General features: G+C 50.7%; 60 protein-coding genes, 1 tRNA gene and 1 other RNA gene (2 of these 62 cut by a window edge). 36 read left to right on the forward strand and 26 right to left on the reverse strand.

The window, feature by feature from the left end:
- From OGY33_RS18680 to agp, 4 genes are all read left to right on the forward strand, one after another.
- Nucleotides 1–274, forward strand: partial view of a protein disulfide oxidoreductase gene (locus tag OGY33_RS18680; RefSeq protein ID WP_048214488.1) — the 3' portion only. 233 nt of this gene lie to the left of the window's left edge; 274 of the gene's 507 nt are visible here — the last part of the coding sequence; its start codon lies off the left edge, out of view; it ends in the stop codon at nt 272–274.
- 134 nt (nt 275–408) lie between these two features.
- A complete protein-coding gene (locus OGY33_RS18685; protein ID WP_191238641.1) occupies nt 409–1164 on the forward strand; it encodes a sulfite exporter TauE/SafE family protein in 756 nt (251 codons plus the stop codon).
- A gap of 69 nt (nt 1165–1233) precedes the next feature.
- A complete protein-coding gene (locus OGY33_RS18690; protein ID WP_071444950.1) occupies nt 1234–1941 on the forward strand; it encodes an ArsR/SmtB family transcription factor in 708 nt (235 codons plus the stop codon).
- Between the two features lie 87 nt (nt 1942–2028).
- Nucleotides 2029–3270, forward strand: a complete 1242-nt coding sequence (gene agp, locus OGY33_RS18695; protein ID WP_191238640.1) for a bifunctional glucose-1-phosphatase/inositol phosphatase — start codon at nt 2029–2031, stop codon at nt 3268–3270.
- A 37-nt stretch (nt 3271–3307) separates the two neighbouring features.
- On the opposite strand, the gene OGY33_RS18700 is transcribed toward agp, so the two are convergent.
- The gene (locus OGY33_RS18700; protein ID WP_003036015.1) at nt 3308–3535 is read right to left on the reverse strand and encodes a YccJ family protein; all 228 of its coding nucleotides are present in this window, start codon (nt 3533–3535) and stop codon (nt 3308–3310) included.
- Nucleotides 3536–3555: 20 nt separating this feature from the next.
- Entirely contained in the window at nt 3556–4152 is a 597-nt protein-coding gene (wrbA, locus tag OGY33_RS18705) for an NAD(P)H:quinone oxidoreductase (RefSeq protein ID WP_003832057.1), read from the reverse strand.
- A 385-nt stretch (nt 4153–4537) separates the two neighbouring features.
- Here wrbA and OGY33_RS18710 point away from each other — a divergent pair, with 385 nt between their 5' ends.
- The 3 genes from OGY33_RS18710 to rutR all read left to right on the forward strand — a co-directional run bounded on the left by OGY33_RS18710 (nt 4538) and on the right by rutR (nt 6484).
- Nucleotides 4538–4711 carry a con-10 family general stress protein gene (locus tag OGY33_RS18710; protein WP_003036022.1) on the forward strand — a complete coding sequence of 58 codons (174 nt, stop codon included), beginning with the start codon at nt 4538–4540 and terminating at the stop codon, nt 4709–4711.
- A 161-nt stretch (nt 4712–4872) separates the two neighbouring features.
- Complete coding sequence (locus tag OGY33_RS18715; RefSeq protein WP_008784322.1) at nt 4873–5787, forward strand: DMT family transporter; 915 nt, start codon at nt 4873–4875, stop codon at nt 5785–5787.
- Between the two features lie 58 nt (nt 5788–5845).
- Nucleotides 5846–6484 carry an HTH-type transcriptional regulator RutR gene (gene rutR, locus OGY33_RS18720; protein WP_003036026.1) on the forward strand — a complete coding sequence of 213 codons (639 nt, stop codon included), beginning with the start codon at nt 5846–5848 and terminating at the stop codon, nt 6482–6484.
- Here the strand turns inward: rutR and OGY33_RS18725 are convergent.
- A complete protein-coding gene (locus OGY33_RS18725; protein ID WP_008784323.1) occupies nt 6481–6876 on the reverse strand; it encodes a lysozyme inhibitor LprI family protein in 396 nt (131 codons plus the stop codon). The genes rutR and OGY33_RS18725 overlap by 4 nt on opposite strands.
- Nucleotides 6877–6935: 59 nt before the next feature.
- On the reverse strand, nt 6936–10898 hold the full coding sequence (putA, locus tag OGY33_RS18730; protein ID WP_136391706.1) for a trifunctional transcriptional regulator/proline dehydrogenase/L-glutamate gamma-semialdehyde dehydrogenase: 3963 nt from the start codon (nt 10896–10898) through the stop codon (nt 6936–6938).
- Nucleotides 10899–11320: 422 nt separating this feature from the next.
- On the opposite strand from putA, the gene putP reads away from it, so the two are divergent.
- From putP to phoH, 6 genes are all read left to right on the forward strand, one after another.
- On the forward strand, nt 11321–12829 hold the full coding sequence (gene putP, locus OGY33_RS18735; RefSeq protein ID WP_125363398.1) for a sodium/proline symporter PutP: 1509 nt from the start codon (nt 11321–11323) through the stop codon (nt 12827–12829).
- Between the two features lie 213 nt (nt 12830–13042).
- The gene (gene efeU / locus OGY33_RS18740; protein WP_032942940.1) at nt 13043–13876 is read left to right on the forward strand and encodes an iron uptake transporter permease EfeU; all 834 of its coding nucleotides are present in this window, start codon (nt 13043–13045) and stop codon (nt 13874–13876) included.
- A 58-nt stretch (nt 13877–13934) separates the two neighbouring features.
- Nucleotides 13935–15062 carry an iron uptake system protein EfeO gene (gene efeO, locus OGY33_RS18745; protein WP_008784327.1) on the forward strand — a complete coding sequence of 376 codons (1128 nt, stop codon included), beginning with the start codon at nt 13935–13937 and terminating at the stop codon, nt 15060–15062.
- Nucleotides 15063–15067: 5 nt separating this feature from the next.
- Entirely contained in the window at nt 15068–16351 is a 1284-nt protein-coding gene (gene efeB, locus OGY33_RS18750; RefSeq protein WP_032942941.1) for an iron uptake transporter deferrochelatase/peroxidase subunit, read from the forward strand.
- A gap of 247 nt (nt 16352–16598) precedes the next feature.
- Nucleotides 16599–16895, forward strand: a complete 297-nt coding sequence (locus OGY33_RS18755; RefSeq protein ID WP_172111178.1) for a hypothetical protein — start codon at nt 16599–16601, stop codon at nt 16893–16895.
- Nucleotides 16874–17662: a phosphate starvation-inducible protein PhoH gene (gene phoH, locus OGY33_RS18760; RefSeq protein ID WP_032942942.1), complete on the forward strand. Its 789-nt coding sequence runs from the start codon at nt 16874–16876 to the stop codon at nt 17660–17662. The genes OGY33_RS18755 and phoH overlap by 22 nt, the downstream gene beginning before the upstream one ends.
- Before the next feature lie 141 nt (nt 17663–17803).
- Here phoH and OGY33_RS18765 read toward each other — a convergent pair.
- Together OGY33_RS18765 and OGY33_RS18770 are read right to left on the reverse strand one after the other, a co-directional pair.
- A non-coding RNA gene (locus tag OGY33_RS18765) (RtT sRNA) lies at nt 17804–17940 on the reverse strand.
- A gap of 227 nt (nt 17941–18167) precedes the next feature.
- Nucleotides 18168–18255: transfer RNA gene (locus tag OGY33_RS18770), tRNA-Ser, on the reverse strand.
- A gap of 236 nt (nt 18256–18491) precedes the next feature.
- Here OGY33_RS18770 and ghrA point away from each other — a divergent pair.
- The 4 genes from ghrA to OGY33_RS18790 all read left to right on the forward strand — a co-directional run bounded on the left by ghrA (nt 18492) and on the right by OGY33_RS18790 (nt 21548).
- Nucleotides 18492–19430 (forward strand): glyoxylate/hydroxypyruvate reductase GhrA, encoded by a 939-nt coding sequence (ghrA, locus tag OGY33_RS18775; protein ID WP_057067489.1) that lies wholly within the window; start codon nt 18492–18494, stop codon nt 19428–19430.
- A gap of 209 nt (nt 19431–19639) precedes the next feature.
- Nucleotides 19640–20377, forward strand: coding sequence for a phosphatase (locus OGY33_RS18780; protein WP_008784332.1), 738 nt, complete (start codon nt 19640–19642; stop codon nt 20375–20377).
- A gap of 23 nt (nt 20378–20400) precedes the next feature.
- Nucleotides 20401–20955: a TorD/DmsD family molecular chaperone gene (locus tag OGY33_RS18785; RefSeq protein ID WP_003832084.1), complete on the forward strand. Its 555-nt coding sequence runs from the start codon at nt 20401–20403 to the stop codon at nt 20953–20955.
- Between the two features lie 101 nt (nt 20956–21056).
- Nucleotides 21057–21548, forward strand: coding sequence for a DUF1097 domain-containing protein (locus OGY33_RS18790; protein WP_191238639.1), 492 nt, complete (start codon nt 21057–21059; stop codon nt 21546–21548).
- Nucleotides 21549–21584: 36 nt separating this feature from the next.
- Here the strand turns inward: OGY33_RS18790 and csgG are convergent, their stop codons facing one another.
- From csgG to csgD, 4 genes are read right to left on the reverse strand one after another with little or no spacing between them, the layout of a single operon-like run.
- Complete coding sequence (csgG, locus tag OGY33_RS18795; protein WP_008784335.1) at nt 21585–22418, reverse strand: curli production assembly/transport protein CsgG; 834 nt, start codon at nt 22416–22418, stop codon at nt 21585–21587.
- Nucleotides 22419–22443: 25 nt separating this feature from the next.
- Nucleotides 22444–22857: a curli production assembly/transport protein CsgF gene (gene csgF / locus OGY33_RS18800; RefSeq protein ID WP_003832089.1), complete on the reverse strand. Its 414-nt coding sequence runs from the start codon at nt 22855–22857 to the stop codon at nt 22444–22446.
- Between the two features lie 25 nt (nt 22858–22882).
- Nucleotides 22883–23281, reverse strand: coding sequence for a curli production assembly/transport protein CsgE (gene csgE / locus OGY33_RS18805; RefSeq protein WP_008784336.1), 399 nt, complete (start codon nt 23279–23281; stop codon nt 22883–22885).
- A 4-nt stretch (nt 23282–23285) separates the two neighbouring features.
- Nucleotides 23286–23936: a biofilm master transcriptional regulator CsgD gene (gene csgD / locus OGY33_RS18810; protein ID WP_003832092.1), complete on the reverse strand. Its 651-nt coding sequence runs from the start codon at nt 23934–23936 to the stop codon at nt 23286–23288.
- Between the two features lie 760 nt (nt 23937–24696).
- On the opposite strand from csgD, the gene csgB reads away from it, so the two are divergent.
- From csgB to OGY33_RS18840, 6 genes are all read left to right on the forward strand, one after another.
- Nucleotides 24697–25152 carry a curli minor subunit CsgB gene (gene csgB, locus OGY33_RS18815; protein WP_032941802.1) on the forward strand — a complete coding sequence of 152 codons (456 nt, stop codon included), beginning with the start codon at nt 24697–24699 and terminating at the stop codon, nt 25150–25152.
- Nucleotides 25153–25192: 40 nt separating this feature from the next.
- Entirely contained in the window at nt 25193–25642 is a 450-nt protein-coding gene (gene csgA, locus OGY33_RS18820; protein ID WP_008784338.1) for a curli major subunit CsgA, read from the forward strand.
- Nucleotides 25643–25702: 60 nt separating this feature from the next.
- Entirely contained in the window at nt 25703–26035 is a 333-nt protein-coding gene (csgC, locus tag OGY33_RS18825) for a curli assembly chaperone CsgC (protein ID WP_020996502.1), read from the forward strand.
- Between the two features lie 150 nt (nt 26036–26185).
- Complete coding sequence (locus OGY33_RS18830) at nt 26186–26506, forward strand: YmdA family protein (protein ID WP_057069114.1); 321 nt, start codon at nt 26186–26188, stop codon at nt 26504–26506.
- A gap of 100 nt (nt 26507–26606) precedes the next feature.
- A complete protein-coding gene (ymdB, locus tag OGY33_RS18835) occupies nt 26607–27149 on the forward strand; it encodes an O-acetyl-ADP-ribose deacetylase (RefSeq protein WP_003832103.1) in 543 nt (180 codons plus the stop codon).
- A complete protein-coding gene (locus OGY33_RS18840) occupies nt 27082–28572 on the forward strand; it encodes a phospholipase D family protein (protein ID WP_396133026.1) in 1491 nt (496 codons plus the stop codon). Before ymdB ends, OGY33_RS18840 begins: the two co-directional genes overlap by 68 nt.
- 19 nt (nt 28573–28591) lie before the next feature.
- Here the strand turns inward: OGY33_RS18840 and mdoC are convergent, their stop codons facing one another.
- The gene (gene mdoC, locus OGY33_RS18845) at nt 28592–29752 is read right to left on the reverse strand and encodes a glucans biosynthesis protein MdoC (protein WP_032942947.1); all 1161 of its coding nucleotides are present in this window, start codon (nt 29750–29752) and stop codon (nt 28592–28594) included.
- Nucleotides 29753–30023: 271 nt separating this feature from the next.
- On the opposite strand from mdoC, the gene mdoG reads away from it, so the two are divergent.
- The 3 genes from mdoG to OGY33_RS18860 all read left to right on the forward strand — a co-directional run bounded on the left by mdoG (nt 30024) and on the right by OGY33_RS18860 (nt 34384).
- Entirely contained in the window at nt 30024–31559 is a 1536-nt protein-coding gene (mdoG, locus tag OGY33_RS18850) for a glucans biosynthesis protein MdoG (RefSeq protein ID WP_191239026.1), read from the forward strand.
- Nucleotides 31552–34080, forward strand: coding sequence for a glucans biosynthesis glucosyltransferase MdoH (gene mdoH, locus OGY33_RS18855; protein WP_032941800.1), 2529 nt, complete (start codon nt 31552–31554; stop codon nt 34078–34080). Before mdoG ends, mdoH begins: the two co-directional genes overlap by 8 nt.
- A gap of 76 nt (nt 34081–34156) precedes the next feature.
- Complete coding sequence (locus tag OGY33_RS18860) at nt 34157–34384, forward strand: YceK/YidQ family lipoprotein (RefSeq protein WP_003832117.1); 228 nt, start codon at nt 34157–34159, stop codon at nt 34382–34384.
- Here OGY33_RS18860 and OGY33_RS18865 read toward each other — a convergent pair whose 3' ends face one another.
- Nucleotides 34385–34762 (reverse strand): MysB family protein, encoded by a 378-nt coding sequence (locus OGY33_RS18865; RefSeq protein ID WP_008784346.1) that lies wholly within the window; start codon nt 34760–34762, stop codon nt 34385–34387.
- A 691-nt stretch (nt 34763–35453) separates the two neighbouring features.
- Between OGY33_RS18865 and OGY33_RS18870 the strand changes: the two genes are divergently transcribed.
- Complete coding sequence (locus OGY33_RS18870) at nt 35454–36785, forward strand: sensor domain-containing diguanylate cyclase (protein ID WP_048216333.1); 1332 nt, start codon at nt 35454–35456, stop codon at nt 36783–36785.
- Between the two features lie 64 nt (nt 36786–36849).
- Here the strand turns inward: OGY33_RS18870 and mdtG are convergent, their stop codons facing one another.
- Both mdtG and OGY33_RS18880 read right to left on the reverse strand, forming a co-directional pair.
- Nucleotides 36850–38070 carry a multidrug efflux MFS transporter MdtG gene (mdtG, locus tag OGY33_RS18875; RefSeq protein ID WP_048226982.1) on the reverse strand — a complete coding sequence of 407 codons (1221 nt, stop codon included), beginning with the start codon at nt 38068–38070 and terminating at the stop codon, nt 36850–36852.
- Nucleotides 38071–38225: 155 nt separating this feature from the next.
- Nucleotides 38226–39146: a Kdo(2)-lipid IV(A) acyltransferase gene (locus OGY33_RS18880; protein ID WP_003036136.1), complete on the reverse strand. Its 921-nt coding sequence runs from the start codon at nt 39144–39146 to the stop codon at nt 38226–38228.
- 220 nt (nt 39147–39366) lie between these two features.
- Here OGY33_RS18880 and trhO point away from each other — a divergent pair, with 220 nt between their 5' ends.
- Nucleotides 39367–40419 carry an oxygen-dependent tRNA uridine(34) hydroxylase TrhO gene (gene trhO, locus OGY33_RS18885; RefSeq protein ID WP_048226980.1) on the forward strand — a complete coding sequence of 351 codons (1053 nt, stop codon included), beginning with the start codon at nt 39367–39369 and terminating at the stop codon, nt 40417–40419.
- A gap of 45 nt (nt 40420–40464) precedes the next feature.
- Here the strand turns inward: trhO and OGY33_RS18890 are convergent, their stop codons facing one another.
- From OGY33_RS18890 to mdtH, 9 genes are all read right to left on the reverse strand, one after another.
- Nucleotides 40465–41040 (reverse strand): YceI family protein, encoded by a 576-nt coding sequence (locus OGY33_RS18890; RefSeq protein ID WP_103014531.1) that lies wholly within the window; start codon nt 41038–41040, stop codon nt 40465–40467.
- 1 nt (nt 41041) lies between these two features.
- Nucleotides 41042–41608: a cytochrome b gene (locus OGY33_RS18895; RefSeq protein WP_048214474.1), complete on the reverse strand. Its 567-nt coding sequence runs from the start codon at nt 41606–41608 to the stop codon at nt 41042–41044.
- 262 nt (nt 41609–41870) lie between these two features.
- Nucleotides 41871–41984: a YceO family protein gene (locus OGY33_RS18900; protein WP_003036148.1), complete on the reverse strand. Its 114-nt coding sequence runs from the start codon at nt 41982–41984 to the stop codon at nt 41871–41873.
- A 55-nt stretch (nt 41985–42039) separates the two neighbouring features.
- Nucleotides 42040–43155, reverse strand: a complete 1116-nt coding sequence (solA, locus tag OGY33_RS18905; protein ID WP_103014532.1) for an N-methyl-L-tryptophan oxidase — start codon at nt 43153–43155, stop codon at nt 42040–42042.
- A 113-nt stretch (nt 43156–43268) separates the two neighbouring features.
- Nucleotides 43269–43523: a biofilm formation regulator BssS gene (gene bssS, locus OGY33_RS18910; protein ID WP_003036154.1), complete on the reverse strand. Its 255-nt coding sequence runs from the start codon at nt 43521–43523 to the stop codon at nt 43269–43271.
- A 340-nt stretch (nt 43524–43863) separates the two neighbouring features.
- Nucleotides 43864–44109 carry a DNA damage-inducible protein I gene (gene dinI, locus OGY33_RS18915; protein ID WP_003036157.1) on the reverse strand — a complete coding sequence of 82 codons (246 nt, stop codon included), beginning with the start codon at nt 44107–44109 and terminating at the stop codon, nt 43864–43866.
- 65 nt (nt 44110–44174) lie between these two features.
- Nucleotides 44175–45221: a dihydroorotase gene (pyrC, locus tag OGY33_RS18920; RefSeq protein ID WP_149608144.1), complete on the reverse strand. Its 1047-nt coding sequence runs from the start codon at nt 45219–45221 to the stop codon at nt 44175–44177.
- A gap of 104 nt (nt 45222–45325) precedes the next feature.
- On the reverse strand, nt 45326–45886 hold the full coding sequence (locus OGY33_RS18925; RefSeq protein ID WP_020996498.1) for a lipoprotein: 561 nt from the start codon (nt 45884–45886) through the stop codon (nt 45326–45328).
- Between the two features lie 114 nt (nt 45887–46000).
- Nucleotides 46001–47209: a multidrug efflux MFS transporter MdtH gene (gene mdtH, locus OGY33_RS18930; RefSeq protein WP_003832142.1), complete on the reverse strand. Its 1209-nt coding sequence runs from the start codon at nt 47207–47209 to the stop codon at nt 46001–46003.
- Nucleotides 47210–47468: 259 nt separating this feature from the next.
- Here mdtH and rimJ point away from each other — a divergent pair, with 259 nt between their 5' ends.
- The 4 genes from rimJ to murJ all read left to right on the forward strand — a co-directional run bounded on the left by rimJ (nt 47469) and on the right by murJ (nt 51418).
- Nucleotides 47469–48053, forward strand: a complete 585-nt coding sequence (gene rimJ, locus OGY33_RS18935) for a ribosomal protein S5-alanine N-acetyltransferase (protein WP_003832145.1) — start codon at nt 47469–47471, stop codon at nt 48051–48053.
- Nucleotides 48054–48087: 34 nt separating this feature from the next.
- Nucleotides 48088–48735, forward strand: a complete 648-nt coding sequence (locus OGY33_RS18940; protein WP_032942953.1) for a YceH family protein — start codon at nt 48088–48090, stop codon at nt 48733–48735.
- Nucleotide 48736: 1 nt separating this feature from the next.
- A complete protein-coding gene (locus tag OGY33_RS18945; RefSeq protein WP_191238638.1) occupies nt 48737–49660 on the forward strand; it encodes a Gfo/Idh/MocA family protein in 924 nt (307 codons plus the stop codon).
- Nucleotides 49661–49882: 222 nt separating this feature from the next.
- Nucleotides 49883–51418, forward strand: a complete 1536-nt coding sequence (murJ, locus tag OGY33_RS18950) for a murein biosynthesis integral membrane protein MurJ (protein ID WP_003832150.1) — start codon at nt 49883–49885, stop codon at nt 51416–51418.
- An 85-nt stretch (nt 51419–51503) separates the two neighbouring features.
- On the opposite strand, the gene flgN is transcribed toward murJ, so the two are convergent.
- The 3 genes from flgN to flgA all read right to left on the reverse strand — a co-directional run bounded on the left by flgN (nt 51504) and on the right by flgA (nt 52976).
- Nucleotides 51504–51926, reverse strand: a complete 423-nt coding sequence (gene flgN / locus OGY33_RS18955) for a flagella biosynthesis chaperone FlgN (RefSeq protein WP_003036178.1) — start codon at nt 51924–51926, stop codon at nt 51504–51506.
- A gap of 3 nt (nt 51927–51929) precedes the next feature.
- The gene (flgM, locus tag OGY33_RS18960) at nt 51930–52223 is read right to left on the reverse strand and encodes a flagellar biosynthesis anti-sigma factor FlgM (RefSeq protein ID WP_048214469.1); all 294 of its coding nucleotides are present in this window, start codon (nt 52221–52223) and stop codon (nt 51930–51932) included.
- A 93-nt stretch (nt 52224–52316) separates the two neighbouring features.
- Nucleotides 52317–52976: a flagellar basal body P-ring formation chaperone FlgA gene (gene flgA, locus OGY33_RS18965; RefSeq protein ID WP_191238637.1), complete on the reverse strand. Its 660-nt coding sequence runs from the start codon at nt 52974–52976 to the stop codon at nt 52317–52319.
- Between the two features lie 157 nt (nt 52977–53133).
- On the opposite strand from flgA, the gene flgB reads away from it, so the two are divergent.
- The 4 genes in view from flgB to flgE are tightly spaced (at most 26 nt apart) and all read left to right on the forward strand, a layout consistent with a single transcriptional unit that may run on beyond the window.
- Nucleotides 53134–53550, forward strand: a complete 417-nt coding sequence (gene flgB, locus OGY33_RS18970) for a flagellar basal body rod protein FlgB (RefSeq protein ID WP_003036189.1) — start codon at nt 53134–53136, stop codon at nt 53548–53550.
- Between the two features lie 3 nt (nt 53551–53553).
- Entirely contained in the window at nt 53554–53958 is a 405-nt protein-coding gene (gene flgC, locus OGY33_RS18975) for a flagellar basal body rod protein FlgC (RefSeq protein WP_003036191.1), read from the forward strand.
- Between the two features lie 11 nt (nt 53959–53969).
- A complete protein-coding gene (flgD, locus tag OGY33_RS18980) occupies nt 53970–54668 on the forward strand; it encodes a flagellar hook assembly protein FlgD (RefSeq protein ID WP_003832158.1) in 699 nt (232 codons plus the stop codon).
- Nucleotides 54669–54694: 26 nt separating this feature from the next.
- Nucleotides 54695–55848: the 5' portion of a flagellar hook protein FlgE gene (gene flgE / locus OGY33_RS18985; protein ID WP_191238636.1), read on the forward strand. It continues 100 nt past the right edge of the window; 1154 of the gene's 1254 nt are visible here — the first part of the coding sequence; it begins with the start codon at nt 54695–54697; its stop codon lies off the right edge, out of view.

The raw sequence follows: 55848 nt of genomic DNA on the forward strand, positions 1-55848 counted from the left end.
GCCGGAAGTCGCCAGGCTGCGTTCGGAAGGGGAAAATGTGATGACCATTGCGTTACGTTCCGGAAATGAAGCTGAGGTATCTCGCTGGCTGTCGCGTAAAGGCGTGGACTTTCCGGTCATCAATGATGCGAACGGGGCCATTTCCCGCAGTTGGGCAATCAGCGTCACGCCCACGCTGGTGGTGATGTCACAAGGTCGGGTAGTATCAACCACCAGCGGCTGGACCAGCTACTGGGGCATGAAACTTCGGTTGTGGTGGGCGAAAACGTTCTGATAAATGTGCCGGGGAAACCCGGCATTTTTTATGGCGTCGCCCTCCCCAGGAAGGCATATTTCGTTGCCTGACGAAGCAAACACAGTGATTAACGTCCAGAATCAGTCATCTTCTCTTTTCCAGGAAAGTGCAACATGACGAGTTCTTTAGCGTTTGGACCCGCCCTGGTGGTGATGATTGCCGCCACATTTGTCCTCGCCGGGATGGTGAAAGGCGTTACGGGTATGGGGTTACCTACCGTGGCTATGGGGATCCTCGGATCGCTTATTTCGCCAGTTGCCGCGGCGGCCATGCTGTTATTGCCTTCGCTGATAAGCAATTTGTTCCAGTTTGGCGGTGGTGGAAATACACGCCAATTACTCAAACGACTGTGGCCAATGCTGCTGGCAGTAGTGGTGGCGACACTGCTTGCCAGCGCCTGGATTACCGGTGGTGACACCACCCGAACTCAGTTTGCACTCGGCGTAGCGCTGGTGGCCTACGCTATCTGGACGCTGGCGGGAAAGAAAATCGCGGTGGCCCCGCAGCGTGAAAAACCGTACTCCCTCGTTATTGGATTTGTGACCGGCTTATTGACCGGCGGAACCGGGGTGTTTGTGATGCCCGCCGTGCCCTGGATCCAGTCCCTCGGCTTTGAGAAAGATGAACTGGTGCAGGCGCTCGGGATCTCTTTTACCTTTTCGACCCTGGCATTGGCGCTGGGTCTGTGGTGGCACAACGCGCTGCCCATACAATCGTTAAGTTTGTCGGCTTTGGCCATTGTTCCTGCGCTGATTGGCCAATGGATAGGTACCCGTGTGCGAAGGGTTATTTCTCCGCTCGTGTTTAAACGCTGTTTTCTGTTTTGTCTGGTCGGGTTGGGTACAGAGATGATGCTGCGTGCTGTGTGACCGGTGCGGTGACTTTGCGCGACTTTCATGGCATCGTTAATTCAGAGATTCAGGGCCAATGAGGTCGTTATGGCATCCGTGATGTTACATGAAGAAGAGGGCGATCTGGAGTCGAAAATGGCACTCACTGCGGCAGTGATGGCCGATAAATCGCGCTCACGTATGTTGTGCGCCCTAATGGATGGCTGCGCCTGGACTGCAACTGAGCTCAGCGCGGTGGCGGATATATCCGCGTCGACCGCCAGCGCGCATCTGGCGCGTCTGTGCGAACAACGTTTTGTTGTCGCGTTGGCGCAGGGCAGACATCGTTATTTTCGCCTTGCAGGTTCCGATATCGCTGAACTGCTGGAACGCCTGATGGGCGTTGCGTGGGCGACATCAACGCCCCGCAGAATCACTACACCGCCAGGTTTGCGGCATGCCCGCACCTGCTACGACCATCTCGCCGGAGAGGTCGCGGTGAGGTTGTTCGATACGCTAGTTTCCCGTCAGTGGTTAACGCCGGATGGTGAAACGCTGACTCCTCTTGGCCAGGAAAAGCTGGCACAGATGGGGATTGTCCTGGCGGCTGGCTCATCCCGGCGGAAGTTAACCTGTGGTTGTCTGGACTGGAGCGAACGACGTTATCATCCTGGTGGTGTGCTTGGAGCAACGCTGCTGCGCTGGTTCAGTGAACAGCGATGGATAAAAACCGAACAGGGCAGCCGCCATGTCATCTTCACACCTCTTGGCATTCGTAAACTCGAAACCGAGTTTGGTGTTAAAACGACACGCTAGATGGTCTGTTTTGCGAAAGCGTTCCCGGAAATATGTCATATTTCTGTCACACTCTGTTGTGATTGATAACAACAAGAGGTCGTAGGGATGAATAAATCGTTAATCGCCACAGTCGTGGCAGGGGCTGTCTTATTGTCAACCGCCGCGCAGGCGCAGACCGCGCCGGAAGGCTATCAGCTTCAGCAAGTATTGATGATGAGTCGGCATAACTTACGCGCACCTTTAGCCAATAATGGCAGCGTTCTTGAACAGTCCACCCCCAAACAATGGCCAGAATGGGATGTCCCCGGTGGGCAACTCACTACCAAGGGCGGTGTGCTGGAAATCTATATGGGCCACTACATGCGAGAGTGGCTGGCAGAGCAGGGGATGGTGAAATCGGGCGAATGCCCGGCACCGAACACGGTCTATACCTATGCTAACAGCCTGCAGCGTACGGTCGCCACGGCGCAGTTCTTTGTTACCGGTGCTTTCCCTGGTTGCGATGTTCCGGTCCATCATCAGGAAAAAATGGGCACCATGGATCCCACCTTTAACCCGGTGATCACCGATGATTCCGCCGCCTTCAGCCAGCAGGCCGTTCAGGCCATGGAGAAAGAGCGCAGCAAAATGCAGCTCAACGATAGCTATCAGTTGCTTGAGCAAATGACCGACTACAAAGACTCTCCGTCCTGCAAAGAAAAACAGCAGTGTTCCCTGACCGATGCCAAAGATACGTTTAGCGCGAAGTACCAGCAGGAGCCAGGCGTTTCGGGGCCGCTGAAGGTGGGAAATTCGCTGGTTGATGCCTTCACGCTGCAATTTTACGAAGGCTTCCCGATGGACAAGGTTGCCTGGGGCGAGATTAAATCGGATCAGCAGTGGAAGGTTCTGTCGAAGCTGAAAAACGGCTATCAGGATAGCCTGTTCACCTCCCCGGAAGTGGCGCAGAACGTCGCCAAACCACTGGTGAAATATATTGATAATGCGCTGGTTACTGAACGCGCGAAAGCACCGAAAATAACCGTGCTGGTGGGGCATGATTCAAATATCGCTTCGTTGCTCACCGCGCTGGATTTTAAACCGTACCAGCTTCACGATCAGAACGAGCGTACGCCGATTGGCGGGAAGATTGTCTTCCAGCGCTGGCATGACAGCAATGCAAATCGTGATCTGATGAAAATCGAGTATGTGTATCAGAGCTCGCAGCAGTTGCGTAATGCAGACGTTCTGACGCTGAAATCTCCGGCGCAGCGCGTAACGCTGGAGCTGAAAGGATGTCCGATAGATGCAGATGGTTTTTGCCCGATAGATAAGTTTGATAGCGTGCTGAATGAGGCGGCTAAGTAAAAGAAAACTCCCCCGTGTTCGCGGGGGAGTCAGCGCGCTAGACGTTTTTGCGTTCGATAGTCTGTTCACCCCAAAAGAGCGAATCTTTGTCTGTTTTTTCAAAGGCTTTGATGAGTACTTCATCGCTACCTTCTTCCCAAATTTTTTCCGCCAGTTTCTCGTCATAATGTGCGACTTCAAAAATGGCTTCGGCTATTTCCGGCGATGTATTGCGCAGACTTGCCCATTCGCCGACGCGATGGGCTTTCGCTTCTTGAGTTGGCATTCGAATCCTCCTGTTGAAGATTAGCCGTTGAGTTTTACTGCCAGACCTGCGACATATTCACCCTGATAGCGGGCGATAGATAATTCTTCCTGACTTGGCTGGCGGGAGCCGTCGCCTCCGGCAATGGTGGTTGCACCGTAAGGGGTACCGCCGCGAACTTGAGAGACATCAAACAGCTCTTGCGCCGCGTAACCGATAGGTACAATCACCATCCCATGGTGGGCAAGCGTAGTCCAGGTTGATGTAATGGTTTGTTCCTGACCGCCGCCGGTTCCCGTTGAGCTGAATACGCTGGCGAGTTTGCCGTACAGGCCGCCAGAGGCCCACAACCCGCCAGTCTGGTCGAGGAAGGTACGCATCTGACCGGACATATTGCCAAAGCGCGTGGGGGTACCAAAAATGATGGCGTCGTAATCAGCCAGTTCTTGCGGGGTTGCGACTGGTGCGTTTTGTGTTTTGCCGCCAGCCTTAAGGAAAATCTCGGGCTGCATGGTCTCTGGTACACGCTTAATAATCACTTCCGCGCCATCTACCTTATTTGCGCCTTCTGCGACTGCGTGGGCCATAGTTTCAATGTGTCCGTACATGGAATAATAAAGCACCAGAACTTTTGCCATTTTACACTACTCCTCGAGTTAACCGTGTCCGTAGCGATTCGCTACCTACCTTTAAAGATATGACGTACTGTCAGGAGTGCAAATTTCACAATCACTTCTTTGATTTATAACAATTTTTATAACAATCTGCTTTGTAGCAAAATGATACATATTTAACCGGGTAGAATTTGGTAGTCATAAGAAAGACTTATTGATTTCTTATGGTGATTATTTCTTTGTCACTCCTGATCCTGTTGCAGGATATTACAGTAAGCGTCTGCCCAGGCCACACTTCACTATGCTTATTCCCACGCAGTTATTTCAGGGCCTCGCCCGTAACGCTGCGTGAGGTATCACTCCTCAGTACCTATGCAATATGATGTCTAATCAATGACGGAGGTCAGTAATGGCAAACCATCGGGGCGGTTCCGGCAACTTTGCGGAAGACCGCGAAAGAGCATCAGAAGCAGGTCGAAAAGGTGGCCAGCACAGCGGGGGCAACTTCAAGAATGACCCGCAACGCGCTTCAGAGGCAGGTAAAAAAGGGGGCAAAAATAGTCACGGCAACAACAAATCGTAATTGTCGGGCTATCTGTCAGATATGTCGTGACGGCTGAGAGTCAGAGACAGACGTTACGTAGCCACCGCCGCCGGGTCTTTCCGGCGGTTTTTTTTGTCTGCAAGGTTGAACTGTAACAAAACGCAACGCAGACTAATGACATTCAGTTAATCGGGTGTCTCATGTCATTACTTTCTCGTTATTCCTTCTCTGTTAAACCTCAGGAAGCGATCCTCATTGTGATCACCATGTTCTGGGGTGGCACGTTTTTGGCGGTGCAATATGCCGTTACCCTGAGCGGCCCTTTTTTCTTTGTCGGTGTGCGTTTTGCCACTGCCGCTCTGGCGGTCGCGCTTTTGTCGTTACACACACTGCATAAGCTGACGTGGCTGGAAGTTAAAGCAGGGGTTGCAATCGGTATCGCAATTGCACTGGGCTATAGTCTGCAAACCTGGGGGTTACAGTTTATTCCCAGCAGTAAATCGGCGTTTATTACCGCGATGTACGTACCGTTGGTGCCGCTTTTACAATGGTTGTGTCTGGGACGCATACCAGGTCTGATGCCGTGCGTCGGCATTGTGCTGGCCTTTATCGGATTGATTTTTCTTGCCGGACCGGGAGGCAATTTACTGGCTTTAGGCGAAGGAGAGTGGATCACGCTCGCCGGTGCGGTGGCGATTGCGGCAGAAATTATCCTGATTAGCGCGTGGGCGGGAAAAGTGGATGTACGTCGGGTAACGGTAGTGCAACTGGCAACCGCTTCGATAGTGGCGTTTATGGCGATGGGACCGGCCGGAGAGACCGTACCACCAATGTCTACCGGATTGCTGGTGGTGGCGCTGGGGCTGGGGATTTTTAGCGCGATTATTCAGGTCACCATGAACTGGGCGCAGCGCAGCGTTTCGCCGACGCGCGCGACGGTTATTTATACCGGTGAACCGGTGTGGGCGGGGATCTTTGGCCGTCTGGCGGGTGAACGCTTACCGCTACTTGCATTGCTTGGTGCGGCATTCATTATTGTTGGCGTACTGGTCAGCGAGCTGAAGTTCAAAAAGAAAAAATCGCTTGGACAAGAGGCGCCGCCGGAATCGCTTTAATTTAACCATTCACCGCGTGATTTGGTATGCTGACGCCCTCACAAGAAGGAGAGGGCGCATGGTCCAACGCGCAGAGAAAAAAACAGGTAAGCGCTCGCAGGCCGTCAGTGCAAAACGCCAGGCCATCTTAACCGCGGCATTAAATATCTTCTCCCAATATGGGATCCACGGCACGCGCCTGGAGCAGGTGGCAGAGCAGGCGGGCGTGTCAAAAACCAATCTACTTTATTACTACCCGTCAAAAGAGGTGCTTTATATCGCCGTTTTACGGCAGATCCTCGACATCTGGCTGGCTCCATTGAAAGCTTTTCGCGAAGACTTTGCGCCGCTGGTGGCCATTAAAGAATACATTCGCCTTAAGCTGGAAGTGTCGCGCGATTACCCTCAGGCCTCACGGCTGTTTTGTATGGAGATGCTGGCCGGAGCGCCTTTATTGATGGCAGAACTGGAGGGGGATCTCAAAACGCTAATTGATGAGAAATCCGCGCTGATTGCCGGTTGGATCAAAAGCGGAAAACTGGCTCCGGTCGATCCGCATCATCTGATTTTTATGATTTGGGCTTCAACTCAGCACTACGCCGATTTTGCCCCACAGGTAGAGGCGGTGACGGGCGCAACGCTGCGTGATGAAGCCTTTTTTAACCAAACGGTGGAGAGCGTACAGCGGATGATTATTGAAGGGATCCGCGTGCGTTAACTGGCCGGCGGTAACGGGCAGCTTAAATCGCCTTCTTCACACTGCAAGAGCGAGGCGAGAAACGCTTCGCGCTCGTTGGTCTTATCCGTCAGGCACTGGCTGGAAATCATCGCCTGAACGCTACCGCCTTCAGTGCCAGAACTGATTAACGCACAGTCCGCATCGCGCAAAGTTATCCAGGATACTTGCGCTTTTTTCAGTAAATCGCGCTGGGTTGGGGCGGCGCGCTTCAGCGCATTCTGATAAGTTTCATTAAGTTTGGCGTCGGCCGCTTTATACTGCTCTGCCGCACAGGTGTTCATCTCAATCTGCGTGTTCGCGTTGGCGCAGTCATCCGCCAGCGCCTGGCCGCTCAGCAGCAGCGCTGCACATGTCAGTACGATTCGTTTCATGCTTCCCTCTGGCTTCATAAAAAAAGGCCCCGTTACCGGAGCCTTAATTAACCACAACCTTAGCCGATTGTCATCAGGCTGGCGTTCCCCCCAGCTGCGGCGGTATTGACGCTCAGGGAGCGCTCAATATACAACCTTTCCAGCAGGATATTGCTTTCGCCGCGGGCAAAGCCCTGGACCGACACAATCGCCCCTTCGCGGGCCGCCACCGCTTCACACAGTGCGCGAAGCTGATCGGAATCACCGTGGAATATAACCGCATCAAACGGCTGTGTAGTGATGTTGTCCGCTTTGGCAAACTGGATGCGCCCGGAAACTACTGCTGGCAGGCGTTTTGCCAGGTCGCGATGGAATGTATCATCTGGCCACAGGATTAAGCTACCAACGGAAGTTACAGCGGCAACCTGTACCAGCGCATCCTGTTCATCATCGGCGATACACAGCACGCGTTCGCGCGGCAACAGCGTCCAGGTATTGCGCTCGCCGGTGGGTCCTGGCAGCAGGCGTTGCGTTCCGGCCTGCGCCAGTTCACCAAACTGCTGGCAGAGCGCACGCAGTGCTGGACGATCGGTTGCCCATTCGCTAAGCGCTTGCAGCGGCTGAACGAGCGCCGTTTTAAGCTGTGCATCGACAGGGTATTCGGCATCCTGACGGGCAAGCGTAATGCCTAACGCATTTTCCGGACGGTTTGCCAGCAGGCGGTACAGATACAGCGGTCCACCCGCTTTTGGCCCGGTTCCTGACAAGCCTTCACCACCGAATGGCTGCACTCCGACGACGGCGCCGACCATATTGCGGTTAACATACAGGTTCCCCACATGTGCCGAACCCGTGACCTGGGCGATGGTTTCATCGATACGGGTGTGCACGCCCAGCGTCAGGCCATAGCCGGAGGCATTAATTTGCTCAATCAGACTGCCCAGATTGTTGCGGGTGTAACGCACAACGTGCAGTACCGGACCGAACACCTCTTTTTGCAATTCGTCGAAGCTTTCCAGCTCGATAAGCGTCGGCGCGATAAAGGTACCGGTTTGCCATTCACGCGCATCGTCGCTGTTTTCGCGCACGGCCTGGAACACCGGACGCCCTTTGGCGCGCATGGCCTGAATATGGCGCTCAATATTGGCTTTGGCTTCTTCATCGATTACCGGTCCAATATCGGTGGTCAGGCGGCCCGGGTTACCCATGCGGCATTCCGCCATCGCGCCACGCAGCATTTTCAGCGTATGGTCGGCGACATCGTCCTGCAGACACAGGACGCGAAGCGCGGAGCAGCGCTGTCCGGCGCTGTCAAAGGCAGAAGCCAGAACATCGACCACAACCTGTTCCGTTAACGCAGAAGAGTCGACGATCATGGCGTTCATCCCGCCGGTTTCGGCGATAAGCGGGATTGGACGCCCCTGAGCATCCAGGCGGGTCGCGATATTACGTTGCAACAGCGTGGCGACTTCCGTTGAGCCAGTAAACATGACGCCGCGTACGCGCTCATCGGAAGTGAGCTGTGCCCCGACCGTTTCACCTTGACCAGGCAACAGTTGCACCACGCCTGGCGGCACACCTGCTTCGAGTAAAATGGCAATACCCTGGGCGGCAATCAGCGGAGTTTGTTCCGCGGGTTTTGCCAACACGCTGTTGCCCGCCGCCAGCGCAGCGGCAATCTGCCCGGTGAAAATGGCCAGCGGGAAGTTCCAGGGGCTGATACAGACCACCGGCCCTAACGGACGATGGGTTTCATTATCGAAGTCATCGCGGACCTGACCGGCATAATAGTGCAGGAAGTCTACCGCTTCGCGCACTTCCGCAATGGCGTTGCTGAAGGTTTTGCCCGCTTCGCGCACCAGAATGCCAATTAACTGCTGCATCTGGCCTTCCATCAGAACGGCGGCGCGATGCAAAATAGCGGCGCGCTCTTGTGGCGGTGTGGCGAACCAGATCGGCGCGTTATTTACCGCGTTCTGCAGTGCCTGTTCCACTTCGCTGTGGGTTGCTTCACGCACGTAACCGACAATGTCTTTCGGTTCGGCCGGGTTGACGACTGGGGTCATTTCACCGTCAGCAACCGGATGTTCGAGCATCGGTTTAGCGTGCCATTTTTGCAGCGCGCTGTTGAGCAGGGCGGAGGACAGTGAGGCCAGACGATGTTCGTTCGCTAAATCCAGTCCGCCTGAGTTTTCGCGGCCTTTACCGTACAGGTCACGCGGCAGGGCAATCTTCGGATGTGGCAGACCAGCCTGGCCTTCCTGCTGCGCCAGTTTTTCAACGGCTTCGACCGGATCGGCTACCAGTTCATCCAGCGGCAGGGTAGTGTCTGCAATGCGGTTGACGAACGAGGTGTTGGCACCGTTTTCCAGCAGACGACGCACCAGGTATGCCAGCAGGGTTTCGTGTGTACCTACCGGCGCATAAATACGGCATGGACGGTTCAGCTTGCCATCGGCAACTTTACCGGTGACCTGCTCATACAGCGGTTCGCCCATACCGTGCAGGCACTGGAACTCGTACTGGCCTGGATAATAGTTTTGACCGGCCAACTGATAAATCGCCGCCAGCGTATGGGCGTTGTGGGTGGCGAACTGCGGGTAGATCAGATTCGGTACCGCAAGCAGTTTTTTCGCACAGGCCAGATAGGAAACGTCGGTGTAGACCTTACGGGTATAGACCGGATAACCTTCCAGGCCATCCATCTGGGCACGTTTGATTTCGCTATCCCAGTAGGCGCCCTTAACCAGACGGATCATCAGGCGACGACGGCTGCGCGTGGCGAGATCAATCAGGTAGTCGATAACATACGGGCAGCGCTTCTGGTAGGCCTGAATAACAAAGCCGATACCGTTCCAGCCCGCCAGTTCAGGTTCAAAGCACAGTTTTTCCAGCAGATCGAGGGAGATCTCCAGTCGATCGGCCTCTTCAGCATCGATATTGATACCGATGTCGTACTGGCGGGCCAGCAGAGTAAGCGACTTCAGACGCGGATAGAGTTCATCCATCACGCGGTCATACTGCGCGCGGCTATAACGCGGATGCAGCGCCGACAGCTTGATAGAAATGCCCGGCCCTTCATAGATGCCGCGACCATTTGAGGCTTTACCAATGGCGTGGATTGCCTGTTGGTACGAAACCATATAAGCCTGGGCATCGGCGGCAGTCAGAGCTGCTTCGCCCAGCATGTCGTAAGAGTAGCGGAAACCTTTTTCTTCCAGTTTACGGGCGTTAGCCAGCGCTTCGGCGATAGTCTCTCCGGTGACGAACTGTTCGCCCATCAGGCGCATCGCCATGTCGACGCCTTTACGCACCAGTGGTTCACCGCTCTTGCCGATAATACGGTTGAGTGAGCGTGAGAGGCTGGCTTCATTATGCGTAGAAACCAGACGACCGGTAAACAACAGCCCCCAGGTCGCCGCGTTGACGAACAGGGACGGGCTGCGTCCAATGTGCGACTGCCAGTTGCCGTTGCTGATTTTGTCGCGGATCAACGCATCGCGGGTTGCCTTATCTGGAATACGCAGCAGGGCTTCGGCCAGGCACATCAGCGCGACCCCTTCCTGCGAAGAAAGTGAGAATTCCTGCAATAAACCCTGTACCATCCCGGCGCGGCCGCTGGCGGTCTTTTGGTTACGCAGTTTGTCAGCCAGATCGTACGCCAGCTTGTGCGCTTGCTCCGCGATGGGTTGCGGCAGACGAGCCTGCTCCATCAGCATCGGCACAGCATCGGTTTCGGCTCGGCGGTACGCGGCGGTGATTGCTGCGCGGGAAACTGACTGCGGCAGGATCTGTTCGGCAAATTCCAGGAAAGGCTGATGCGCTTCATTCTGCGGCGTGGTTGACTCCTCACCCTCATTCGCGGCACCCGCCAGCAGGGCCGGCAGTTCAGGAAGCGCGTCGTCATTTTCCAGTCTTTCGAGATAATTAAAGATGGCTTGCTTGATCAGCCAATGTGGCGTGCGATCGATTCGTGATGCTGCTGTTTTAATACGCTCGCGAGTGGCGTCATCCAGTTTAACCCCCATCGTGGTGGTTCCCATGCCGTTTACTCCTGTTGTACTGAAATACGGGTCTGATAGTTACCGAGAAATATCCACTATGTTGCAACTTTGTGCAACCGTGTTAAATGTGACTTGGTTTGCAAGCTTGGAAATGAATGAGATGTTAATAAATATGAGTCTTATGATGTGGGCTGTAAAAATTACAGAATCTTTTTCTCTGCGGTAGTTAACACTTTTAAAAGGTGCAACCGGAAAAAGTGTGAGAGAGTGCAACCTACAGAAAAATGCTATCTACTCTGGATCAAATTTGATGTAAATGGTGTGTTAAATCGATTGTGAATAACCATCGCTTCCGGCAGGATACGGTCGCCCTGGTCAACATAGATATCTTTGCCACGTTCCGGCAGGGTAATAAAACGGCAAGCCACGGCATTGCTGATACATAATTTTGGAGAGTTTTGATGGCTATTAGCACACCGATGTTAGTGACATTCTGTGTCTATATTTTCGGCATGATATTGATAGGGTTTATTGCATGGCGTTCAACCAAAAACTTTGACGATTACATTCTGGGTGGACGGAGTCTGGGTCCATTCGTGACCGCGTTATCCGCCGGGGCATCTGACATGAGCGGCTGGTTGCTGATGGGTCTGCCTGGCGCGATTTTCCTGTCGGGGATTTCAGAAAGCTGGATCGCCATCGGCCTTATTTTGGGCGCCTGGATCAACTGGAAACTGGTGGCCGGACGTTTACGCGTACACACTGAATACAATAACAATGCGCTGACGTTACCGGATTACTTTACCGGTCGTTTTGAAGATAAAAGCCGAATTCTGCGTATTATCTCCGCGCTGGTTATTCTGCTGTTTTTCACCATCTATTGTGCTTCCGGTATTGTGGCAGGGGCACGTCTGTTTGAAAGCACCTTTGGCATGAGCTACGAAACAGCACTGTGGGCGGGCGCGGCCGCGACGATCATTTATACCTTTATTGGTGGTTTCCTGGCGGTTAGCTGGACCGATACCGTCCAGGCCAGCCTGATGATCTTTGCTCTGATCCTGACGCCGGTGATGGTAGTCATTGGCGTGGGTGGATTCGACGATTCGCTGGAAGTGATTAAACAAAAGAGCATTGAGAACGTGGACATGTTCAAAGGGCTGAATTTTGTTGCCATTATTTCCCTGATGGGCTGGGGTCTGGGCTACTTTGGTCAGCCGCATATTCTGGCGCGCTTTATGGCTGCAGATTCCCACCATAGCATCGTTCATGCTCGCCGCATTAGCATGGCCTGGATGATTCTGTGTCTGGCAGGTGCTGTGGCCGTGGGCTTCTTTGGTATTGCTTACTTTAACAACAACCCACAGCTTGCCGGTGCCGTTAACCAGAACGCCGAGCGTGTGTTTATTGAACTGGCGCAAATCCTGTTCAACCCGTGGATTGCCGGTATCCTGCTGTCTGCGATCCTCGCTGCGGTTATGTCGACCCTGAGCTGCCAGCTGCTGGTGTGCTCCAGCGCAATCACCGAAGATTTGTACAAAGCGTTCCTGCGTAAAAATGCCAGCCAGAAAGAGTTGGTGTGGATTGGCCGCATCATGGTGTTGGTCGTGGCGCTGGTGTCTATCGCGCTGGCGGCGAACCCTGAGAACCGCGTACTTGGTCTGGTAAGCTACGCCTGGGCGGGTTTCGGCGCTGCGTTTGGTCCGGTAGTCCTGTTCTCCGTAATGTGGTCGCGTATGACCCGCAACGGTGCGCTGGCAGGGATGATCATCGGTGCGGTGACGGTAATCGTCTGGAAGCAGTTTGCCTGGTTGGGTCTGTATGAAATCATCCCGGGCTTTGTTTTCGGCAGCATCGGTATTGTGGCCTTCAGCCTGTTGGGTAAAGCGCCTTCAGCTGCTATGCAGCAACGTTTTGCCGAGGCTGATGCGCATTATCACTCAGCTCCGCCATCGCGTTTACAGGCAGAATAATCTGCCTCTGTCTTCAAGCCCGCCGCGTGCGGGCTTTTTTATTGCTTCCGTTGTAAACCTGCTATAACCATTACCCGCCTGGCTTTTTACATTCAGTCATCATTCTCAAAACATTCTGCTTGAGTTTTTCTTTGCTGTAATGATAATCACTATCACTGTAATTTACTTTTCTTTTCATCAATTGACCGAGAATAACGTTTAAGGGTTCTTCGCATGTTTGTTCCATTTCTAATTATGTTGCGCGAAGGGTTAGAGGCCGCGCTGATTGTCAGCCTGATTGCCAGCTACCTGAAACGGACTCAGCGTGGTCGATGGATTGGTGTGATGTGGATTGGTGTTCTGCTGGCGGCGGCGTTATGCCTGGCGTTAGGGATTTTCATCAACGAAACCACCGGTGAATTTCCGCAAAAAGAACAGGAGCTGTTTGAAGGCATCGTGGCGGTCATTGCCGTGGTGATCCTTACCTGGATGGTGTTCTGGATGCGTAAAGTTTCGCGCAACGTCAAAGTCCAGCTTGAACAGGCTGTCGATAACGCGTTGCAACGTGGCAACCATCACGGCTGGGCGCTGGTAATGATGGTCTTTTTTGCCGTTGCCCGAGAAGGGCTGGAGTCGGTGTTCTTCCTGCTGGCAGCATTCCAGCAGGATGTAGGTATCTGGCCGCCGTTAGGCGCGATGCTGGGACTGGCTACCGCGGTGGTACTGGGTTACCTGATTTACCTCGGCGGTATTCGCCTCAACCTCGGGGCATTCTTTAAATGGACCAGCCTGTTCATTTTGCTGGTGGCTGCCGGTCTTGCCGCTGGGGCGATCCGCGCTTTCCACGAAGCTGGGTTGTGGAATCATTTTCAGGATGTGGCGTTTGACCTGAGCAGTGTGCTGTCGACGCATTCGCTGTTTGGCACATTGATGGAAGGCATTTTCGGCTATCAGGAAGCGCCAAGCGTTAGTGAAGTCGCTGTTTGGTTTATCTACCTGATTCCGGCGTTGGTTATGTTTGCGTTACCGCCGCGTTCAGGCACTACGGCATCGCGTACCGCACCTTGATAAAAACGCGATGCAGAATACTTTTTAGTTACAACATACTTATTTATAGGGATAGGTTATGACGTTTAATTTTCGCCGTAGTGCGCTGCAGCTAGGTATCGCCGCGCTGTTTGCCTCCGCTTTTAATGCACAAGCTGCCGATATTCCGCAGGTGAAAGTCACGGTTAACGACAAACAATGTGAACCGATGACTATCACGGTTAATGCCGGGAAAACGCAGTTCATCATCCAGAACCATAGCCAGAAAGCGCTGGAGTGGGAGATCCTCAAAGGCGTTATGGTGGTTGAAGAGCGCGAAAACATTGCACCAGGCTTTAGCCAGAAAATGACCGCTAACCTCCAGCCTGGCGAATATGATATGACCTGCGGTCTGTTGACTAACCCGAAAGGCAAACTGATCGTAAAAGGTAGCGCAACGGCGGATGCCGCGCAAAGCGAGGCTCTGCTGAGTCTGAGCGGCGCGATTACCGAATACAAAGCCTATGTGACAGCCGAAACCGCGCAGTTGGTTGCGGGCACTAAAGCCTTTACCGATGCGATTAAGGCAGGCGATCTGGAAAAAGCGAAATCGCTGTATGCGCCAACCCGTCAGCATTATGAGCGTATTGAACCGATTGCTGAACTGTTCTCCGATCTCGACGGCAGCATCGATGCGCGGGAAGATGATTACGAACAAAAAGCCGCCGATCCTAAATTCACCGGCTTCCACCGCCTGGAGAAAGCGCTGTTTGGCGACAATACCACCAAAGGTATGGATAAGTACGCCGACCAATTAAACAGCGATGTTCTTGACCTGCAAACGCGTATTAGCGAGCTGGCTTTCCCACCGTCTAAAGTTGTTGGCGGGGCAGCAGGACTGATTGAAGAAGTTGCTGCCAGCAAAATCAGTGGGGAAGAAGATCGCTATAGCCATACCGATCTGTGGGATTTCCAGGCTAACGTCGATGGTGCGCAGAAAATTGTCGATCTCTTGCGTCCTCAGTTGCAAAAATCCAATGCTGAACTGCTTGCGAAGGTGGATGCGAACTTCAAAAAGGTCGATACCATTCTGAGCAAGTACCGTACCAAAGACGGCTTTGAAACCTATGACAAACTGACTGACGCCGATCGTAATGCACTGAAAGGGCCAATCACGACGCTGGCAGAAGATTTGTCGCAATTACGCGGTGTTCTGGGTCTGGATTAAGCACTATGCAGCAAGATAATGAAAACGGCGTGAGCGAACCGTCACGCCGACGTTTACTGAAAGGGATGGGCGCCCTGGGTGGGGCGCTGGCGCTGGCGGGTGGGTGTCCGGTTGCCCACGCGCAAAAACCACAAAGCGCGCCGGGCACGTTGTCTCCGGATGCACGTAGTGAAGCGCAGCCGTTTTATGGTCAGCATCAGGCGGGGATCCTGACGCCGCAGCAGGCATCAATGATGCTGGTGGCGTTCGATGTTCTCGCCAGCGATAAGGCCGATCTTGAACGTTTATTCCGGTTGCTGACCAGCCGATTTGCGTTTCTGACCACCGGTGGACCGGCGCCGGATACGCCGAATCCGCGTCTCCCCCCTATGGATTCAGGTATCCTCGGCGCATACATTGCGCCAGACAACCTGACGATGACGTTGTCAGTCGGCTCCTCGCTGTTTGATGAACGCTATGGACTGAAATCGCAGATGCCGAAAAAGCTGCAAAAAATGACCCGTTTCCCGAATGATTCGCTGGATGCGGCGCTGTGCCATGGCGATGTGCTGCTGCAGATTTGTGCCAACACCCAGGACACCGTCATCCACGCGTTGCGCGATATCATTAAACATACGCCCGATCTCCTTAGCGTGCGCTGGAAACGTGAAGGTTTTATTTCCGACCACGCCGCACGCAGTAAAGGCAAAGAGACCCCGGTCAATTTGCTTGGCTTTAAAGACGGCACCGCGAATCCGGACGCTACGGATGCGAAGTTGATGCAAGACGTGGTGTGGGTTACGGACGGGCAGGGCGAGCCTGCCTGGGCACAAGGCGGAAGCTATCAGGCCGTCAGGCTCATTCAGTTTCGCGTTGAGTTCTGGGATCGTACGCCGCTGAAAGAGCAGCAAACGATTTTTGGTCGCGATAAACACACCGGCGCACCGCTGGGTATGCAGCATGAGCATGATGTGCCTGACTATGCCAGGGATCCTGAAGGCGAGGTGATTGCGCTCGACAGCCATATCCGTCTCGCAAATCCGCGTACGAAAGAGACCGACTCCAGCCTGATGATGCGTCGTGGCTACAGTTATTCGCTCGGTGTGACTAATTCCGGTCAACTGGATATGGGGCTGTTGTTTGTCTGCTATCAACACGATCTGGAAAAAGGTTTTTTGACAGTGCAGAAACGTCTGAACGGTGAAGCGCTGGAAGAATATGTCAAACCGATTGGTGGGGGATATTTCTTTGCTTTGCCGGGTGTTAAAACTGCAGATAATTATCTGGGACAGTCTCTGCTTGAAGCCTGATGATTATGCCCCGCAGTACAGCGGGGTTTTTCCTGACATCTTGATGAAGGAACAAACTATTTTTTATGATCGGTATGCGACTGAAATAATTCTGTCATCTTTCTGCAAGAGACTGTCTCTGGTGATAAGATAGAATTTAAGTTAACAACAAGTACAAATATTGTTGCATTAGCGAAAGGTTATGATGTACTTATAAGTAATAGCGGTAGTTCCCGGCGGTGATTGTCATTCACTATGGAGATCGCGAATGGAAAAGTCCTGTATTGGACACGTTTTTCACAGTAACAGCAGTACCTTACGCGGACGTTTCTCTTCCGGTAGCCTCCTCGTCACCGCTAAATCTCTCTCTCATTCACTTCTTATCTTCGCAACTGACGCCCTGTACGGTGCGCGTAGCTGTGCGTGGCGTCTTATCCGAAAGCAAGCAATGGCTTACAAGGAAGCCAACCCTCAGATGTTCGTGCGCATAATCGTGCCGCCAACGGCGCGTGTGATGTATACCTACAACTCAAGGTGCTATCCATGGGAAGACAAAAAGCAGTGATCAAAGCTCGTCGTGAAGCAAAACGTGTGCTGAGGCGGGATTCGCGTAGCCATAAGCAACGTGAAGATGAATCGGTCACCTCGCTTGTGCAGATGGGCGGCGTAGAAACGATTGGTATGGCGCGTGACAGTCGCGACGCCTCGCCAATCACGGCGCGGAATGAAGCTCAGGCGCACTACCTGAATGCTATCGAGAGTAAACAGCTGATCTTCGCCACCGGTGAAGCCGGGTGTGGTAAAACCTGGATCAGCGCGGCAAAAGCAGCAGAGGCCCTGATCCATAAAGATGTGGACAGGATCATTGTAACCCGTCCAGTTCTGCAAGCTGATGAAGACCTCGGCTTCTTACCTGGAGATGTTTCCGAGAAGTTTGCTCCCTATTTTCGCCCCGTGTATGACGTGCTTGTCAAACGGCTGGGAGCCTCCTTCATGCAATATTGCCTGCGACCTGAGATTGGTAAGGTGGAAATCGCGCCGTTCGCCTATATGCGTGGACGTACCTTTGAAAATGCAGTGGTCATTCTTGACGAGGCTCAGAACGTCACTGCTGCGCAAATGAAGATGTTTTTGACCCGCCTCGGGGAGAATGTGACGGTGATTGTGAATGGGGATGTGACCCAGTGCGATCTACCAGCCCACGTTCGCTCAGGGCTTAGCGATGCGCTGGCCCGTTTCGAAGAAGATGAGATGGTTGGGATTGTTCGTTTCAATAAAGACGATTGCGTCCGCTCTGCGCTCTGTCAGCGGACGCTCAACGCTTACAACTGATAAGTACTCCGTCTTCAAGGCCCGGGAAACCGGGCTTTGTTGTTTGACGCCAGTACATGACCGGTCGGGGCTTCTCATCCCCCGCAGATGTGCAATATGCGAAAAAAAGCCCGTACTTGCGTACGAGCTCTTCTTAAAATATGGCGGTGAGGGGGGGATTGACTCGCTTCGCTCGCCCTTCGGGCAGCCCACTCACTCCGTTCGCGGTCTGTCCAGCTGGCTGCGCCAGCAGTCGAACCCCGGTCGGGGCTTCTCATCCCCCCGTAGATGTGCAACATGCGAAAAAAAAGCCCGTACTTTCGTACGAGCTCTTCTTAAAATATGGCGGTGAGGGGGGGATTGACTCGCTTTGCTCGCCCCTGCGGGGCAGCCCGTTCGCTGCGCTCCCGGTCTGTCCARCTGGCTGCGCCAGTAGTCGAACCCCGGTCGGGGCTTCTCATCCCCCCGTAGATGTGCAACATGCGAAAAAAAAGCCCGTACTTGCGTACGAGCTCTTCTTAAAATATGGCGGTGAGGGGGGGATTCGAACCCCCGATACGTTGCCGTATACACACTTTCCAGGCGTGCTCCTTCAGCCACTCGGACACCTCACCATATTGTTGTTCCTGTGCTACCGGAACGGGCGCTAATGTAGGGGAAACACCGCCCCGCCGTCAATCAACTTTTTGAAAAAAATGTGCATTTACACAAACTTCAAGCAACATGGAGCATAAATAAGCGGGAATTGTTTTTTTTGCCAGCATCCTAAAATTTGCTACTCTGATGTTCCCTCGAAAAATGATGATAATAAGTGCGAGAAAGTTCCGCACAACAATGTTCAGGAGACAATATGGATATAATTTTCTATCACCCAACATTCGATACGACCTGGTGGATTAATGCGTTGGCAAAGGCAATACCTGGTGCGAACGTACGTGAGTGGAAAGCGGGTGATAATGCACATGCTGACTATGCGCTGGTCTGGCATCCGCCGGTTGAAATGCTCGCAGGACGAAAATTAAAAGCCGTATTTGCGCTGGGAGCGGGTGTCGATTCTATTCTCAGTAAACTCAATGCTCATCCGGAAATGTTGGATGCGTCGATCCCGCTTTTCCGTCTGGAAGATACGGGTATGGGCCTGCAAATGCAGGAATATGCTGTCAGTCAGGTGCTGCACTGGTTTCGTCGCTTTGATGATTATCAAGCATTGAAAAATCAGGCGAAATGGCAGCCGTTGCCAGAATATACTCGCGAGGAGTTTACCGTCGGGATCATGGGGGCTGGGGTATTGGGCGCAAAAGTTGCCGAAAGCCTGCAGGCATGGGGATTCCCACTGCGCTGCTGGAGTCGTACGCGTAAATCCTGGTCTGGCGTGGAAAGCTTCGCCGGTACTGAGGAACTGGGCGCGTTTTTGAGTCAAACTCGCGTGCTGATCAACCTTCTGCCTAATACGGCAGAAACCGTAGGCATTATTAACGCTGATTTACTTAGCCAATTGCAGGATGGCGCCTACGTGCTGAACCTTGCACGCGGTGTTCATCTCAATGAAGACGATCTTCTGGCATCGCTGGAAAGCGGCAAGGTGAAGGGGGCCATGCTGGATGTTTATAGTCGTGAACCGCTGCCAGAAAACAGCCCATTATGGAAACATCCGCGTGTGGCGATGACGCCACATATTGCCGCAGTTACCCGTCCGGCAGAAGCGGTGGACTATATCTCCCGCACGATTATGAACCTGGAGAGCGGGCAAGTCGTAACAGGTCAGGTCAATCGCGTTCGGGGATATTGATGGTAACCCGGCAAGTACCGGGTTTCAGCTAAAATACCCGTCATACTTCAAGCTGCATGTGCGTTGGCTACGGTTGTTCACCTGAATCACCTACGTAAGTAAGTGATTCAGGTATCACTCCCTTGCCACCTGCCTGCGACTCGAATTTTAGGGTATTAATGGCGGCGATACCTGCTATCCTTGACGGAAAATGACTACAGGAGAGAGTTATGTATCCCGTTGACCTGCATATGCATACCGTCGCCAGCACCCACGCCTACAGCACCTTAAGTGATTACATCGCGGAAGCTCGTCGCAAAGGCATCAAGCTATTTGCCATTACCGATCATGGACCGGACATGGCGGATGCGCCTCACCACTGGCACTTTATCAATATGCGTATTTGGCCACGTGTCGTGGATGGCGTGGGGATCCTGCGCGGAATAGAAGCCAATATTAAGAATATTGAAGGTGAAATTGACTGTTCAGGTCCGATGTTTACCTCCCTGGACCTCATTATTGCGGGCTTCCATGAGCCGGTTTTTGCACCTCACGATAAAGACACCAATACCCAGGCAATGATAGCTACGATGGCCAGCGGTAATGTGCACATCATAAGTCATCCGGGAAATCCCAAATATCCTGTTGATATTAAAGCAATTGCGCAGGCGGCGGCAAAGTACCAGGTTGCACTGGAAATCAATAACTCTTCGTTTTTGCATTCGCGTAAGGGCAGTGAGGATAATTGCCGTGCGGTTGCTGCGGCTGTGCGTGATGCTGGTGGATGGGTGGCGTTAGGGTCGGATTCACATACCGCTTTCACGCTGGGAGAATTTGGCGAATGCCGTAAAATCCTGGATGATGTTAATTTCCCTGAAGACAGAATTTTAAACGTCACACCTAAACGTCTATTGGCGTTTCTGGAATCGCGAGGCATGGAGCCGATCGCGGAATTTGCTGAACTGTAATTGTTACTAACTGGAATATATCAATGAACGAGTTTTCTATCCTGTGTCGTGTACTGGGCTCGCTGTTTTACCGCCAACCGCAGGACCCTTTACTGGTTCCCCTGTTTACCCTGATTAGTGAAGGTAAACTGTCCGCCAACTGGCCGCTGGAACAGGACGAACTGCTCACCCGTTTACAGAAGAGCTGCGATATGCCCCAGTTGGCTGCAGATTACAACGCGCTGTTTGTCGGTGACGAGTGTGCAGTGCCGCCTTATCGTAGTGCCTGGGTAGAAGGGGCGAAAGAATCCGATGTTCGTGCATTTCTTTCAGCCCGGGGCATGCCGCTTGCTGATACACCGGCAGATCACATTGGTACGCTGTTGCTGGCGGCTTCATGGCTTGAGGACCAGTCTGCGGAAGATGAAAGTGAGGCGCTTGAAACCTTGTTTGTAGACTACTTGCTGCCCTGGTGCGGTACGTTCCTTGGTAAAGTTGAAGCGCACGCGAACACGCCTTTCTGGCGTACGATAGCACCGCTGACGCGTGATGCCATTGGTGCGATGTGGGACGAATTGCAGGAAGATACAGACGAATAAATGTGACCTACGTCACTTAAAAGTGCAACTCAATTTATAAGCTTGCATAAATTGTGTGCGCGATCTCATTACCATGCCGTTTTTCTGCTAAGATGCGCGGCATGAACATACTTCTCTCAATTGCAATCACAACGGGCATTCTCTCCGGGATCTGGGGATGGGTGGCCGTTTCTCTTGGTTTACTCAGTTGGGCTGGCTTTCTGGGTTGCACGGCTTATTTCGCCTGCCCGCAAGGTGGGTTAAAAGGACTGTGGATCTCGGCGTGTACGCTGCTAAGCGGTGTGGTGTGGGCGTTGGTGATTATTAACGGTAGTGCGCTTGCTCCGCATATGGACATTATTGGTTATGTCATGACAGGAATTGTCGCGTTTCTGATGTGTATCCAGGCAAAGCAATGGCTGCTTTCATTTGTACCGGGCACGTTCATTGGCGCATGTGCAACATTTGCAGGGCAGGGCGACTGGCGACTGGTTGTACCGTCACTGGCACTGGGCCTCGTATTCGGCTATGCAATGAAAAACAGTGGTCTGTGGCTGGCATCTCGCCGTGAAAATAGAATATCGTCGACGCGACCAGTAAATAAAAAAGCGTGAGGGTTTTCCTCACGCTTTTTATGCTGTATAGACCCATCAGGATTCTGGCGGTACCGACATATGACGGTATTTAACCAGGATGTCATTATCAACTTGTTTCTTATCCTGCAAATCCCACAATCCGCGATCGATGCCGTCATTAATCAGGAAGATAACGCCCGTTTCAATCGCTGACATCAGACAAAGCATAACCGGTTCGTTAGAGGTGTAGCCAATTTCACCTTCCAACAGACGCTGGTAGTCAATAAAGCGGAACACCCCAGCCTGTACTTCATAAGACAGAATGGTTTTACTGGTATTCACTGACGACAGGATCTCACCGGTGCTGACGTTAACTACGCGCAGGTTTACCGCTATCTGGTCGAGCTGGTATTGCGTATCGGCGCCAATACCAAAATAACGTGCACCGACACCACCCGATTTAACGTTGCTTTCATAACCGATAATTGATCCTTCCACCATGACGTTTGCCGCGGTCAGGGACTGTAGCGGGATCCGGTTATTAATCGCAACCGTACCGTTTTCCTGAGCTGCACGAATGATTTTGCGTTCGTTAAGCAAGTTCTGTAACCCCTGACGTTCCAGTGGGATGAACCAACGAGAATCTTTCAATGCGGTGACAAGCATAGCCGTGGCGCTTTGCGGGACGGCGGTTGAGAAGTTACTTGCCGGGTAAGGTTTAAATTGGCCAGTCTCATCCTGAATGTTGTATACCGACACAAAGATCTTACCTGTAGGCATAGGCAGATGCGTCAAGTCTTTATAGCTTTGGGCTCGGGGCATTAATGTCGGCTTAGCGGCTTCTTGAGGCGGAGCTGTTAAACATCCGCTGAGTAAAATTACTGCCACCATGATAAGTAAACGCTGCATGATTATTTCCTTTCGTGGCTATAACTTAGAAGTCGGTCGACTGTGTTTGTAAACCCGACACTTCAATTGTCGAAGTTTTCCCCGATTTCCTGTCGGTGACATTCAATTGCAGTTGTCCGTCCCGGTTGGCGATATCAATGATAAAATCATTGGTCACCATTCTTCCTGGTTTACCGGTATTAATGTTGGTGAGTAGGCCACCGAGAATTTGTGACTGAATCGCCTGAGTAAAGTTATCCAGAGCTGACGGGGTTTCAATACCGTAATCGTCATAGCTTGGATCTTTATATGAGTTCTGGGCCTGGGCGCTGTTCAACAGAAAAGCACCATTATTCGGGTTGCCACCAAAGTTTGGGTTGCGAAACTGGAACGTCATGTTTCCGGCCCAACTTAATGGTGAAATTAGCATGAGCAAAACCACTGCATGTTTAACACGCATGAAAGCCTCCGGACAAAATCATGTTTTAGAATTCATCACGCGCTAAATCGCTAGTGCTTAATAGTGTTTGATCTATTTGCCGGCGATTTAATGCTTCCTCAGTTTGTGCCAATGCGAAGACTACAATTTTGTCGAAGTCTTTTTTCGTCGGAAATAAAAAAGTCTGGAAGATAACGTCCTGATTGACCGTTATGGTGATCCAACTTCCCCAACGCGCACTGGGTCTTTCATTAATGGTTAAGTTTCCTGTGTACTCGCTTTCCCACTTATCACTAAAGGCCCGATAAAAATCATGCCCGATTGAAGAGACAGTGTGGTCAGTTAACAGCCCGGGAACCTCCACCTCTACGGTTGTCGCTGCGTGCAGACTCCCGGCAGCAAAGAATAAATTTGCTGCCACAATCCAGGTCAAATACCGTTTCATGGCTTTATCGCCTGAGGTTATCATTGGCCCATGAGACCGCCTGCGTACGGTTTTTGACAGCTATCTTTTTGAAAAGATTATAAAGATGTGTTTTTACCGTATTTTCACTGATAAACAGTGAGCGAGCGATTTCAATATTTGAGGCGCCGATACGCAATTTATTAAGGATCTCTTTTTCACGGTGCGTCAGCAGTGCCGACTCCGTGCTGTTATAACGATAATTTCCAGAGTGCGTGATCAGATAACTGGCAAGTTTTTGCGTGAAGTAACATTCACCGCGCAAGATACCCTGCAAGCCGCTTACGACACGCTGCTCGTCTTCAGTTGCGTAAAAAACACCATTGATATGCGGCCAGTTTTCGATATCCCGATAAGGGTAATCATCAGGAGTATTCAACAATAACGTCTTTATATTGTTGTTTTTTCTACTCAAATTATCTTGCCAGTAATGGATCAGTTTTTTATCTGCCTCCATCATATCCAGTAAAACAATGCAGCTGGAGGATATATCATCCAGAGAACGTTGAATATTATGTAGTTTTCCGGTGAGTGCCAGTGATTGTTTTAAATGCTGCAATAATGCAGTTGCCTGCAAAGAAGGTTTTGTGATCAACAATAATGTATGACCATGAATACTATGGACTTCATTAAACATGATGAAACTCCACTTTTTAGTCGCACACCTGACAGCTGTCTCTACTAAAATAGAGGCACCAGAAGTACTGACAGATGTTGCACTGCTGTGTAGATATAAAATATCGACCCAAAGGGGTGAAAATATTAAAACAAATGGACTTCAACTGATTTCAATCTAGCTATTACAAATCTTAAAGCAAGTGTTAAACATGTAACAACTTGTAAAATTATATATTAAAATGTGATTTTGTGGTTTTATTAGAGTTTAGATTTGATAGGAAAGTTGTACATTTTACCTTTGCTGCATAGATTTAAAAAATCATACAAATTATAGTAATTCATTGATTTTAAATTGGTTAATTAATGATTGCTAAGTTTTAGATTTCTAATGAATTCTAAAATTCTTGTCTCAATTTACGTTGGTCAATTTTAGATGGAAAAAAATGACCTTTGTCACGACTTGTACCGATGTCTATCTCGACGTTGTACTGAGAGGCCCTGATATCGTGCAAAATGCACTTTCTCAGTGACTGCATAGAAATTCATTACTGATAGCAAAATAAAAATAAAAGCCAGACCTGAAGCGGTGTTATTCACTGTTAATTAGTACTTTGGTGTGAATCCGGATATAAAAATACCACTCGCGGGTGAGTTATTTAAAATGTTTCCACGGACATACTCTTCATCGTAACGTGGCGTTAACAAATGTAAGTCATGTTAACAACAATTTGAGTGGTAATTAATTTAACTTCATGTACGACCAGGTCCAGGGTGACAACATGAAAAACAAGTTGTTATTTATGATGTTTACAATACTGGGTGTGCCTGGGATTGCATCCGCAACCAGTTATGATTTAGCTAATTCAGAATATAACTTTGCGGTAAATGAATTAAGTAAGTCTTCATTTAATCAGGCAGCCATTATTGGTCAGGTTGGTACTGCTAATAGTGCAAATACTCGCCAGGAGGGCACCAAGTTATTGTCGGTCATTTCGCAAGAAGGTTCAGGTAACCGGGCGAAAACAGATCAGACGGGATCAAATAACTTTGCATATATTGATCAAACGGGTAGCTCTAATGATGCGAGTATTAAACAAAGCTCTTACGGTAATACGGCGATGATTATCCAGAAAGGCTCTGGTAATAAAGCCAATATTACCCAGTACGGTACACAAAAAACAGCAGTTGTGGTGCAGAGACAGTCGCAAATGGCAATTCGCGTTACTCAACGCTAATCCATAAACGACGTTTAAATCAATCCGATGGGGGTTTACCATGAAACTTTTAAAAGTGGCAGCATTCGCAGCAATCGTAGTTTCTGGCAGTGCTCTGGCAGGTGTTGTTCCGCAATGGGGCGGTAATCATCATGGTGGCGGTAGCAACTATGGCCCAGACTCTTCAATGAGTATTTACCAATTTGGCTCTAGTAACGTTGCGAATGCGCTGCAAAGTGATGCACGTAAATCAGACGTGACTATCACACAACACGGACATGGTAACGGTGCGACCGTCGGCCAAGGTGCTGATGACAGTACCATTAGCCTGAAACAGACCGGCTTCCAGAACAGTGCTGATATCAATCAGTGGAATGCGAAAAATGCTGATATCAGCGTAACTCAGTTCGGTGGTCGTAACGGTGCTGTGGTTAATCAGACAGCGTCTGACTCCAATGTGCTGATTCAGCAGGTTGGTTATGGCAACAATGCTACAGCTAACCAGCACTAATTCAGTTTTCTGACTGATAATAAACAGGGCGAAAGCCCTGTTTTTTTTCGGGAGAATATTATGCACACGCTATTACTCATTGCCGCGTTGGCAAATCAAATAACATTCAATACAACTCAGCAAGGTGACATGTACACCATTATTCCTCAGGTGACATTAGCTCAACCGTGCGTATGTGAAGTGCAAGTCCTTGCCGTACGTAAAGGAAAGGGCGGACAAAGTCAGTCACAGCAGAAAACAAGCCTTTCGGTCCCTGCTAATCGGCCAATTGAATTAACAAAAATGAGCTTTAATATTTCACCGGAGGATTCGGTCAAAATTATCGTTACCGTTTCTGACGGGCAGTCTCTGCATCTGTCGCAACAATGGCCTGACTCAAACAGTCACCCATAATTTTTTGCCGGATTTGCATTAAGGGTGTGGCTGGGAGTGCAGTGCTGTTCTATGAATATAGAAACGAACAAACGTTTTATTTGATCGTAACTCGCAGCGGTGAAGGATCATTGCGATCCCTCAAGGATGATTAATCATTGAGGAACCCTTATGTGTACATTATTAAAGCGTATTTTAAATACCGGTTTGTGGGCTTTTTCTCTTTTCACCCTCCCCGCAATGGCGACGCAAATCTTACCCGGCGGGGTTATTCATTTTCGTGGTGCAATAGTTGAAGCACCTTGCGACGTTAACACTCGACAACAACAGATTGAATTGTCATGTATGCGTGATGGCACGATGAGTAATAGTCTCTACGACCTGCAACAGGTCACGACAGCGCCTCAGAGTGTGCAACAAATTGCCACGGTGAAAATGCATTACCTCAATGAACAGAAAAGCATGGCTATTCTGAATATTGAATATAAATGAATCATTCTGGCGTAGGTATGCACGCTTATGGCTAAAAAGTGAGATTTCAAGGAAAACCCTGCTGTACACTTAACGGAGAGTGTTTTGTCAGGGGGAACTTATGCAATCGCGTGTTCATGTGTTACAGGGCGACATTACGACGATCGCGGTAGATGTGATCGTCAATGCGGCCAACTCCTCGTTACTGGGAGGAGGTGGAGTCGATGGCGCGATTCATCGTGCTGCCGGGCCTGCGTTGTTGGAGGCCTGCAAACAGGTTATACAACAACAGGGAGAATGCCCGACCGGGCATGCCGTTATCACGCTGGCTGGCGCGCTTCCGGCAAAAGCAGTTATTCACACCGTAGGACCCGTCTGGCAAGGCGGTGATCACCACGAGGCTGAACGACTTGAAGAGGCCTATCTAAATACATTGCAACTGGCCTTAGCCAATGGTTATCAATCCATTGCTTTTCCTGCTATAAGCACCGGAGCTTATGGTTACCCACGTGCTGCAGCGGCAGAGATCGCGGTGAAAACGGTGTTGAAATTTATCACCCGACGTACGCTACCCGATCAAATATACTTCGTGTGCTTTGATGAAGAAAACGCTCGACTCTACAAGAGATTACTTACCCAACAAGGCGATGAACGCACGGACTGATATGACGCGACTTGAGCGTGCCATCACGCCGCTATGCGTAAACCACCCGGGAGAATGCGGCATTCTGACGTTGGATGACAGCCTGGATGCGTTTGCTGCTCGCTATCGGTTGACGGAAATGGCGGAACGTACCCTGGATGTTCAGTATTACATCTGGGAAAGCGACATGTCCGGGCTATTGTTATTTTCCGTTTTGCTGGCCGCAGCGAAGCGGGGCGTCCGGGTGCGTTTGTTGCTGGATGATAACAACACGCCAGGTCTGGATGACACGCTGCGTTTGCTGGACAATCACCCTAATATTGAAGTCCGCCTGTTTAATCCCTTTTCCTTTCGCATCCTGCGTGCCCTGGGCTATTTAACCGATTTTGCGCGGTTGAATCGACGTATGCACAACAAAAGTTATACCGCTGATGGCGTCGTAACTCTTGTGGGGGGGCGAAATATAGGCGATGCCTATTTTGGCGCAGGCGAACAACCACTGTTTTCCGATCTGGACGTTATGGCTATTGGACCGGTTGTCCAGGATGTTGCAGACGACTTTGAGCGTTACTGGCACTGCCGCTCGGTTTCAACATTGCAAAACGTACTTGAGGTGGCTGAACCAGCTTCTACGCAAAAAATCGAACTTCCTGAATCCTGGTATAACGATGACATCACGCGTCGCTATCTACATAAGCTGGAAACCAGCCAGTTTATGACCCATCTCGATCAGAGGTCGCTGCCGCTAATTTGGGCGAAAACGCGCTTGCTGAGTGATGATCCTGCAAAAGGAGAGGGGAAAGCGCCGCGCCACTCACTATTACCGCAGCGTTTGTTTGACGTGATGGGATCTCCGACCGAGCGTATTGATATTATTTCCGCCTACTTTGTACCAACTCGCGCCGGTGTGGCGCAGCTCCTGAGACTGGTGAGAAAAGGCGTTAAGATCGCAATTTTAACTAATTCTCTGGCGGCGAATGATGTCGCAGTCGTTCACGCGGGCTATGCGCGTTGGCGAAAAAAACTCCTGCGCTACGGCGTGGAGTTATACGAGCTCAAACCAACCCGCGATCGCGTTTCAGCAGTACACGACCGGGGATTAACCGGTAATTCAGGCTCCAGCCTGCATGCGAAAACCTTCAGTATTGACGGTCGTAAAGTGTTTATCGGTTCGCTTAATTTTGATCCCCGTTCAACGCTGCTCAATACGGAAATGGGGTTTGTGATTGAGAGTGACGTACTGGCTGAGTTGATTCATAAACGTTTTATGCAAAGTCAGCGTGATATGGCCTGGCAACTACGTCTTGACCGTTGGGGCAGAATCAACTGGGTTGATCGGCTTTCTGGCAGCGAACAGGTACTGAAAAAAGAACCCGCTACAGGATTCTGGAAGCGGATTCTGGTGAGGCTTGCATCTGTGCTGCCCATTGAATGGCTGCTCTGAACCATTCAATGCAAGAAAACTAACCGGCAACCGCCTTGTTTTTATCCTGCTTAATGGGCGGTTTACCCGAAAAGAGAAACTTCAGCACCGGGATCCGTAAATGGATTTCGTACAGAATGACCGCAATTCCAACCACAAAAAGCAGACCGCAGAGAAAACCCAGCAGGTTCGACTTGATGTGCGGTGTGATATACGCGCCAAAAAACAGCGTTAGCGGGTGGTGCACCAAATAGATGAACAGCGACGCGTTGACAAAATAGGTCACGCGAGCCGACTGGAAATTCAGTAAACGGTGGCCAAGCGAGAAGACAACGTTCACCATCCATAGCCCCATGACCATGGTAATGACATATTCGGTTTCATACATCCAGGCATCGCCGTTGCCGTAACGCTGATTGAGCAGGTATGCGACAAATGCGAATGCGGCGCCTAACGTGCAGCCGCGCGATGGCGTGGTAAACAGTGCTTTCAGATTCGGATTGATAAACGCCAGCGCACCGAGCATAAAGAAAGGCACATAGAACAGCGTTTGCATAACGATAAAATTAAACATGCCATCGCTGAGAATCGAAGGGTAGAGGATGAAAATCGTTCTTCTGACGGCGGCATAGCCGACACCCAACAATATAAAAATCAGCGTTAATTTGGTCATTGACACCCCCGATGCAGGGGTACCGTCTCCACGCGATAGTCTGTTTTTCATCTGGGTAAATACCCACATGCTCAGGGTCGTTAACACCACCAGAACCAGCAAAAACCACAGATGGGAAATCAGTTCCCAGGCCAGCGCATTGTATTTGTCGTAGCCGCTGAGGGTATGCCAGCTGTCTGCTTTTCCCTTCACGTATTGCAGCATGATAAATTGCGGCAGCGTAAGCAGCGGAATCGCGGTCAGCATAGGGATCCCCACGCGTTCTACACGCACCTTCCACCAGCGTTTTAACGGATAGCGCAAAAAAAGCATGTAGGAAAAATAACCTGAAATGACAAAGAAGACCTGCATGCGAAATGCATGGATAAAGTCGTTAAAAAGGGTTAACCACCATGACGGTTCTGCGCTGTTCACGTGCCAGGTGTGGGTGGAGTAGATCAATGAAATATGGAATGGGATCCCTAACAACATTAGCCAGGCACGGATGGAGTCAAGAAAATATTCACGTGGTGGTGATACAGAGCTCATAGACAGTTACGTATTCTCAGACTTTTCGTCTTATCCCTAAGACGAATAATGGTTACATTCGAGGGCAACCCTACACGAAGTCCAACAACCTGTCTCCAGGATAAGCACGCAAAGTGAAAACAGGCAGATGAACCTGCTTAAACCATGAGCCAGCGCGCGAACAATACAGGGATTCAGTTGTCGGAGTACCCGATTATCCATTAAAATGGATCGGATCAATATAAGCACACAAAGGGGGAAGTGCTTACTAATTATGAAACATAAACTACAAATGATGAAAATGCGTTGGTTGGGTGCAGCAGTCATGTTAACGCTGTATACATCATCGAGCTGGGCGTTCAGTATTGATGATGTTGCAAAACAAGCTCAATCCTTAGCCGGGAAAGGCTATGAGGCGCCAAAAAGTAACTTGCCCTCCGTTTTCCGCGACATGAAATATGCGGATTATCAACAGATCCAGTTCAATCGCGATAAAGCGTACTGGAGCAATCTCAAGACCCCATTTAAGCTCGAGTTCTACCACCAGGGTATGTACTTCGACACGCCGGTCAAAATCAACGAAGTTACCGCCACGGCGGTGAAAAGAATCAAATACAGCCCGGATTATTTTAATTTTGGCGATGTTCAGCATGATAAAGACACGGTAAAAGATCTCGGCTTCGCCGGGTTCAAAGTGCTGTATCCGATCAACAGCAAAGATAAAAACGATGAAATCGTCAGCATGCTCGGTGCCAGCTATTTTCGCGTTCTGGGTGCAGGTCAGGTCTACGGCCTGTCAGCGCGTGGCCTCGCGATTGATACCGCTCTGCCTTCTGGTGAAGAATTTCCCCGCTTCCGTGAGTTTTGGATCGAGCGTCCGAAACCGACTGATAAACGTTTAACCATTTATGCTTTGTTGGATTCTCCGCGTGCAACCGGAGCGTATCGTTTTGTCATTATTCCAGGTCGTGACACGGTCGTGGATGTTCAGTCCAAAGTATACCTGCGCGACAAAGTGGGCAAACTGGGTGTGGCACCGTTAACCAGTATGTTCCTGTTTGGACCGAACCAGCCGTCTCCGGCGACAAACTATCGTCCGGAACTGCATGATTCTAACGGTTTGTCTATCCACGCGGGCAATGGGGAGTGGATTTGGCGTCCGCTGAATAACCCGAAACATCTCGCGGTGAGCAGCTTCGCAATGGAAAACCCGCAAGGATTCGGACTGTTGCAGCGTGGCCGTCAGTTCTCGCGTTTTGAAGATATCGACGATCGTTACGATCTGCGCCCAAGCGCCTGGATCACGCCAAAAGGTGACTGGGGTAAAGGTAAGATTGAGTTAGTTGAAATCCCAACTAACGATGAAACGAACGATAACATCGTTGCGTACTGGACGCCGGATCAACTGCCTGAAGCGGGCAAAGAGATGAACTTCAAGTACACTTTGACGTTCACGCGTGATGAAGACAAGCTTCATGCGCCGGAAAGCGCCTGGGTACAGCAGACTCGTCGTTCTACCGGTGATGTAAAACAGTCCAACCTGATTCGTCAGCCTGACGGTACCATCGCGTTTGTGGTGGACTTTATCGGCACAGATATGAAAAAGCTGCCGCAGGATACCCCGGTTACCGCACAAACCAGTATTGGCGACAACGGTGAAATCGTTGAAAGCACTGTGCGCTATAACCCGGTATCTAAAGGTTGGCGTTTGATGCTGCGCGTGAAAGTGAAAGACGTGAAGAAAACCACTGAAATGCGTGCTGCCTTGGTCAATGCCGATCAGACGCTGAGTGAAACCTGGAGCTACCAGTTACCTGCCAATGAATAAGACAACTGAGTATATTGACGCAATGCCGCTTTCGGATATCGAGAAAGCGGCACTGCCGAAAACTGACATCCGCGCCGTTCATCAGGCGTTGGATGCCGAGCATCGTACTTACTCGCGCGAAGATGATTCACCGCAGGGTTCTGTGAAAGCTCGCCTTGAGCAAGCATGGCCGGATTCTTTGGCTAAAGAGCAGTTGGTTAAGGACGATGAGGGCCGCGATCAGCTGCAGGCGATGCCAAAAGCGACGCGTACCTCTATGTTCCCCGATCCCTGGCGTACCAACCCGGTTGGTCGTTTTTGGGATCGCTTGCGTGGGCGCGATGTGACGCCGCGTTATCTTTCGCGTTTGACGAAAGAAGAACAGGAAAGCGAGCAAAAATGGCGTACCGTAGGCACCATCCGCCGCTATACGCTGTTGATTCTAACGCTGGCGCAAACGGTCGTAGCAACCTGGTATATGAAGACGATCCTCCCGTATCAGGGGTGGGCATTTATTAATCCGGTAGACATGATGGGGCAGGATTTATGGGTCTCCTTTATGCAATTGCTGCCCTACATGCTCCAGACCGGCATTCTTATTTTGTTTGCTGTGCTTTTCTGTTGGGTGTCTGCGGGATTCTGGACTGCGCTGATGGGCTTCTTGCAACTGTTGATTGGACGAGATAAGTACAGTATTTCGGCCTCAACGGTTGGGGACGAACCGCTGAATCCTGAACACCGTACCGCGCTGATTATGCCTATTTGTAACGAAGACGTTGATCGCGTATTTGCGGGACTGCGCGCTACGTGGGAATCGGTCAAAGCAACGGGCAACGCCGAACATTTCGATGTTTATATCCTGAGCGACAGCTACAACCCTGATATCTGCGTAGCAGAACAAAAAGCGTGGATGGAGCTGATTGCCGAAGTGCAGGGCGAAGGGCAGATTTTCTACCGCCGTCGTCGTCGTCGCGTGAAGCGTAAAAGCGGCAACATTGATGACTTCTGTCGTCGCTGGGGAAATCAGTACAGCTACATGGTGGTGCTGGACGCTGACTCAGTGATGAGTGGTGACTGTCTGAGCGGCCTGGTGCGTCTGATGGAAGCGAATCCGAATGCCGGGATTATCCAGTCTTCACCGAAGGCTTCCGGTATGGATACGCTGTATGCGCGCTGCCAGCAGTTTGCGACCCGTGTTTATGGACCGCTGTTTACCGCCGGGCTTCACTTCTGGCAGTTAGGGGAATCACACTACTGGGGCCACAACGCAATTATCCGCGTGAAGCCATTTATCGAGCACTGTGCGCTCGCGCCGTTACCGGGCGAAGGCTCGTTTGCGGGATCGATCCTCTCCCATGACTTCGTGGAAGCGGCATTGATGCGTCGTGCTGGCTGGGGCGTGTGGATTGCCTACGATCTGCCGGGCTCTTATGAAGAGCTGCCGCCGAACCTGCTGGATGAACTCAAGCGTGACCGCCGCTGGTGCCACGGCAACCTGATGAACTTCCGTTTGTTCCTGGTGAAAGGGATGCACCCGGTTCACCGTGCGGTATTCCTGACCGGTGTAATGTCCTATCTGTCTGCGCCGCTTTGGTTTATGTTCCTCGCGCTCTCTACCGCATTGCAGGTGGTGCATGCGTTGACGGAGCCGCAGTACTTCCTGCAACCGCGTCAGCTGTTCCCGGTATGGCCGCAATGGCGACCTGAACTGGCGATCGCGCTGTTTGCTTCAACGATGGTGCTGCTGTTCCTGCCGAAGCTGCTGAGTATTTTGCTCATCTGGTGTAAAGGGACGAAAGAGTACGGCGGGTTTATCCGCGTCACGCTGTCGCTACTGTTGGAAGTTCTGTTCTCCGTGTTGCTGGCGCCGGTGCGTATGTTGTTCCACACCGTCTTCGTTGTAAGCGCCTTCCTCGGTTGGGAAGTTGTGTGGAATTCGCCGCAGCGTGATGACGATTCGACCCCGTGGGGTGAAGCGTTTATGCGTCACGGTTCTCAGTTACTGCTGGGGCTGGTGTGGGCTGTGGGTATGGCCTGGCTGGATCTGCGTTTCCTGTTCTGGCTGGCACCGATTGTCTTCTCGCTGATCCTGTCACCGTTTGTTTCCGTGATTTCCAGCCGTTCCACGGTGGGGTTACGTACCAAGCGCTGGAAGCTGTTCCTGATCCCGGAAGAGTATTCTCCGCCGCAGGTGCTGGTGGATACCGATACTTATCTGGTGATGAACCGTAAACGTACGCTGGACGATGGCTTTATGCATGCGGTGTTTAATCCGTCGTTTAACGCACTGGCCACGGCCATGGCGACTGCACGCCACCGCGCCAGCAACGTGCTGGAGATTGCACGCGATCGTCATGTGGAACAGGCACTGAACGAAACGCCGGAGAAACTGAATCGCGATCGTCGCCTGGTGTTGTTGAGCGATCCGGTGACCATGGCGCGTTTACATTACCGTGTCTGGAATTCACCTGATAAGTATTCTTCGTGGGTGAACTACTATCAGGGACTGACACTGAACCCGCTGGCGCTCAGGAAAAAATAAGCGTTCTGTAACGTGAAAATACCGGCCTGGTGCCGGTATTTTTTTATATTGAATAGAATGAGTCGTGAGGTAGCAGGTGCGAATATTGGCTGTAGGAATAATGATCTTCTTCCTGAGCGGATGCGGCAGCATTATTAGTCGTACCATCCCAGGGCAAGGACACGGAAACCAATACTATCCTGGCGTGCAATGGGATGTTAGGGACTCCGCATGGCGCTACGTCACTATCCTCGATCTGCCATTTTCGCTGGTGTTTGATACGTTGCTGCTGCCGCTCGACATACATCATGGACCTTACGAGTAATTATCGCTCATCCCATTCATCGGCTGCGGTCTGTCCCTCTTCAGTATCAAGGGGAGGTTCCAGCTGGAATTCACCTTCATCCCATTCGTGAAGCGTATTTTCTTCCTGCCACTCCTGGCGGATTTCAATTTCATCATAGTCGCCATCAAAAACGCTCTGGGCCGCTTCCCCGCTCAGGATTGGAAGACATTCACCATCTACATCATCCTCGTCAGCAAAGAATTCCGCCTGCCACATAATGTCGCCATCCTGTAGCACGTATTTTTGGACGCTTAGCTGTTGAACGCTGGCGTCGTCTGACTCAAGGTCAGGGTTATCAGCCAGAAACACTTCACGAGCTGCATCAATAGCCTCTTCCAACGTGGCATAAAAATTCATGTCATTCTTTGCCATATTTCTTCTCCTAAGGCGAACAATAAAGGGGGATGATTCAATCTATAGACGGCGATCCGCAGAGCGTCAAACCCATTAGCTGCATGGTTCATTCAATCAGATGATTACTGCCTGCAATGCCTACGAGACTGGGGGAAAGTAACTTCGGTTGTTTATGAAAAATTTACATTGGCAGATACTGAAGCCGACGTAATATCAGGAAAAAAATTCAAGAAAAAATAGTAATGTATGTGATTTGCAATGTAGTAATGAAAATCAAAAAATTAAAAAATGACGTTATATAAGGAAATCTTCAGGGTTGAACGTTATTTTTTATGTGTTTTAGAGAGGGAATCCGATCGCTTATGACGTAATATTTCATAACTTAATAAAAACAAAGAAGAAAATTAATGCCCAATACGGAAGTGTCGCAGGTGCAATCAATGAAAGTGGCTAAACTTAGTGGTGTCTCTGGTAGTGACAAAGTATCTTTTGTGTATGGGGGCTGTGAATGGTGTGAGTGATACTTAAAAAGTATACATAATTAAATATTATTAATGACAAAGGTTATAAATCTATAAGAAACCATTAAATAAGAAATGAATTAGTGTCATTGAATCTGTGCAGATATAATAGTTTGCAAAATCTTATGCTTTATTATATAAAATGCAAAATTAAGAAAGCCCTTAAGGTTGTTATGGATAACGGCAATTCAAATAATAGAAGGTTAATGGCTTTCTATATAATCTGTTTGGCTAGCTATGTTCTTGGTGGAGTGTGTCTTACACAATTTAAATCAACGATACAAAGTGTCCCGCAAACAGTATATCTGATTATAATTGTAGGGTTGTTCTTTTTATATGGGATAATTTTCCTGTTTATGTTATTCCAGTATCTTTGTAGAAAAGATCTCACCTGCCTTATGATATTAGGTATGGCGTTTCTTGGGAATAACATATTTTTCATCGAGACTATCTACATCGTTCAGGACTTGATTAATGATTATGCCTCAATCGAAAAAAGAACTAACGATATAGCCATATTCTATTACTTTCGGCAGATTAGTTTCATTGCTCTGCTATTTGTTTCATTAAAATCTTATAAAGTATCCTCGACAGTTATTGAAACCAAAGAAAGAGAACCTTGCTATATCGTTCTGTCTTTTTTAATCATGCTTGTTATCGCGGTGGTGGCGCACGCTCTGGCAAGTTACAACCCTAATTTTACACTCGAGATCACAAGCCTGAAGCCTGATAATGTCACCGTGCACTGGCATATTGGGTACATTTATTCGCTTATTGTATCCTGGGGACTGGTCCTGTTGTATTTAATCATTAAAACCAGAACGCATAACATCTTGTGGAAAAGTATAGGGCTACTGTGTTGCTCAGCAATATTGACCAATGTACTACTTCTGAGCCTGGATGAATATAGCATGTATATTTGGTATGTAAGCCGGGGGATTGAGGTGATAAGTGCCCTGTGTATAATCTCAATACTGATGTACAACACCTTCATCATCTTAAAAAAAGAAACGGATTCAGCTATTAAAGACGCAATGACTAAAATATATAATCGTAAACTATTCTATAAGTCATTAAAATCATCATTAGCAAAAGGCACAGTATGTGTAATGGTTCTGGATATTGATAAATTCAAACGGATTAATGATACTTACGGTCATCAGGAAGGTGACAGAGTGATAATCAGCATTGTCGATATTGTCAATAAATCAATCAGAGATACGGATATTTTTGCCAGAGTAGGCGGTGAAGAATTTGCGATCCTTCTTAAGTGTAACGATAAAGATGAGGCAATTGTTGTTGCAGAGCGAATTAGGCGAAATGTAGAGAATGGTACGACAATACCAAACTCATATGAGTTAAAGGAAAAAATGACGATCAGTATCGGTGTATATTGCAGCAAAATTGATGATGAATCAGCGGATAAAGTTGTTTCATACGCCGATGCCGCTTTGTATGAAGCCAAAAATTCTGGCAGAAATAAGGTGTGTTACTATTATCATTAAGGTTGAAATATACGCCGTATAAGATAAGTTTATTATTCCGAACCGGCGAATACAAATACACAAATCATCCCACGATCTCTGTACTCCGACGACGGCGCAGGCTATTCCACGAGTACAGGGCGTTAAACAGTACGACGCCCGCGGTCACACAGAAAACGGCACGAAAACCGTAGTTGGCGGATATCGCTGCCCCCATTAGAGGTCCTGTTACGTTACCGATATCGCGAAATGACTGATTATAACTGAAAATACGTCCAGCTATTTGATTGGTCGAGTTGTAAACCAGCAGCGTTTGTACCGCCGGGAGCAGAGCGCCGTCGGCCGCACCCAATAAAAAGCGCAGAACACCAAGCTGCCAGGGCGTATGGACAAATGACATTGGAATAAGCAGTAACACAGAAACGATCAGTGCGACGATCAGGATCTTCTCCGGGCCAATTCGATCGCCTAATCTGCCAAGTTTTGGGGCGCTGATTAATGCCGCAACGCCGGGGACAGAGGCTATCATCCCACTGATAAACGCAATATTGCTGACGTTGCCAGCCAACTCTCGAACGTACAGGGTCAGTATTGGTGCGATAGAACCGGTGGCTACCTGAATGATCAAAGTGGTGATAAACAGGCTCAGCACCAGTTTGGGGTTCTTTAAAGAGGCCACGACTTCACGAATGTGCAGCATCTCTTTCTTGCTCACTGGCTGGAAACGCTCGCGGATAAAAAATAGCGTCAGGATGAAGCAGACCAGCAGCACGCTGGCGGTGATGAAAAATACAGGGCGTAATCCGTACTGATCCGCGAGCAGCCCGCCCGCTAGCGGCCCGAGCAGTGCGCCACTAACGCCACCGGTTGAAAGCGTTCCCAGTGCCCAGCCGCTTTTATTGCGTGGAACCTGGGTGGCGATCAGTGCATTCGCATTGGGGATGAATCCACCAAGCAGCCCTAACAAGGCGCGCAGGATTAAGAACTGCCAGATATTTTGCGCCAGTCCCATCAGCAGCATCACAATTGCCATGCCCAACGCGGAACGCAGCAGCATGATTTTTCGTCCTTTGCGATCGGCAAGGCCACCCCAGAAAGGAGAGGCAATGGCTGAAAAGAGAAAGGTGATGCTGAAGACCAGGCCTGACCACATATTCAGGGCGCTATGACCCGTGACGCCGAGACTCTCGACGTAAAGAGGCAAAAAGGGCATGACCAGGCTAAATGCTGCTCCGGTTAAAAAACAACCTAACCAGGCAACGGTGAGGTTGCGTTTCCAGTTTATGGGGGCATCTGAGGGTGACATAGCGATCCGCAGTGTGATGCGCTGTTTGCGCTATCGATTGAATATAAGTAAGCAGGCTAATTATGCGCCTGGTTGATAGTTGCTGCAATGCGGATAGCAGTTAAACCTAAAACGGGTTGGGAGGGTGTTGCAGCCCACTGGACTGCAACACTACGTCAGTACAGAGAAGGGGAGCCTTCAGGACGCGTCTTGAAGCGACGATGCAGCCACATATACTGCTCTGGCGCCATCATTATGCATTGCTCAACAATTTTGTTCATCCACGCAGCAGTGGTTTCTGCGTCGTCCAACGGTGGTGAGCATTCTGGAGGCAACATAATCAATTGATACCCTTTACCGTCAGGTTTGCGGCGGGGAACAAACGGTACCAGGCAGGCATTGGACATGCGCGAAAGCATCCAGGTCCCTGAGGTTGTTGCGGCTTGTTCAACTGCAAAAAGTGGTACAAACACGCTGGCGCGAGGGCCGTAATCATGATCCGGCGCGTACCAGACCACTTCGCCCTTTTTCAACGCTTTAATCATTCCTTTCAAGTCCTTACGATCAAGCATTGATTTATTCGAGCGCATGCGGCCCCAGGTTTGTAGCCAGTCCAGCAGCGGATTGTCGTTAGGGCGATACACACCAATACCCGGCTCCTGCAAGCCAAACTGGCGCGCACCCAGTTCCAGAGTCAAAAAGTGCAGACCCACTAACAGAATCCCGCGTTTTTGCGCCTGAACGTCACGGATATGTTCCATTCCGATCACTTCCGTCCAGCGCGAAATACGCTTATCGGACCAAAACCAGGCCATCCCGGTTTCCATTACGCCCATGCCTACGGATTCGAAGTTCTTGACGACCATCTGCTGGCGTTCCTGCTCACTCATCTGCGGGAAGCACAGTTCCAGATTTCGGGAAACAATTTTTGCCCGACGTTTCATCAAACGTAGCGCCAGTCGACCTAACGCACAGCCCAACTTAAAGAGGATGGGGTAGGGTAACTGCACGATTAACCAAAGGATGCCAATACCCAGCCAGGTTAACCAATAACGTGGATGCAGTAACGCAGCCGAAAACTTGGGTAAATTCGTCATGTCTATCCTGTCTTCAAACGACCAATTCCCTGTATTGTCGCATTTTTTCGCGCGTATCAAAAATTTGTGACGGGAGAACGGTGATTAATTCCGCAATTGTTGTTGCGATTTTATCGTGAAGTATGAAATGTAGCGTAAAATGTGTGGATGTAAATTGGCGATGTTTGCTTTATTATGCCGCCGATTTTCATTTATTCCTTATTTGCAGGATACGTACACCATGCCAGTGTTACACAACCGCATTTCGAACGACGCCCTCAAAGCTAAAATGCTGGCCGAGACCGAGCCGCGCACGACAATCTCATTCTATAAATATTTCACCATTGCCAATCCTCAGCACACGCGTGATGCGCTGTACCAGATGTTCACCGCATTGAACGTCTTTGGGCGAGTATATCTTGCCCATGAAGGAATTAACGCGCAAATCAGCGTACCGCAAAGCAACGTCGAGGCATTTCGCCAGCAGCTCTATGCGTTTGATGCTGCATTGAAGGATTTACGTCTGAATATAGCGCTGGATGATGACGGTAAATCGTTCTGGGTACTGCGTATGAAAGTCCGCGAACGTATCGTGGCGGATGGTATTGACGATCCAGACTTTGACGCCAGCAACGTGGGTGACTACCTGAAGGCGGCTGAAGTGAACGCCATGTTGGACGATCCTGACGCGGTATTCATTGATATGCGCAACCACTATGAATATGAGGTGGGTCATTTCGAGAATGCGCTGGAGATACCGGCAGACACGTTCCGCGACCAGTTGCCGAAAGCGGTTGAAATGATGCAGGCGCATAAAGATAAAAAAATCGTGATGTACTGCACGGGTGGGATCCGCTGTGAGAAAGCCAGCGCCTGGATGAAACACAATGGATTTAGCAAAGTCTGGCACATTGAGGGCGGTATTATTGAATATGCCCGCAAGGCGCGTGAACAGGGGCTTCCGGTACGTTTTGTCGGTAAAAACTTTGTCTTTGATGAGCGTATGGGCGAAAGGATCTCTGAAGATGTTATCGCGCATTGCCATCAGTGCGGCACGGCGTGCGATAGCCATACTAATTGCAAAAATGATGGCTGCCATCTGTTGTTTATTCAGTGCCCGGCTTGTGCGCAAAAATATAAAGGCTGCTGTAGCGAGCTGTGTAGCGAAGAGAGTGAGTTGCCGGAAGAGGAACAACGGCGTCGTCGTGCGGGGCGTGAAAATGGCAATAAAATCTTCAATAAATCACGCGGTCACCTGAATACCAAACTGGGTATTCCAGACCCTGCGCAATAACATGATGCCGGATGAGGGGTAGTACCTCATCCGGTAATTCATGCGTTACTTCTGCTGAACACCTTCCACTGAGATGATCAAATCGACTTCCTGCGATGCAGGGCCGAGATCGGTGGAGATGTTGAAATCCTTCAGCTTAATCTTACCTTGCGCTTCAAAACCAGCGCGCGTACCGCCCCAGGGATCGCCACCCTGACCGATGAGCTTCGCGTCCAGCGTAACCGGTTTAGTAACGCCGTTCAGGGTCAAATTACCGGTGATATCCAGGTCATTCCCCTCTTTTTTCACGCTGGTGGAGCTGAAGGTCGCCTGCGGGAATTTTGCCACGTTAAGGAAATCTGCACTGCGCAGATGCTTGTCGCGTTCGGCGTGATTAGTGTCAACGCTGTTGGTGTTGATGGTTACGTTAACCTTATCGGCTGCGGGATTTTTCTCATCAAAGGTAAACGTACCGTCGAAATCTTTGAAAGTGCCGTACAGCCAGCTGTAACCCAGATGCTGAATACGGAAATTAACAAAGGCATGCTGTCCTTCCTTGTCAATTTTGTAATCTGCCGCCACGGCCGACCCGGTGGTGAATAAAAGAGAAGCGAGTGTAAGTCCCAGCAGGTTTTTTTTCATTTTAAGCTCCATAGTCAGATGACGATTTTCCCAACATGCGATTGAGGGTATCGTCGTTATCAATAAAGTGATGTTTCAGGGCCATCAGTCCGTGTAGTAGGGATAAAATCACCACGGTCCACGCAAGCCACAGGTGCAAGCTACCGGCGAGGTCGGCCTGGGTACCTGCATTGGCCAGGGTGGCGGGAATGTCGAACCAGCCAAAGACGCTTATCGCTTTGCCATCTGCGGTGGAAATCAGATATCCACTGATGACAATCGAAAAGAGCAGCAAATAAAGTGCGAGGTGACCCAGTGCCGCTGCGATACGGGTCAAACGGGAGTAGCTTGCCAACGCAGCAGGCGGAGGGGAGAACAACCGCCAGACAACGCGGATAACCAGTCCCATCATGAGTAGGATGCCGATGCTTTTATGCAGTTCGGGAGCCTGGTGATACCAGCCGTCGTAATAGCTGAGCGTGACCATCCATAACCCCAACGCAAACATGCCATATACAGCAATCGCAATCAGCCAATGTAATGTGGCTGACACTACGCCATAGCGCTGTGGAGTATTATTGAATTGCATAAGCACACCGATTGATATTTCAGAAGTGAATGAAAATGGCGTGTAAAAGACATTAATGCAACTAATAAATAACAATAGTGATGATATTTATTTTTTATTCAATAAAGTTGACTGATTGTTGAGGTAATCATCAAGGGATTAGTGCGAAAATATGTGGCGGGGCTTAGTCTATGGGATGTTATGGTTTTTGTTATTATTCAGTTTATTGCAATGAAAATTAAGCTAATCTCAATTTTTGTCAATTATTGTCAGCGCGCAGGAATCAGAAAAACATAATATATATTACATCCATAATGGCCAGCAGTGACCATAAAATAATGTAGAGCATAAGATGCTCGCGAATATTATTAACCAGATAGTGAAAGATACGGCGCATTGACGTTATTCCTGTCATTAAAAATGGCCTCACCAACGAGGCCATTCATTTATTATCACTTAAAACGGCTTAGCCTGAAGGGGGTCAGGTCAAAGTCAGACGGTTTGTCCTGAGCGAAGTCTGCCGCAATCTCTCCCAGTACAGAGGCAAACTTAAAGCCATGTCCGCTCAGTCCGGTAATGATCAGCGTGTTGTCATGTTCAGGCAGAGTATCAATTATAAAGTCTTCATCTGGTGAATTATCGTAAGTGCAGGATGCGCCGTGCAGGCAACAGCCAACGCCAGGCAGAATTGTGCGCAGGAATGGGAAGGCTTCAGAACCGTCGCTGGCTACAGCGGCAAATGGCTTACGCTCTTCTGCAGAATGGATTACCTGTCCGCCATTGTGCTTACCAATTTTCAGCTCGTCGTTTTCAGCCGGGAAACCGTAGTATTGATCGCCATTTGGCAGCTCGCCGGTGAAAGCCGGGAAGTTATTCTTAACGCTGTAGCGCCCATCGGCCTGATACCAGGCGAACACTTTGCGCACCGGTTGTATCGGTAGTTCAGGGACTAAAGCCTGCACCCAGGTACCGGCGCTGATCACTGCTTTTTTCGCATGGTAGTCACCGTCAGCCGTTTCTACCGTGATGCCATCATCACCGTGATGAATTGCGCTGACCGGGCATTTAAACAGTTGCGCACAGCCTGCTTCTTCCGCCAGACGGATCCAGGTTTTAATTGCTAACTCACTGCGTAAAAAACCGGACTCCGCTTCAAACAGACCGATATAGTTGTCAGGAACGCGAATTTCCGGCCAGCGAGCCATGATGGCCGCTGCATCTAATTGTTCAACGTTAAGTTGCCACTGTTTTGCGCTTTGCGCTGCAGTTGCTATGAAGGTTGACTTTGCCGGACCGAGGTTGATAACTCCGGAGCGAACAAAAATCGGTTCTTCATTATGGGTGGACAGTTCATCCCACAATGTTTGCGCACGTAGCACCAGCGGAACGTATTTTTCGCCTTCGCCATAAGCATGACGAATTAATCGAGTATCGCCGTGGTGGCTGCCCTGTTGATGTGGTGGCATATGCGCATCGATCATCAGAACCTTCAGACCGGCACGAGTGGCATAGTATCCAGCTGCGGCGCCTACCGAACCGCTGCCAATAATGATTAAGTCGTATTTCATCCGCTTCTCTCTGCAATCGCGATAGTAGAAGGGTAAATAACTGACCTGGAATATTCAACCTGGAAATAAGAAAGGCACCGCTAAGGTGCCTTTGATGGTTGGATGTATCAGGTTTAATGTCGCTGATACTCATTTACCTGGTAATCGCCAGATTCAATTTTGGCGATTCCTGCTTCTAATATCGAAATAAATTGCCTGGCAACATCAGTGGTTAACCAGAGCGTTTGACCAACTTCAGTCCCATCCGGGTCAGGGCGGTTCGGGGTTTGGTAGTGCAAACGCAGCATCAGCGCATCGTAGCTATCAACAGTGCTGATGTCCCACCCTACAAGCGGATGAGTCTGAATGACTTCATTATTCTTTTCCATCATGCCCCCTAATTCGTGTTACTAGACAACGGTTTTCGAGGTTCAATGCGTTTTTTTCTGAAGCAACTTCAGTATATCAATAAATAAGGGTATTCATTGAAAATTTAAAGAGGGAAGGGCATAAAATTTTTGTTTTCAGCGTTATCTGACTAAGAAACCGACATGTTATTCATTTTTTTTTAGTATGTTGCACAATTATTTTGTTGTTTTGGTTAAAAGATAATCGGTGGGTTAATATTAAATTAAATGCTCGTCAGAAGAAATGCGCGATTGATTACAAGATAGCGTGTATAAAAAAGCCGGGGCGACCCGGCAAACAAACATCACTGCATATCGTTATTTATTCGTTGATGAACCAGTCATCCGCGCTTTCCCAGGTTTCCTGTAGGATCTCGCTGATGCGTTCTTTGTCCTCTTTGGTCGCGCCAATAACCGACAGATTGTTTGCGCCGGCATAACGGACGGTAACGTTACCTTCGTTATCCGGAAAATGGTGCTGAATACGGCGGGAGAGTTCACCTGCCAGTGCGTCAATTGCACCGGCAGGTAAAGGTGAAGTTTTGGCAATAGTGACTTCAATACGCATAGTAGCCCCCTGTTGAATATACTGTTTATTTATACAGTTATTCGAATCAGTTGGCTACACTTTTTTTAGCTTTTTACTGACCAGCGTACCGTTTCGCCACCCAGGAAAGGCACCAGCGTATCGTCTTCCAACGCTATGCTCTCAGGAACAAGGTGCTCCATGCGTTCCAGCTCAATAAAGGTCTCATTTACCGGCAAACCATAGAACTGTGGGCCGTTGAGTGAGCAGAAGGCTTCGAAATGGTCCAGCGCATTCATCTCTTCAAACACGGTGGCATAGCTGCCTAGTGCGGTCGGTGCATTAAAGCATCCAGCACAGCCACAGCTTGACTCTTTGCGATGACGTGCGTGCGGCGCTGAGTCGGTACCGAGGAAGGCGCGCGTAAACCCGCTGGCAACCAGTTCACGCAGCGCCTGTTGGTGGACGTTACGTTTGAGGATCGGCAGGCAGTACAGGTGAGGACGAATCCCGCCAACCAGCATGTGGTTGCGGTTAAACATCAGGTGCTGTGGCGTAATAGTCGCTGCCAGAAGCTCGTTACCGTCGCGCACGTATTCGGCAGCATCTCTGGTAGTGATATGCTCGAATACTACTTTCAGCGAGGTCAAACGCTGGCGCAGCGGTTCCATCACCGTTTCAATAAAGCGCGCTTCGCGATCGAAAATATCGATATCTGCATGCGTCACTTCGCCGTGCACCAGCAGCGGCATACCCAATTTTTCCATCCTCTCCAGCACCGGCATGATGGCGTCAATAGAGGTTACGCCATGCGTCGAGTTGGTGGTGGCATTGGCCGGATAGAGTTTTGCTGCGGTGAATACGCCTTCGTTAAATCCACGTTCCAGCTCGTTGGGATCCAGCGTATCCGTTAAGTAGCAGGTCATTAATGGTGTGAAGTCGTGTCCGGCAGGTACCGCGTCAAGAATGCGCTGGCGATAAGAGATAGCCGCGTCAACCGTGGTGACGGGCGGTGCCAGGTTCGGCATGACAATGGCGCGACCATAAATTTCACTGGTGTAGGGCACGACAGTTTTTAACATGTCGCCATCGCGAAAGTGAAGATGCCAGTCGTCTGGGCGGCGGATCTTTAAAACCTGGGATGGTGCAGTCATCAATATGCTCCGGCTGAGGATAGTCTTTTTGCCGGAAACAAAGGATAAGCGGAAACGTTTTCGTTTGCACGAAAAAAAAGGGCGCATCGGCGCCCTCAGTTTTATTAGTCGGTGAACGGGATGATGATTTCCCCCGGTTTCACCTCAATTCCCTTCGCCAGTTTTTTCGCCAGAGCTTCACCCTGGCTACTGTCATCCTGCAGAATGTAGGCTGGCTGCTGGTTGAAATAGTTACGCAGCGACTGGTTTAAATAAGGCATCAGCGTTTGCAGTACCGACTGCATTTTTTCTGGTGTCACGGTCGCATCCACGACTTCCATCTCTTGCAGATAAATTGCGCCTTTCTCTTTGTTAAATACCGGTAAGGCTTTTAACTTCAGCTTCATGGTCGCTTTCTGGCTGCCAAACAGGGAATTCATGTCCAGGTTGGCGTCACCGGTCAGGGTCACTTTATTGGGTTCTTCACGGCCAATCTGACTGGCGAGATTATTTAGTACGATGTGTGCTTCAGCAACGCCGGGCAAGCCGATATCTTTAGAAAAGTTATTATGCTTTGCCAGGGCCTGATTAATTTCTTGCTCGCTAACCGTGTATTGCGTGAGTTGATTACAACCAACCAACAGGCCGCTGACAATCAGCGCAGCGGCAAAAAAAAACTTTTTCATGGGGTTCCTCAACATGATGCATGTGGCGTAATCGTGACACAAAGCATCATCGAGTACCAGCGCCCCGGGCGCCAGCAGAAAAAACTGAAAAGCGCCCGGAAGCAGGTTCGGCTATCAGGCGTCTGGCTCCAGCATGCCTCTCGTTGGGCGTTTGAGACTGAATTGCCAGCCCAGCGCCAGGAAGGTGATGAGGCCGATAATACCGAGCATCATCCAGGGCAACTCAGGCTGTGCCAGGGCCTTGCCCATGTCAAACAGCCAGCCGCCGCCGATATATCCAATTGCGCCACCGATAGCGAGCCCCAGTCGACTGAAGCCCATATAGCTTCCTCGGGCACGTGCATTCGCCAGTGAGGCGCTAAGGGTTTCACGCGCTGGTTCGGCGATGATCGAGCCAATATAGAATGTACAGATCAGGGTGAACAACTGCTGCAAATTCCCCACCAGACCGATCGGCATCATGCTCAGAGACATCACCAGCAGACCGGCCATCAGACGATGTTCAAGGCGAAAACGTTTTTCACTCCAGCGGGCAATTGGGTAGAGCAGCGTCAATGAGAGGCACGCCTCGATGGCATACATCCATTTCACAGCGGCCGGTGAACCTGCGATGTCGTTCACCATGATTGGCAGCATCAGCATCACCTGTACCGCCAGCATGTAATAGCCCGCCAGCGTCAGCACATACGTGACAAAGCGCTTGTCATGCATCACGTGGCTCATCCCTTCGCGCACTGGAATTTTCACCGTCGACAGCTTCCATGCCGGGAGCAGCCAGGCGTTAAACGCCGCGCAAAGAACGAACAAAATTGCGCCGGTGGCACAGACGAGACGAAAATCGTATTGCAATAACCAACTGCCAAGCAACGCGCCAACCACGGCCCCGGCGCTATCCTGCATCATCAGAATAGAGAAAAAGCGCCCACGCTTTTCCGGGCGGATCAGTTTAACCACCAGCGCCGAGCGGGGTGGGTCGAATAGTGTACCGCCCAGTCCGGAGAGAAAGCAGGAAAACCACAGCAGCCACGGCTCATGGGCAATGCCCATGGTGGCGAACCCGGCAGCGCGCATCAGCATGCCGGTGACGATCATCGGTTTTGCACCGAAACGGTCCGCAATAGCACCGCCGAAAATACCCAACCCCTGCTGGATAAATTGACGTAATCCTAGTGCAATACCGACCATCACGGCGGCCCAGCCCATTTGGTCGACGAAACGAATTGAGATCAGCGGGAAAACGACGAAGAAACCCAGTACGACCAGCATATTATCGATGAGAAGGAAGTATTTACCCAGGTTCCTTGCCTGCGAGACTTGCGACATTTCCCCTCCAGGGAAAAACTCGTCACTCTGGATAGAGTTTAAAAGATAAGCACCTCCTATTCTGCGGTGTCGTCATCGCTTTTCCCACCCTTCGCGGGACAATATTTTTTTATCAAAAGTCCGTCTTGATAGAGAGTTTTCATCAAAATGTGTGAATAATTCAAAAAATGGCATTTTGCTCTTTTCACAGGGCGTATTCGCACAGGTATAGTAATGCGAATAGCGTATTGAAGACGTTACGGGAAGGAGTAGGTATAGAATGTTTGGCTATCGCAGTAACGTGCCAAAAGTGCGCTTAACCACCGACCGCCTGGTCGTGCGTTTAGTGCATGAGCGTGATGCCTGGCGTCTGGCAGATTATTACGCAGAAAATCGTCATTTCTTAAAACCCTGGGAACCTATTCGCGATGAAAGCCACTGCTATCCGTCCGGCTGGCAGGCGCGTCTGAGCATGATCTCTGAGTTTCATAAACAGGGCACCGCCTATTATTTTGCGCTGCTCGATCCGGACGAAAAAGAGATTATCGGCGTTGCGAACTTCTCAAACGTGGTGCGGGGATCCTTCCATGCCTGTTATCTCGGCTACTCCATTGCGCAGAAATGGCAGGGGCAGGGGCTAATGTATGAAGCCTTAACCTCGGCCATCCGTTATATGCAGCGCACGCAGCATATTCACCGCATTATGGCTAACTACATGCCACATAATAAGCGCAGCGGTGACCTGCTGGCGCGACTGGGTTTTGAAAAAGAAGGGTATGCCAAAGACTACCTGCTGATTGACGGGCAGTGGCGCGATCACGTGCTGACGGCGTTGACCACATCAGAATGGACCCCCGGCCGCTAAGTTTCAGATGCAGCCATGATTAATGGAGAAGACGATGAAATACGAATTAACCGCCACCGAAGCACGAGTGATTGGCTGTTTATTAGAAAAACAAGTGACCACGCCGGAACAGTACCCACTCTCCGTTAATGGAGTCGTAACAGCCTGCAATCAAAAAACGAATCGTGAACCGGTGATGAACCTGTCGGAATCGGACGTGCAGGAGCAGTTGGATAACCTGGTTAAGCGACATTTTCTGCGCACGGTGAGCGGTTTTGGCAATCGCGTCACGAAATATGAGCAGCGTTTCTGCAACTCTGAATTTGGCAATCTGAAGCTTAGTGCCGCAGAGGTGGCCATAATCACCACACTGCTGCTGCGGGGCGCTCAGACGCCTGGTGAACTGCGTAGCCGCGCATCCCGTATGTACGAATTCAGCGATATGGCCGAAGTGGAGTCGACGCTGGAAAATCTGGCGAACCGGGAAGATGGGCCTTATGTGATCCGCCTGTCGCGTGAGCCGGGCAAACGTGAAAGTCGCTATATGCACCTGTTTTGTGGTGAGGTTGATGAAGCCATTGCCGCGGCAGATGAACTCCCTGTAGCCTCCGGTGATCTGCAGGCGCGCGTGGAAGCGCTGGAAACGGAAGTCGCAGAGCTTAAGCAGCGACTTGATTCCTTGCTGGCGCACCTGGGAGACTAACGTGAATAAATTACGTATCGGCGTAGTCGGCCTGGGCGGTATTGCGCAAAAGGCCTGGCTACCCGTGCTAGGCACCTCCGCGGACTGGACGCTGCAAGGCGCCTTTTCACCTTCGCGCGATAAAGCGCAGCGTATCTGTGATACCTGGCGAATACCCTACGTGGATTCATTGAAGAATCTGGCGCAAACCTGCGACGCGGTTTTCGTCCACTCCAGTACCGCGACGCACTATGCGGTAGTCAGTGAATTGCTGAATGCCGGAGTTCACGTGTATGTGGATAAACCGCTGGCGGAAAACCTGCACGAGGCTGAGCAACTGGTCGAGCTGGCCGCGCGGAAAAAACTCACGCTGATGGTCGGGTTTAACCGTCGATTTGCACCGCTGTACCAGGAGCTCAAAACCCAGTTGGGCACCGCAGCGTCTGTACGTATGGATAAGCACCGTACGGATAGCGTTGGGCCGCACGATCTGCGCTTCACTCTGCTGGACGACTATCTGCACGTGGTCGATACCGCTTTGTGGCTGGCGGGAGGGCAGGCGCAGTTAAATAACGGCACGCTGCTGACCAATGAATCTGGTGCGATGCTCTACGCCGAGCATCATTTTTCTGTCGGTCAAATGCAGATAACGACCAGTATGCATCGCCGTGCCGGTAGCCAGCGCGAGAGCGTGCAGGCGGTGACGGACGGCGGCCTGATTGACGTCACTGATATGCGGGAATGGCGGGAAGAGCGTGGGCAAGGTGTTGTTCATAAGCCGATAGCGGGCTGGCAAACGACCTTAGAACAGCGTGGTTTTGCCGGATGTGCGCGTCATTTCATTGAGTGCGTGCAAAATCAGACGGTTCCCCAGACGGCAGGCGAGCAGGCGCTACTGGCCCAGCGTGTTGTTGAAAAGCTGTGGCGGGAGGCGATGGCTGAATAACCCCCTGTAACATCTGGCGGTAGTAATTCATTGTAATCCAGGTACTATATGCCCACTCAAAATAACACCTCTTTTCAACCATAGGCTGGTTTGTCGGCCTGATAAGGTGCCAGGGTGTCGCCATCAGGCACAGCAAAAGTGTCGGATGGCGGCGAGAATGCCTTATCCGACCTACGGGCAGGTTTGTCGGGGTTTTGCCTCAGAGTCTGGAATACAACATAGATGAATTTATTAAAGTCGCTGGCAGCCGTCAGCTCGATGACGATGTTTTCACGTGTGCTGGGTTTTGCGCGTGATGCGATTGTCGCCAGAATCTTTGGTGCAGGGATGGCGACAGATGCCTTTTTTGTGGCATTCAAACTTCCTAACCTGTTGCGCCGAATTTTTGCCGAAGGCGCATTTTCGCAGGCATTTGTGCCGATTCTTGCTGAGTACAAAAGCAAGCAGGGGGAAGATGCTACCCGCGTGTTTGTTGCCTACGTTTCCGGACTGTTGACGCTGGCGCTGGCCGTGGTGACGGTAGCCGGGATGTTGGCTGCGCCATGGGTGATATTAGTCACCGCGCCGGGATTTGCCGACACAGCGGATAAATTTGCGCTGACCACTCAACTGCTGCGGATCACTTTTCCCTATATTCTACTGATTTCACTGGCCTCACTGGTTGGTGCGATCCTTAATACCTGGAACCGCTTTTCCATTCCTGCGTTTGCCCCGACCTTTCTGAATATCAGCATGATCGGCTTCGCGCTATTTGCGGCACCCTATTTTAACCCGCCGGTGCTGGCGCTGGCGTGGGCCGTTACGGTTGGCGGCGTGCTACAGCTGATTTATCAGCTTCCGCACTTGAAGAAAATTGGCATGCTGGTGCTGCCGCGCGTGAACTTCCGTGATGCGGGGGCGATGCGTGTCGTCAAGCAAATGGGCCCGGCGATCCTTGGGGTATCGGTCAGCCAGATTTCACTGATCATCAATACGATTTTCGCCTCGTTTCTGGCCTCTGGCTCAGTTTCATGGATGTATTATGCCGACCGTCTGATGGAGTTTCCGTCCGGTGTTCTGGGCGTGGCGCTGGGGACTATCCTGCTGCCATCGCTGTCCAAAAGCTTTTCCAGCGGTAATCATGATGAATATTGTCGCCTGATGGACTGGGGCCTGCGCTTGTGTTTCCTGTTGGCATTACCGAGTGCCGTAGCGTTGGGTATTCTGGCCAAACCGCTGACGGTGTCTCTGTTCCAGTACGGTAAATTTACCGCCTTTGATGCCGCGATGACCCAGCGTGCGCTGGTGGCGTACTCGGTAGGTTTGATTGGCTTGATCGTGGTGAAAGTGTTGGCTCCGGGCTTTTACTCGCGCCAGGATATTAAAACGCCAGTGAAGATTGCCATTGTGACGCTGATTATGACCCAGGTGATGAACCTGGCGTTTATCGGGCCGTTAAAGCATGCCGGATTGTCGCTGTCGATTGGTCTGGCGGCATGTCTGAACGCTTCACTGCTGTACTGGCAACTGCGGAAACAGAAAATCTTTACCCCACAACCGGGCTGGAGCTGGTTCCTGGCGCGTCTGGTGATTTCCGTGCTGGTGATGTCTGCGGTGCTGGTTGGGATGCTCTACATCATGCCGGATTGGTCGCAGGGAACGATGTTGTGGCGTCTGCTGCGTCTGATGGCGGTCGTGGTGGCAGGTATTGCCGCTTACTTCGCAGCTCTCGCCGTACTGGGCTTTAAAGTAAAAGAGTTTGTGCGCCGGACGGCGTAATGAATCAATGCCGGATGGCGGCATAACGCCGTATCCGGCCTACAAAAGGCGTAGGCCTGATAAGCAAAACGTTATCAGGCTGACATCAAATAGAGAATTTTTTCCCGCCGCGGTGCGCAGCAGAGGTTTGACCGTTTGCGCCATACAACGCCGGTTCCTGGTGCGGTTTCAGCACTTGTATTGCTTGTTGATTACGCTCGATCTGCCCTTCCAGCAGCCAACCGTTGTGCTGGTTGAGGTCGCGTAAATGCTGTGTTTTCTTGGTGATAGTCTGCCAGCGTTCAGCAATCTCATCATTGGCGCTGCGCGTGGCGTCATGTTCCAGGCGGCGCTGCTGCTCAAGATAATCAAGGGTTGCCAGCAAGGAGCTTTTTTCTTCTGTAATACGTTGTAGCTGGCTGCCGTTGATATGCCCTGCGGAAAGCTGCTGCTGTTCAGCATCCATTACCGTTTTCAGGTCATTGAGGACGGTCGTCATCTGGTCAAGTATTTCTGACAAACGAGTCATACTTTATTTACTCTGTAGGTAGCTCTGCGCCTCGCGAATCAGCGAGTCGGCAATTTTTCCGGTATCCATTTTCAATTCACCGTTACGGATTGCGGTTTTCAGTGCTTCCACGCGTTCCATATTGATGTCATTGCTGCCGGGCTGCATCAGTTTGGCCTGGGCGTCGCTCAGCATGACGCTGGTGCTGGTGGTCGCGGTGGTTTTTTCCTTCAGCGCTTTTTGTACCGGCGCATCGCTGGTTTCACGCGGCTGAACGGTGCTTACTGGCTTCAATGGTGAGGTACGATCAATGCTCATTTTATTTTTCCTCATCGAGGGGTTACGCTATAGCGGCCCGCTGTAATCATTGGTTGTTTATCTATCGGCACACGCTAAAAAATCTTTAACCTATTATAGGTTAATAAGAATATTCCCATCAGAATCGACGACGCCGCTCACCACCTGGCCTGAAATCATCCGCACTCGTGCATTCTGTGCGACAGCGGCGTTGTTCAGCGCTTTACCTTCGGCATTGACCCGAAAGCCATCTCCGTTGGCAATAACCATTACGCGCTGACCGGCCTTGATCCGCCATGCCTGGCGCAACATCGAAAGCTGTATCGGTTGGCCCGGCACCAGATCGCGCAGGCTCACTGCATCCTGCACCTGACTCATATCCAGCACCGCGCGCGGCGGTAGTTGGTCCAGTCGACCACGTTTCAGCGTTACGCTGGCTGGGGTCAGGGTGCTACCTCGCGCTACGGACGCAGCGGCAACAACGTAGTTTCCCGTCGCCTGCACGTTCACTTGCAGATAACGTTTTTCGTTGGCACAGCGGGCCAGCACATTCACATTGCCCCACAGTTTCGCGCTACCTGACACGCTTAATGCTGGTTGTTCGCAGTTGGGCAATAAGTTTGGTGACGTTCGGATAGTGACCACCACCTCATCGCTAAATCCGGCCAGGCGCTGGGAAAACCATGCCGTTAGCTGCGAATTCAGGTCTTGCGCCAGCGTCATAGGGCTGAACAGCAGTGCTGCCACGACTATTCCACGTTTAAACGTTTGCATCAAAACCTCGCGCTTTTTCAGGTAGTGGCAGGATTTTACCTGTGTGACGCAGTCATCAACGCAACAAATAGCGACGCATTTTGCGTTTATTCCGGCGATAACGCGCGCGTAATGGGATTTAAGCTGTCGGCTGAATTTTGTCATTTGCGGAGGAGATATGCTCGATAAGCTCGACGCCGCCTTACGTTTTCAACAGGAAGCGCTGAATTTGCGCGCCCAACGCCAGGAAATATTGGCGGCCAACATTGCCAATGCCGACACGCCGGGGTACCAGGCGCGCGATCTGGATTTCGCCAGTGAATTAAAAAAAGTCATGGTGCGAGGACGGGAAGAAACCGGCGGCGTTTCGTTGACGCTGACCTCTGCACAACACATCCCAGCCCAGACCGTTTCTGCGCCGTCTACGGAGCTGCTCTACCGTATTCCTGACCAGCCGTCTCTTGATGGCAACACGGTAGATATGGACCGGGAGCGCACGCAATTTGCAGACAACAGCCTCAAATATCAAATGGGGCTGACGGCGCTGGGTGGACAAATCAAAGGCATGATGAACGTGCTGCAAGGAGGGAACTAATTCGTGGCGCTGTTAAATATTTTTGATATCGCAGGTTCTGCGCTGACGGCTCAGTCTAAACGCCTGAACGTCGCGGCCAGCAATATGGCGAATGCGGATAGCGTCAGCGGACCCGACGGTCAGCCGTATCGCGCGAAGCAGGTTGTTTTTCAGGTAGATGCTGCGCCAGGCGCGGCAACCGGTGGCGTAAAAGTTGCTGACGTCATTGAAAGTCAGGCGCCGGATAAGCTGGTTTATGAACCCGGTAATCCGCTGGCCGATGCGAACGGCTACGTAAAAATGCCGAATGTGGACGTTGTTGGCGAGATGGTCAACACCATGTCTGCCTCACGTAGCTACCAGGCAAACGTCGAAGTGCTCAACACCGTGAAAAGCTTGATGCTTAAAACGCTGACGCTAGGCCAGTAAAGGAGGCGCACATGTCTATTGCTGTAAAAATGAATGACCCGAGCACAACGGGGGTTAATGCCGCCACGGGGAACAGCTCCCTGACGGGCAGCAACGCCGCTGACCTGCAAAGCAGCTTTCTTACGCTGCTGGTTGCACAACTGAAAAACCAGGATCCTACCAACCCGTTGCAAAACAACGAACTGACTACCCAGTTGGCGCAAATCAGTACCGTGAGCGGGATTGAGAAACTGAACACTACGCTGGGATCGATCTCTGGGCAGATCGACAACAGTCAGTCGCTGCAGGCCAGTACGCTGATTGGCCACGGTGTCATGATCCCGGGTACGACCATTCTGACCGGTAAAGGGACAGAAGAAGGTGCCAAAACTACGACAACACCATTTGGCGTTGAGCTGCAGCAACCGGCAGATAAGGTTACCGCAACCATTACCGATAAAGACGGCAAAGTGGTACGCACCATTGACATTGGTGGATTGAAAGCGGGCGTTCATACCTTTACCTGGGACGGCACCATGACCGATGGCACGGATGCACCAAGCGGTTCTTACAACGTGTCAATTGCTGCCAGTAATGGCGGAACGCAACTGGTGGCACAGCCGCTTCAGTTTGCGCTGGTGCAGGGCGTTATTCGCAGTAACGGCGGTAATACGCTGGATCTGGGCACTTATGGAACCACCACCCTCGACGAAGTACGGCAGATAATTTAAGCCTTCACACTTATCAGGAGTAAGTCATGGCCTTTTCTCAAGCGGTCAGCGGTCTGAACGCTGCAGCGACCAACCTCGATGTCATTGGTAACAACATCGCCAACTCCGCCACCTACGGTTTTAAATCTGGCACGGCATCTTTTGCCGATATGTTTGCCGGTTCGAAAGTCGGTTTAGGCGTTAAAGTTGCGGGTATTACTCAGGACTTTACCGACGGTACTACCACAAACACCGGACGTGGTCTGGATGTTGCTATCAGCCAGAACGGTTTTTTCCGTATGGTCGACAGCAACGGTTCCGTTTTCTACAGCCGTAACGGTCAGTTCAAGCTCGATGAAAACCGCAATATCGTTAACATGCAGGGGCTGCAGCTGACAGGCTATCCGGCTACCGGTACACCGCCAACAGTTCAGCAGGGTGCGAACCCGGCGCCGATCACTATCCCGAATACGCTGATGGCGGCTAAATCCACCACCACTGCGTCAATGCAGGTCAACCTGAACTCCACTGACAAGGTTCCTACCAAGACCCCGTTTAACCCAAGCGATGCTGATTCCTACAACAAAAAAGGCAGTGTTACCGTTTTCGATAGCCAGGGTAACGCTCATGACATGAACATTTTTTATGTCAAAAACGCGCAGAGCAACACCTGGGAAGTCTTCACTCAAGATGCTTCTACTGGGGATGCTGAGAAATCAGCCGGGTTTATGCGTTTTGATAATAATGGTTTGTTTTTAGGTATTAGCGCCACGGCAGCAGAAATACCACCGACGGCTCCAGCCGTCTGGCCAAAGGATATCAAAATTACAACCGGTCCGATCAATGGCGCAGTTCCGGCGAACTTCTCCCTGAGCTTCCTGAACTCCATGCAGCAGAACACCGGTGCCAACAACATCGTTGCCACGAATCAGAACGGCTACAAGCCGGGCGATCTGGTGAGCTACCAGATTAACAATGACGGTACCGTGGTCGGTAACTACTCCAACGAACAGCAACAGGTTCTGGGACAGATCGTGCTGGCAAACTTTGCCAACAACGAAGGTCTGGCGTCTCAGGGCGACAACGTCTGGGCGGCGACTCAGTCTTCCGGCGTGGCGCTGCTGGGTACCGCAGGCGAAGGTAACTTCGGCAAGCTGACCAACGGCGCGCTGGAAGCGTCAAACGTGGATTTGAGTAAAGA

Origin of the sequence: Citrobacter sp. Cpo032, assembly GCF_030332975.1 — a bacterium.
Lineage (GTDB): Bacteria > Pseudomonadota > Gammaproteobacteria > Enterobacterales > Enterobacteriaceae > Citrobacter > Citrobacter portucalensis.

Coding starts and splice junctions, on each gene's coding strand:
- OGY33_RS18685 (WP_191238641.1), top strand. CDS start 409: ATGACGAGTTCTTTAGCGTTTGGACCCGCCCTGGTGGTGATGATTGCC.
- OGY33_RS18690 (WP_071444950.1), top strand. CDS start 1,234: ATGGCATCCGTGATGTTACATGAAGAAGAGGGCGATCTGGAGTCGAAA.
- agp (WP_191238640.1), top strand. CDS start 2,029: ATGAATAAATCGTTAATCGCCACAGTCGTGGCAGGGGCTGTCTTATTG.
- OGY33_RS18700 (WP_003036015.1), bottom strand. CDS start 3,535: ATGCCAACTCAAGAAGCGAAAGCCCATCGCGTCGGCGAATGGGCAAGT.
- wrbA (WP_003832057.1), bottom strand. CDS start 4,152: ATGGCAAAAGTTCTGGTGCTTTATTATTCCATGTACGGACACATTGAA.
- OGY33_RS18710 (WP_003036022.1), top strand. CDS start 4,538: ATGGCAAACCATCGGGGCGGTTCCGGCAACTTTGCGGAAGACCGCGAA.
- OGY33_RS18715 (WP_008784322.1), top strand. CDS start 4,873: ATGTCATTACTTTCTCGTTATTCCTTCTCTGTTAAACCTCAGGAAGCG.
- rutR (WP_003036026.1), top strand. CDS start 5,846: ATGGTCCAACGCGCAGAGAAAAAAACAGGTAAGCGCTCGCAGGCCGTC.
- OGY33_RS18725 (WP_008784323.1), bottom strand. CDS start 6,876: ATGAAACGAATCGTACTGACATGTGCAGCGCTGCTGCTGAGCGGCCAG.
- putA (WP_136391706.1), bottom strand. CDS start 10,898: ATGGGAACCACCACGATGGGGGTTAAACTGGATGACGCCACTCGCGAG.
- putP (WP_125363398.1), top strand. CDS start 11,321: ATGGCTATTAGCACACCGATGTTAGTGACATTCTGTGTCTATATTTTC.
- efeU (WP_032942940.1), top strand. CDS start 13,043: ATGTTTGTTCCATTTCTAATTATGTTGCGCGAAGGGTTAGAGGCCGCG.
- efeO (WP_008784327.1), top strand. CDS start 13,935: ATGACGTTTAATTTTCGCCGTAGTGCGCTGCAGCTAGGTATCGCCGCG.
- efeB (WP_032942941.1), top strand. CDS start 15,068: ATGCAGCAAGATAATGAAAACGGCGTGAGCGAACCGTCACGCCGACGT.
- OGY33_RS18755 (WP_172111178.1), top strand. CDS start 16,599: ATGGAAAAGTCCTGTATTGGACACGTTTTTCACAGTAACAGCAGTACC.
- phoH (WP_032942942.1), top strand. CDS start 16,874: ATGGGAAGACAAAAAGCAGTGATCAAAGCTCGTCGTGAAGCAAAACGT.
- ghrA (WP_057067489.1), top strand. CDS start 18,492: ATGGATATAATTTTCTATCACCCAACATTCGATACGACCTGGTGGATT.
- OGY33_RS18780 (WP_008784332.1), top strand. CDS start 19,640: ATGTATCCCGTTGACCTGCATATGCATACCGTCGCCAGCACCCACGCC.
- OGY33_RS18785 (WP_003832084.1), top strand. CDS start 20,401: ATGAACGAGTTTTCTATCCTGTGTCGTGTACTGGGCTCGCTGTTTTAC.
- OGY33_RS18790 (WP_191238639.1), top strand. CDS start 21,057: ATGAACATACTTCTCTCAATTGCAATCACAACGGGCATTCTCTCCGGG.
- csgG (WP_008784335.1), bottom strand. CDS start 22,418: ATGCAGCGTTTACTTATCATGGTGGCAGTAATTTTACTCAGCGGATGT.
- csgF (WP_003832089.1), bottom strand. CDS start 22,857: ATGCGTGTTAAACATGCAGTGGTTTTGCTCATGCTAATTTCACCATTA.
- csgE (WP_008784336.1), bottom strand. CDS start 23,281: ATGAAACGGTATTTGACCTGGATTGTGGCAGCAAATTTATTCTTTGCT.
- csgD (WP_003832092.1), bottom strand. CDS start 23,936: ATGTTTAATGAAGTCCATAGTATTCATGGTCATACATTATTGTTGATC.
- csgB (WP_032941802.1), top strand. CDS start 24,697: ATGAAAAACAAGTTGTTATTTATGATGTTTACAATACTGGGTGTGCCT.
- csgA (WP_008784338.1), top strand. CDS start 25,193: ATGAAACTTTTAAAAGTGGCAGCATTCGCAGCAATCGTAGTTTCTGGC.
- csgC (WP_020996502.1), top strand. CDS start 25,703: ATGCACACGCTATTACTCATTGCCGCGTTGGCAAATCAAATAACATTC.
- OGY33_RS18830 (WP_057069114.1), top strand. CDS start 26,186: ATGTGTACATTATTAAAGCGTATTTTAAATACCGGTTTGTGGGCTTTT.
- ymdB (WP_003832103.1), top strand. CDS start 26,607: ATGCAATCGCGTGTTCATGTGTTACAGGGCGACATTACGACGATCGCG.
- mdoC (WP_032942947.1), bottom strand. CDS start 29,752: ATGAGCTCTGTATCACCACCACGTGAATATTTTCTTGACTCCATCCGT.
- mdoG (WP_191239026.1), top strand. CDS start 30,024: ATGATGAAAATGCGTTGGTTGGGTGCAGCAGTCATGTTAACGCTGTAT.
- mdoH (WP_032941800.1), top strand. CDS start 31,552: ATGAATAAGACAACTGAGTATATTGACGCAATGCCGCTTTCGGATATC.
- OGY33_RS18865 (WP_008784346.1), bottom strand. CDS start 34,762: ATGAATTTTTATGCCACGTTGGAAGAGGCTATTGATGCAGCTCGTGAA.
- OGY33_RS18870 (WP_048216333.1), top strand. CDS start 35,454: ATGGATAACGGCAATTCAAATAATAGAAGGTTAATGGCTTTCTATATA.
- mdtG (WP_048226982.1), bottom strand. CDS start 38,070: ATGTCACCCTCAGATGCCCCCATAAACTGGAAACGCAACCTCACCGTT.
- OGY33_RS18880 (WP_003036136.1), bottom strand. CDS start 39,146: ATGACGAATTTACCCAAGTTTTCGGCTGCGTTACTGCATCCACGTTAT.
- trhO (WP_048226980.1), top strand. CDS start 39,367: ATGCCAGTGTTACACAACCGCATTTCGAACGACGCCCTCAAAGCTAAA.
- OGY33_RS18890 (WP_103014531.1), bottom strand. CDS start 41,040: ATGAAAAAAAACCTGCTGGGACTTACACTCGCTTCTCTTTTATTCACC.
- OGY33_RS18895 (WP_048214474.1), bottom strand. CDS start 41,608: ATGCAATTCAATAATACTCCACAGCGCTATGGCGTAGTGTCAGCCACA.
- OGY33_RS18900 (WP_003036148.1), bottom strand. CDS start 41,984: ATGCGCCGTATCTTTCACTATCTGGTTAATAATATTCGCGAGCATCTT.
- solA (WP_103014532.1), bottom strand. CDS start 43,155: ATGAAATACGACTTAATCATTATTGGCAGCGGTTCGGTAGGCGCCGCA.
- bssS (WP_003036154.1), bottom strand. CDS start 43,523: ATGGAAAAGAATAATGAAGTCATTCAGACTCATCCGCTTGTAGGGTGG.
- dinI (WP_003036157.1), bottom strand. CDS start 44,109: ATGCGTATTGAAGTCACTATTGCCAAAACTTCACCTTTACCTGCCGGT.
- pyrC (WP_149608144.1), bottom strand. CDS start 45,221: ATGACTGCACCATCCCAGGTTTTAAAGATCCGCCGCCCAGACGACTGG.
- OGY33_RS18925 (WP_020996498.1), bottom strand. CDS start 45,886: ATGAAAAAGTTTTTTTTTGCCGCTGCGCTGATTGTCAGCGGCCTGTTG.
- mdtH (WP_003832142.1), bottom strand. CDS start 47,209: ATGTCGCAAGTCTCGCAGGCAAGGAACCTGGGTAAATACTTCCTTCTC.
- rimJ (WP_003832145.1), top strand. CDS start 47,469: ATGTTTGGCTATCGCAGTAACGTGCCAAAAGTGCGCTTAACCACCGAC.
- OGY33_RS18940 (WP_032942953.1), top strand. CDS start 48,088: ATGAAATACGAATTAACCGCCACCGAAGCACGAGTGATTGGCTGTTTA.
- murJ (WP_003832150.1), top strand. CDS start 49,883: ATGAATTTATTAAAGTCGCTGGCAGCCGTCAGCTCGATGACGATGTTT.
- flgN (WP_003036178.1), bottom strand. CDS start 51,926: ATGACTCGTTTGTCAGAAATACTTGACCAGATGACGACCGTCCTCAAT.
- flgM (WP_048214469.1), bottom strand. CDS start 52,223: ATGAGCATTGATCGTACCTCACCATTGAAGCCAGTAAGCACCGTTCAG.
- flgA (WP_191238637.1), bottom strand. CDS start 52,976: ATGCAAACGTTTAAACGTGGAATAGTCGTGGCAGCACTGCTGTTCAGC.
- flgB (WP_003036189.1), top strand. CDS start 53,134: ATGCTCGATAAGCTCGACGCCGCCTTACGTTTTCAACAGGAAGCGCTG.
- flgD (WP_003832158.1), top strand. CDS start 53,970: ATGTCTATTGCTGTAAAAATGAATGACCCGAGCACAACGGGGGTTAAT.